The organism is Bacillus marinisedimentorum (genome assembly GCF_001644195.2).
In the GTDB taxonomy this organism is placed as follows: Bacteria; Bacillota; Bacilli; order Bacillales; family Bacillaceae_O; genus Bacillus_BL; species Bacillus_BL marinisedimentorum.
On record NZ_LWBL02000050.1, the window covers coordinates 1 to 57,671 of the forward strand.

Here is a 57,671-nt window from a genome sequence, read left to right on the forward strand (position 1 = left end):
AGCACCATCTCGCGTGCCTATAAATATATAGGCCTGCAAATACATGGACAGGACCCTAACCTTCCAACTCCCTATGAATCAGGAACACAAGATTATATCCTTCTTTACCAGTAACTTCACCTGGATATCCCTAATCATAAAAAAGCATGCGGCAATTGCCGCATACTTTCTATTCCACATTATTTAGCCATCAGCCTCTCAATCCGGTCATCCAGATCCGGGTGAGTCGAAAAGAGGGCGAGGCCTTTTTTGCCGTTGATTTTCAACGTTGCAATAGCTTCTGATTCTTCATTCCTGACCCGGCCGCTGTATGCCTGCAGGGAACGCAGGGCGTGGAGCATCTTGTCTTTGCCGGCAAGGTCGGCGCCGCCTCTGTCCGCATGAAATTCACGGTAGCGTGAGAAAGCGAATACGACAAGGCTTCCTAGAATCGAGAACACGATCTGGAAAACGAGCACAGCGATGAAATGGACGATAGGCGCAAGGTCTTCTTTTACGAAACGGGAAACTGCCCAGGCAGCAACACGGGACAGGAAGACTACGAAAGTATTCACAATGCCCTGCAGCAAGGTCATCGTCACCATGTCGCCGTTTGTGATATGGGCAACTTCGTGGGCAAGAACGCCTTCGATGGCATCATCATCCATCTCTTGCAGCAAGCCGGTTGAAACGGCAACAAGGGACCGCTTCTTAGACGGGCCGGTCGCAAACGCATTTACTTCAGGTGACTGGTAAATGCCGACTTCCGGCATTTTCATCATGCCGGCAGCGCGTGCCAGCCTGTGCACCCTTTCAACGAGACTGCGCTCAGCAGGGGACAGCGATCCGTCCGGATCCAGCACCTGGACTCCCATCATCTTTTTGGCCATCCAGCGCGACATCAACAGGGACATGAAGGAACCGGTAAAACCGACGACGGCACTGAAGATAAGCAGCGTACCAAGGTTTAAGGTTCCATCTGCTTTTATATAGTTACCTGCATTGAAGACAGACAGCACAATCATGATTGTCGTCAACACAAGAACGTTAGTCAAAATAAATAAGAATATTCGTTTCCCCATTTGTTTATCTACCTCTTTCTTTAATTTCAAGTTCATATGAACTGATTATAAGTTAGTTTTTTTATAATTGCAACGTTTAAATAGAAGTATTATGGCATAATTTGACGGCAGGAGGAATTAAGAATACGATAAGAAAAAACCGTTCGGCATGTTATAGAAAAGAGGTAGAGGAAGATGAGCGGACTTCAGTTTTCGAGAAAGCAAATGGCGCAGCTGCTTGCCAATTTGCGTGTAGACGGAAAAAAACCGGTCGAGCCGACCCTTGATGAGGTAAGGAATGGAACTGATGAGGCAGGGGCCGATCCTGAAATTATCCAAAAGCTGATCAAACGGATCGACAGGCCCGAAGTAGGGTTCTCATTGAATGAAATTGTAGCGCTCGGCAATTTGCTCGAATTCACGAAACTGAGCCACGGTGCGGTGCAAAACTGGGTGAAACGGGATGTGAAGGAGCTGATCGGCTCACCGCTGCTCGGCAAAAAGTATACGGTAGAGCAGGCTGCGACCCTTTTCATCGTTGAAGATTTAAAGCATTCGCTTGGTTTCGAATCGATCCGGTCGATCCTGCAGCTCGTTTTCAACAACCCGGAAGACCGTTCGGATGACATCATTGATCCGGTTGATTTGTTTTTTGCGTATGCTTCCTTATTTGACAGGATGCAGCTCGCCTTCAGGGATGGAATGGACCAGGGGCTCGGACTCAACGGCACCGCCCAGCAATGGATCGAAACGGAAGCCGCCGCCTTTGCAATAAAATACGAAACAATTTCGAAGAGTGAGAAGCAGGCAATCCGCACGGTGATCAGCATTTGCCTCTTTTCCGTACAGTCCGCCTGGTTCCAATACCAGGCAAAAATGGTCACTGGTGAACTGTTGAAATAATAATTGCGCGACACTGGTAGACGGACCTGATTCGTATTCGGGACCGCAGACCGGTGTTTTTTTATTCTTGCTTTTTTTCAAGCAAGCTGTGTGAAGGATGTTCTTGATTTCGCATGATGTTGGAACGGTTTTTCAAGGCAAAGCCGTTCGGTTTCGCACCTTTATTGACAGATGCGAATTCTCAAGAATCGTTCCTCTAATCCGGCCAGGGCAACATCTACAGGTACGAATTCTCAAGAATCGCCCCTCTACTCGAGCCAGAACGCACTTACAGAGACGATGATACCCCATGAATCTCACTTTCATTCCGCTTGGTGCGGGTATCCGATACTCCTCGGAAACGCTCCGCATTTCCTTCATGCGGTGAGCATTTGATAAGCTTATTCGCCAATCCTGCGGAAGCAGCGGTACAGGTGAGTCCCCGCTTGAACGCCCGCACTGTGATGAGACTCACCGCCCCCTCGCGGCAAAGAAGAAATTCGTCGCCCGGGTGAAAGCGACTATCAACAGCCGCGTTCAACGGAGCCCTCCAGTAAAATCCCTATGTCTTTAAAATATACGCCTTTTGGCCGATGGGTTTATATCCAATGCCTAATAGGACTGAAGCCTTAAGTGTGAGATAATTAAGAAAAATCAGGAAACAGGGAGGAGTTTCATGCAGCTGAAAAACTTTCTTATCGCCCTTGTACTGGCTTTTTCGATGATTTTTTCCGTGTTTCTGCCTCAACAGGCTGGAGCAGAGACTTCGCTTGATAAGATTGATGAACAAATAACAGCGAAACTGGCTGAGACGGCCGGCACGCTCCAGGTTATCGTGACATTCAAGGGAGACGATGCTCCAGACCGCGGGCAAATCGATCTTCTTGAAAAGGCGGGCGTTTCAGCAGGCGTCACCTTCCAGAGTCTGCCGATGGCGGGAATAACAGCAAATTTGGATCAAATCAAACAGCTTGCCAAAAGTCCTGAAGTCTATTCGATTTACTTCAATGAAGCGGTTGAATACGATAACGATACGGCGACAGCCATAACAGGCGTTGATAGAGTAAGAACGGATGACACAATGCGGCAGCTAAACGGCGGCTTGCCGGTTACAGGGAAAGGAATCGGAGTCGTCGTGAATGACAGCGGCATTGACGGCACGCATGAGGACCACAAATTCGGTGAAAATCTCGTGCAGAATGTCATGGCTTCAACGAACTTGAACGCTCTTTCTGAACTGCTGCCGATTTCATATATCGAAAATGTGCCCAATTCGGACAGCACTGGCGGGCATGGCACGCATGTCGCAGGGATTGTCGGCGGTACAGGCGAAAAATCAGCGGGAAAATACGAAGGGGCGGCGCCAGGTGCCAGCTTGGTCGGATACGGGTCCGGAGCGGCAGTGGCGATTCTCGATACGCTTGGCGGTTTTGATTATGCACTTACCAACCAGGCGAAATATGATATACGGGTCATTACGAATTCATGGGGAACAACCAGTGATGCCGGAACGGATTTTGACCCGCTGGATCCGATAAACGTAGCGACGAAAAAGCTTTATGACCGGGGCATCATCACTGTTTTTTCGGCGGGGAACTCAGGACCTGCTGATTCGACGATTTCAGGTAATTATAAAAAAGCGCCATGGGTCATTACCGTTGCAGCGGGAACAAAACAGGGCAAATTGACGGACTTCTCCTCACGGGGTGCTGCCGGCAAGGGTGGAACGGTCGATATCGGAGGAGAGTCATTCACATGGGAAGACAGGCCGACAATCACTGCACCGGGAGCAGGTATCGTATCAACGAGGGTGATTGCACCGGTATCAAGCCTTGGTGCGGCAGATGATGCCGAAAATATCGACCCGGCTCACCTCCCATACTATACGACCATGAGCGGCACATCGATGGCGGCGCCGCATGTCGCCGGTGTGATCGCACTCATGCTGGAAGCAAATCCGGGTCTTTCGCCGGATGAAGTGAAAGCGATTATCCAGGATACCGCTTCGAACATGCCTGGCTATGAAGCATGGGAAACAGGGGCCGGTTATGTGAATGCATATGCGGCCGTTGATGCAGCGTTCACCGGGAGGGAATACGGCACGACCGTCAACATGAACCGCACCTTCAATGCGAATGTGGAAATGGGGGTTGATCGTGAGCCGTTCGAAATGGATTTCAGTGTTCTCGGCGGTAACGAAAAAACATTCACGGTTGAAGAAGGACTGACTGAGCTGACGGCTTCAATCAATGCGAAAGGGCTGCTCGGTGAAACAGGAAACACGATTAATCTGGTGCTGGTCGACCCGGATGGAAACCGGCACAGTTCAGGTGTTTCCGTATTGTTTCCGCTTTACACCGACCGCACCGTCCAGGTTACCGCTCCGAAAGCAGGAGAGTGGATGCTCAAACTGGAAGGTCTCGAGGGACTCGTTGCACTCGATGAAACGGTAAAAGGGGAACTTGTCTTCAAACAGGCGGGCGGCTTTACAGGATTGAGCGATATCGCTGGCCATCCGGCCGAGGCGGCGATCAAAACGGCGGTAAGTGAGCGGCTGGCCGACAGTAATCATAATGGTGAATTCCGGCCCGATGATAACCTTAAGCGGATCGAGTTGGCTGAATACCTGGTGATGGGTGCGGGAATCCGCCAGTCCCTGCCGGAAAAAGCAAGTTTCAAAGATGTAAACGGAAGTGCTGTTCCGTTTGCGGAAGCGGCAGCGGCGGATGGAGCCGCTCTCCGGGATACCGGGCAGCAAGACAGCGGAGTCATGATGCCGGCCGCTGGTGGAAAGTTTGCGCCAAACAAGGGTATCAACCGGGCTGAACTGGCATACAGCTTCGTTCAGAACCTTGGGCTCGAACAGGAGGCAAAAGCGAAAAACAATGAACCGGTCACTGTCCAATATGGAAGTGAACGGATCCCGCTGGAAGATGCGGGCGACATTCCAGAAGAGCTGCGTGGGTATGTCCAGCTGGCACTGGACCTGAATATCATCAATGCCAGCTTCGATGTTGAACAGGGCCCCTACGACCTTGAACCGGAAGTCACTGCTTTTTTCAACCCGGGTGGCACTGTTACGCGGGCTGATTACGCAGTTGCTGCGAGCCGTTATTTTTCAGCCTATTAATGAAGAAGCAGAAGCATCGGATGGATTCCGTTGCTTCTGCTTCTTATCGTTTTAACGTCTCTTCCACTCTGAACAGGACATTGATTCCTGCGGCAAGCGGCAATACTGCAACAAGGCCCATCGCCCAGTTGACACCCAAAGTATCGGCCAGCACTCCGGCAAGCAGGGCGCCGAAAGCATATCCGCTGTCACGCCAGAAGCGGTAGATTCCCATTGATGATGCACGCCATTCAGGGTGGGCAGCATCGCCGATTGCCGCGATTAATGTAGGATATACCATTGCCGTACCGATTCCAAGCAGGATTGCGCCAGTAATCCATAGTCCATAGTTGTCCACAAGTAAAATCCACCATATTGCGGCAGCCTGAAGAATCATTCCGGCGGCAATCAGGCCTTTTCTTCCGACTTTGTCGCTCCAGGCTCCGGAGAATAACTGGAAAATGCCCCAGGCGATCGGATAGATGGCGACAATTACTCCGATCTGCCCGATGGTAAGTCCCGCAGATGCAAAGAAAAGCGGGAACAGTCCCCAGCTCATCCCATCTTTTAAATTAGTTGATAATCCGGCAAAGCTGATGCCGGCCAGGTTTTTATCCTTATAGGTTGTTTGCCGGAACACTTCGGCGCCGCTCATTTGTCCGGCTTTTTCGTGTGTTTCGGCATGTGCTTTTACAAATTTTGAAGTATCCTGGACAGCCAGGGACAATAGCAAACCGGTGACTGCCAGGGCGATGCCGATATAAAAAGGTTCAGGCCTCAAACCGTATGCAGACGCGATGTAACCGGACAGGAAAGCCATCAGGCCGACGCCGATGTAACCGGCAAATTCATTCAGTCCAACGGCCATGCCCCGTTCTCTCGGAGCAGCCAGATCGATTTTCATATTGACAGTCATCGACCAGGTCAGGCCCTGATTGATTCCGAGCAGGATGTTCGCAAAAACGATCAGTTCCCAGCCGGAAGCGAATATTACGAGTATCGGCACAAGCAAACCGATACCCCAGCCTGCCAGCAATATCTGTTTCCGTCCAATCCGGTCAGCGAGATTACCGGCGAACAGATTCACTATCGCCTTGGAGAACCCAAAGCTGACGATGAAGGAAAGTGCAGCGCTTGCAGATGCCAGGCCGAATATCTCTTCACCGATAATTGGCAGGATGGACCGCTCGAGTCCGACCATCGAACCGACAAATAAGTTGATGACGACAAGCAGCCCGAATTGAAGCGCGTTTTCTTTTATTCCGGTTTTTGGAATAACAGCGGATTTTTGCATGGGTCCACCTCGCAGGAGATTGGATACTCTATACTGTATTCATGTTCCGTGACTCTATAATAAATGATAAACCGAAGTTACGAAAACAGGAACGTTCCATTCTGCGCATGAAAAAATCAATTGTTACTCACGAAATAAAATAGGGTACTTACTTAATAAGTTCTGTTATATAAGGTTATTGGTTCTGGAAAGGGAACCGCCTGCATCACTGGTGTAGGATTTTGCAGAAAGGAAGTTGATATCCCTGCAATGTAGAATCAGTCTGATAACAGCCAGCCGAGAAATGTACAGCAACGTTTACACAGAGCTGTTAAATATAGAAGCAAACCTATAGGAGTGGAAACCATGCGAAAAATGACAAACGAGTACCTGCAGGAGCTGGTCGAAATATTTGCGCCTTATGCAACTGACGGGAAAGCGCACACATCGATTCCTGAAATTAATGAAAAAGTAGAAGGCTATCTTGGTATTGCGGTCACCGATATGGACGGGAATGAATACAAAGCTGGCGATACCGATTTCCGCTTTTCAATGCAGAGCATGTCCAAAGCAATCAACTATCTGGTCGCTCTTGAAGACCTCGGCTTTGAAAGTGTGTATAAAATGGTTGGTGTCGATACATCCGACAGCCACTATGCTTCTATCACCGCCTTTAATGAGCAGGGCAAACAAAAGCCATTCAATCCTTTTGTAGATGAAGGCGCCCTCGCAGTCACTTCGATGATAGTGGGGGAAAACTCCGAGGAAAAAATGGAACACATTTTAAAGCTGCTGAGAAAGATAACGGGAAATAACAAACTGAAGGTCAATGACATCAATTATGATGATATGAAAAGCAAAGGGGCCAAACACCGTGCATTCGGATACTTGATGGAACATAAAGGCATTATACCGAGCGGCAAAGTGGAAGATGCCATCGATTTATACTTCAAAGGGATTTGTGTGCATCTTAATACAGTTGAACTGGCGAGAATCGGAGCATTTCTTGCGAATGACGGCTACCTTGAAAGGGAGGACAAGCAGCTTGTCAAACCTGAAAATGCCCAAATCCTGAAGGCTGTCATGCAGACGTCAGGAATGTACACCGATTCGGGTAATTTTGCTGTCAAAATCGGTATCCCGTCAAAAAGCGGAATCAGCGGCGGCATCATTTCTTCCGTGACGGGAGAAATGGGAATCGGCGTTTTCGGCCCGGCGATCAATTCACACGGGACGAGTGTCGCCGGGAAAGCAATACTCGAACGGATATCAAATGACTTTGAACTGAATATGTTCAAACACAGCATTGCCAGATGACCCTTGCCGGAAGCATTCTCGGTAGCCTGACTGTTGTCATGGCCGAAAGGGGCTTCATCCCTTTTTTGGGATGGATCCGATTTATCCCGCTCTTCTTATCAGCCCATATCGTTTTTCGTGTCTCCATGTTGACGGCTGAAACCGCTGAATTACAACAGGCCGGCAGCAGTGAACAGGTGGAGTGAACCGTTGCCAAGGAATGTGCCGGACAAATGAAAAGATGCTACCTGATAGGCATAAACAGTTCCGATATCGTGGAGAAAATGTACAAAAACTGGTGAAATAACATACTAAAATACAGTATGTATAACACCATAAATTCAAATAGCAAACAAAACGCCTGGAATTGAAAAAAACCAGGCGTTTTGTTTTTATATTGTCTTTATTAACCCAAAGCACTCTTTGGTGGCCCTTCTAAAAAGAGAAACGATTATGCCAAATAAGAGGCGGCTTCCTTTAAAAATGGGCAAGACCGGTTTCTCAGTATATAATCCTCTCAACATTCAAATACTAGCTAGAAGCATCCAATTTCCTATAAAAAAGGTGACTGTCCATGTTTTCCAAACTGAAAAAAATGGTTAAATCCCTGTCGAGACCAAACAGCACCGAAATGAAACCGCTAACTGAACAGCTGAGAATTTCCGGAAACTTAATCGAAAATGAAAAATATTTAAGGGCTGTTTTTTCAAACAGTTATGATGTGATTTACCGGAAAATTCATATCGGCAAAGGCGACTCTGCATGCAAAGCACTGTTTATCGCCATCAGCGGGATGTTTGATCAGGATCAGGTCCAGAAAAATATTCTCGATCCGTTAATGGAAGTAGAGGACTGCAGTTCAGAGATTCTCCATGGAATGGAGACAGAAATCATAAGCGCCCATAATTGCGGGGAAACGAGGGGCTTTGAAGACGCAGTGAAAAGTATATTAAAAGGCGAACCGGCTCTGTTTATCAATGGGCTTGAAAAAGCGTATCTATTGCGGTCGGCTACGTGGGAGATGCGGGGAATTCAGGAACCGGTCACAGAAACAGTCGTCCGGGGCCCTCGAGAAGGATTTGTAGAGACGCTTCAGGTGAACACGTCCATGCTGAGGCGGAAAATACGGAACTCGCGTCTTAAAATCGAACATTTAGAAATTGGTGAAGTCACAGAAACACCGGTGGCTGTCGCTTATATTGACGGGATTGCGAACAAGGAACTTATTAAAGAAGTGAAAAAGAGGTTAACAGGCATTAAAACGGATGCGATTTTAGAATCAGGTTATATCGAGGAGTTCATTGAAGATGCACCGCTATCCGTATTTCCGACCGTCTCAAACACGGAGCGCCCCGATATTACGGCGGCAAAATTGCTGGAAGGCAGAGTGGCAATCCTGACAGAGGGAACCCCTGTAGTTTTGGTTGTGCCATATTTAATGTTCGAATCCTTCCAAAATGCGGAAGATTACTATTCACGTCCGTATTTAAGTTCGCTGGTACGGGCTCTTCGGCTGACCGGTTTCTTTTTTTCCAGTCTGGCCCCGGGAATCTATCTGGCCTTTCAAAATTTCCATATTGAAGTATTCCCGACTGACCTTCTTATCAGCTTTGCAGCTGCGAGGGAAGGGGTGCCTTTTCCACTGTTCGCTGAAATCTTGTTTATGCTGCTCGGCTTTGAATTTTTGAGGGAAGCATCAGTGAGAATGCCGAGGCCTGTCGGGCAGGCCATTTCCATTGTAGGGGCTTTGATCCTCGGAGAATCAGCCGTTAATGCGGGGTTTGTCGGGTCTCCAACCATTATCGTCATAGCAGTTTCTGCAATAAGCGGACTTGTCGTGCCTTCCCTGAATGATATTACCAGTATCATGAGACTCGTTTATCTGGTTGCTGCAGCATTGTTTGGCATGTACGGAATTATGCTCGTCCTTATGTTCTGGCTCATTCATGTGAATTCGCTCACGTCTTTCGGGGTTCCGTATCTTGGATCCTGGTATCCTTTGTCGCTGAGTTCATGGAAGGATTTCATATTCCGGGCCCCGCATTGGATGCAAAACAGGAGGCCGGAACCGCTCAATCCTTCTGATATCGTACGCCAGCCCCCGGGTCAGAAGACTCAGGTGAAGAAGGGTGATAAGGAATGATGGACAGGTGAAATCAATTAAATGTACTGCGGTGTTTATCATGATCGCATTCCTCTCAGGGTGCTGGGGTTCCACCGAGCTTCCCGAAATATCGATTGTTTCAAGCGTGGGAATTGACCGGAGCGAGGATGGAGAAATCCAATTAACGACCCATCTCATAGATCCAACGGCAGTGAAAAACGAACAGGAGCAGCCATACAACGTACAAACAATCAGCGGAAAGACAGTCTTTAAAGCGGTACGAGAGTCAATAACAGTGATTGGAGAGAAGCAGAACTGGCAGCATGTCATGGCATTCATCGTCGGGAAAGATATAGCCGAGGAGTCAGTCATTCCGATTCTTGACTTCTTTTCCAGGGATCATGAACCCCGCCTCAAAATGTATATGATGGTGGCGGATCGGCAAGCGCGGGAAATTTTGGAGGATTATCCGCCGTCTACAGAGATTCCGGCCGTGCAATTGCAGGATGCAATCGACAGCCAGGAGGAGCTAAGCGAGGCTCCGAAGGTTGAGTATCACGATTTCATCCAATATTTACGGAATCCATACATAGATCCCTACATGCCGGTTGTCCGTTTCGGTGAAGAAGGCAGAGTACAGGTGCATGGCACCGCTGTTTTCAAAGATGACAGGGTAGCAGGGTATCTTGGAAAACAAGAAACGGTCGCGTTTCAACGCGTTAAAGGGGATGTCAAGGGCGGGCTTCAACTGGTGGAATTGGAAGAAAGGGGAAGCGCGGAGCAAGATAATGCGCTTGAAGCTTCCATTGAAATTAAACAATCCAAATCATCCACCAGGGCAAAGATTAAGAACGGAGAACCTGTAATCACTATTGAAGTCACGGAGATAGGCTTTATTGGTGAGCTTACTGAACCCGTCAAGGTGACGGCAAAGCTGCTCAAAGAGATAGAAAATGAGTACGAAAAAACAGTTAAACAAGAAATTGAGGAGTCGGTAAAGAAGATTCAAAAAGAGTTCCAGGCAAATCTGCTTGGATTTGCAGAAGTAATCGAGCGTGAGGATCCAGCGTATTGGAAAAAGCATAAACATGAATGGTCCGAGATCTATCCCGAACTGGAAGTGCAAGTGAATGTAAAGGCAACTATACGTGATCACGGCCTCATCGAGCATCATTTAAATGAAAAAGGAAGGGCGGAGTGATAAGAATGCAAGTTGTTTCGTACCGGCAGACAGCTTTTTTACTGTCAATGTCACTACCGGTCATGGGCCATATGTTCCTCATACCTACCATCGTGGAGGGAAGCGGCCGTGATTCCTGGATTGCCATCGTCATCACAGTGCCCTTTGCCATATTTTTTGGATTTTCCCTGCACCGGCTCCATAAGTTGTTTCCCGATAAAGATTATATCCAAATCCTGGAGCATAATTTTGGCCGGATAGCTGGAAAAGCGATTGGAATAGCGGTGATCGGTTACTTTTTATTTATGGCTTTCGTGACTTTTTACGGAATCGTAAACTTTATCCAGACTGTGTTCCTGGTTGACACCCCATGGTGGGCTTTGCAGATCACATTTTACCCGCTCGTTATTTATACTGCTGTAAAAGGTGTTGAAGCGATAGCGAGGGCAAGTATGATATTGTTTGTCATCATTATTTTCACCGGAGAGAGCATTGCATTAACGACTAACAGTTTGAAAGATTACAACCTTCTATTGCCGGTGCTGTCGGAAGGACTTCAACCGGTGTTATATGGAGTGGCCCTGACTGCCGCCCTTTATGGAGAGTTTATCCTCTTGCTGATGTTAAGATTGAGAAGGGCTACAGTACGTTCGAAATCATTGTTTTTCATCAATACGGTAACCGTCTTTTTGATCGCCTGGATGTTTCTTGGCACGGTCACAAGCAGCATCAGTATTTTTGGAGTAGACCAGGTCAAGAATCTCGAGTACCCTGCCCAGAGCATTGTCCGTCTTGTGGAATTCGGTTTCATTGAACGATTTGACATCTACGGGATCCTCACAATGATATCGGGAGGAACAATCCGCATGGCCCTTTTGCACTGGGTTCTCGGAAAAGGGATTGGCCAGGTATTCGGCATCAAGAAAAAGTGGCTGATCCACAGCATGCTGTTTGTTCTGCTATTTTCTCTTCCTTATGCGATTGGCTCTTACCGTGTCTTTGTAGACATAATCCTTTTTAAGCTGTACCCGCTTACTGCTGTCATATCTGTTGGACTGACGCTTCTCGTTTGGCTTGTGGCCGAAGTGAAGACCGGGAAAAACAAAAAGAAGATGGAAGGAAAGAAGCTGGTGCTGTAATAGTGACAGGCACCCGTCGGAATTTGTCGATTCTTTTTTGCCGCCGTTTAATTTAAACGTGTGAGGGAAATGTTAAAAGGAACAGGCAAACTTAGATGTTGAGGTGAAAGAATGGAATTTTCAATTGGTCTGATTATTAATATTGCAATAGCGGTATATCTCGCAATCGACGCCAAAAAACACGGCAAAAGTTCGATTTTATGGGCCATTCTCGGCTTTATTTTCGGATTCCTGGCGCTTGGAATCTACTTCATAATGACCGGAAGGAAGGTGGCAGGCTGGATTATCGTCATTGCATCCATCCTCTGGTTTATCATCGGCTTGATCTTCGGATTCATCGGCCTGCTATTTGGCGCTTTGTTTTAACAGCCCTGTACATGACCATCTGCACGGGTTCAAATCTGAGAAGGTTTGAACCCTTTTTTAATAGGTAAGAAAGCATAAGTTTCAAGCAAGATCAATGTCCAGCACCAGGCGGCAGCGGCTATCGTCATAAGCGGTGATCCTCACCCGCCTTCCTGCGTGTACCCCCGCTTATGCGTATGCCGCTAAGCGGGCGCCTTGCGCATTTCGATTGTCCAGCTGCGAGACCTAGCGGCTAACGTCATAACCATTGCCGCCCCAAGAAGGGGAAAAGCGCCCTTCCTGATTCGGCCCTGCCTATGAGTACGCCTACGGGCTCTCCGCATTTAAGATTGTCCAGCTGCGAGTCAGGGTCTGTCGCCATGCATGACAAAAGGAGTTCCGGCGTGAAAGCCGGGCTGAACGGCGCGAAACAGCTGCTCCGGCGTGAAAGTTGGCCTCTACGGCATGAAATATGGGAGATTCCGCGTGAAAGAGTGATCGTTTGGCGTGAAAGAAACGGGATTCCGCGCGAAAGCGCATCCCCCTGATTGCGGTTGTTCGTAAACGGCGTGAAAAGCCGGGGATATGGCGCGAAGGAACAGTCATCTGGTGTGAAATACGAAGAAAAGGAATAGTCTTTTTATAAAATGAGACAAATCCGGCTGGTTACCGGGCCTAAATGGTTGGAATGATCCTGTACATGAGTAAACAGCCCGGTTTTGGCCGTCAGCTTGCTTGAAACGGTGAAAAAACGTGCAAATTACCATGCCTGGGGTACTCAGGCTTTGCTGGTCTGGCATCGGTTGGGGATACGGATCAGCTGCTCCCCTCCGGAGGGAAAACTGCCCTCACTGCAGGTACCCCCGCTTATGCGTACACCGCTAAGCGGGCGCCTTGCGCTTTTCTTACATTATGTGGGGACATCTATAACCAAATCAGAACAGGAACAAGCAGATGTAAAAGAAGAATGAACCGATAAATAGAACAGATACATTGAGCATCCGGAAGCCCTTGACTCCTTTTTTATCAATAAAGCGTACGAATTTCATTGATGTCATCCGCCAGTCGAGCAGCATGCCTGTTGTCATCATGGCAGCAGCTGTGAGCAGGGGAGCCAGCCACCAGCCAAGTTCTGCATATTCGAAGAAAATCCCGAACCATATAAGAGCAAGAATAAGGAGGAGATAGGCTGCAAGTGCGTCGATTGTCCAGGACCGCCCCTCCTGTACGTATTCGCTTCTTAGCCAGCTGTAGAACCGTTCATGGAAAAACAGGCCGAAAAACACTTTCAAAAGGACTCCGGCCGCCAAAATATAACATGCCATTTCCAACAGTGCCATTAACCGTTCACCTCCAGAGCCTAAAAGAATCAGAGATTAACACTATGTCTACATTATATAATCACAGCCGGCTCATGTCACCCCTGGGGGTATTTTAACCTTCCCTGCTGCCACTTGTTTTGGGGAAACCTCAAAACAGATACAGCCCTGCCCAGAGAAAGGCTGTCCCAATTACAAGTACAAAGAGATCAAGGCCCCACAGTCCGCGGCTGCCAGCAGTATCAATGAAGGAAACGAATTTCCGCGAGGTTTTTTCCCAATCAAACAAGAGGAGCAGCGTCTTCATAGAAGCTGCCGTCAGCAGGGGAGCCAGCACCCATCCATACTGGGCATAATCAAAGAACACCCCGAGCCATGTAAGCGCGAGAACAAAAAGCCCATAGCCGGCGAGCGCGTTCACAGTCCAGGGGCGCTGTTCACGAGCGTATTCACGCCTAACCCAACTGTAGAATTTTTTATGGAAAAAGACACCGAAGAATACTTTGATGAACGCACCGGCTGCCAGAATGAAACAGACGAATTCAAACACATTCACAGGAATTCACCTCCAGACTCCGCAAGTACACCTACAGTATGTTCAATAGGAAGAACATTCAATCGCCTGATCCGCATACTCCATCCAGGCACCAATAAAATGAGAGAAAAGGATTTCGGGAGTGATGCAAAGAATGTTCTTATTAAGGATTTTACTGCAGCGGAACGGGGGAAATGACAATGAAAAACATCGTTATCACCGGCAGCACGAGAGGAATCGGCTATGGGCTCAGCAGGCAGTTTTTGAAAAATGGCTGCAGTGTCATGATCAACGGCACAACCGATCAAAGTGTCGAGCAGGCGCTGGCAGCCCTCAGGGATGAATTCCCTGAAAGGAAAATCTTCGGCCTGGCGGGCAATATCGGCTATTATCCGGATGCACAGCGTCTCTGGGAAAATGCCTCTGAAAGATTGGGCCGGATTGATATTTGGGTCAACAACGCCGGCATCGATCAGGTGCGCTCCTATTTTTGGGAAATGGAGCCGGTAGATTATGAGAAGCTGATTAATACGAACATTATAGGTGTGATGAACGGAAGCAGAGCCGCTTTCATCGGGATGCAAAAGCAGGGCGGCGGCCAGATCTTCAATATGGAAGGATTCGGCAGTGACGGGATGATGCGGGAAAAGATGACGATGTACGGCACGTCCAAGCGGGCAGTCCGATATTTTAGCCGCTCACTTGCAAAGGAAGCGAAGCAAACAAAGGTTCAGGTCGGCACATTAAGCCCCGGTATGGTTGCTACCGACCTCCTGAAAAAGTCGCTTGCTGAAGGAGGAAAAGAAGCGGAACAGGCGAAGAGGATATTTAACATTCTTGCTGATGAAGTGGAAACCGTCACCTCGTATCTGACAGAAGAGATACTCAAAACAGACAAAAACGGAGCACAGATCGAGTGGCTGACAAGGCCGAAAATTGCCTGGCGATTCGCCAGGAGCATGTTCACAAAGAGGGAGATTTTCAAATAGCATCCCAGAAGGAGGCAGTTTATGGATGATACCGATTTTTCGCGTCTGAAAGGCGAACACCGCCTATATGCTGTTCCTGAGACCGAAGCTGAACAAAAAGAAATCTTCATGACCCTGCAGGAAAACAGGGAGAAAATCAAGGGTGACCGCCGGGCCTATTATGACCCGGAGGCCGATCGCCAGGCAATCCAAGTATATTACGAGGATATCGACTTCGGGGACATGAATGGAATGGACCTGGCCGAAGCGTTGCATCTTCTCGTTAAACAGACACATACAAACCCGGTCGGCTACAGTCCGTCCAGGTTTGTCTATCCATGGGTCGACCTGCAGGAAAACGGCAGTCTGGTGAGCGTGTATTCAGGCAGGAGAAGGAAGCCGGAAGAGGTGCTTGCCGAAGATTATATAACAGCTGAAAAAAGGAAGCAGCGGCTTGAAAAACAAGTGATCGCCCTTGATGCCGAAGACACAGAGGGAGTCCGGGCCGGAATTGAAAATGAGTTCAAATTCAACTGTGAACACGCTGTTCCGCAGTCCTGGTTCGGAAGGGATGAACCGATGAAAGGGGATATCCATCATCTCTTCACATGCGATCCGGTCTGCAACTCAGCCCGCAGCAACTACCCTTACTATGATTTCAAAGAGTACGAGCCGGAAACCGACCTGATGGCCGTCAGGGATGGATGCGGCAAGGCGGAGGACGAGCGGTTCGAGCCCGAATTTTCCAAAGGAACCGTCGCACGGGCGATGCTGTATTTCCTTTTGAGATATCCGGATAAAGTGAAAAAGTCGTTTAAAAAGAGAATTGATATCAGGCTGTTGAACGAATGGCATCGCGAATATCCACCCGATGTATATGAAAAACACCGCAATGCCGCAATTGCGGATATCCAGGGGAACCGGAATCCGTTTATCGATTACCCGGAATATTTGTTGGATGTAAAATGGTTAAGGTGAAGGGCGGCGGAGTATTGAACATGTTTGGAGGACCTGGGGAGTGAGGGAGGTGTGGATAAATAGGGATTCAGTGCCCGAAAATGATCGGCACGCAGAAATTTAGGTACGGGAAGGCGAGTTGCTTGTGAGAAGCACAACAACAAATCACAGACAAAAGAAATCAAAAAGGCTTGGAGAATTTCCTAAGCCTTTTTTTATTTTTTTCTTAATTCCACTAAAGTACCATCTAGTTGAATTTCTTTAACCGTAAAATCATTAAATCTTCATCAAAATATTTCCCGTCAGTTTTTAATGCATTTGGTTCTACACCATAAACTTTAAACCCTAGTGAAGTGTATAGGCGTATTGCAGATGAATTAGTAGATACGACTGTTAAATGTATTTGTTCCAGTCCGTCACATTCGCTTGTTGCCCTTTCAATGAGGCTTATCAATAGGGTTCTGCCTAACCCTCTTCTTCGGAATTCAGGTTCTATGTACATTCCATAAATAGTGCCTTTATGTACAGTCTTCAGTCGATCCTCACGTGCGAAATTAGCAATGCCAATCAGGGAATGATTGCTGTCAAAACATCCCAAAGTGAATTGGGATTTTGTACGCTGTATCCTTTCCGCGAATTTCTTCAAAGGTCTATTTACCTCTTGCTCATATGTTGAACCGAATGATTCCTGGTCGTTTTTTAATGCACGCAATCTGACTGCCTTATATATTTTAGCGTCGGACTCATCCAACAAACGAATGTTCATCAAGTCACTTCCAATCTATTATTCGAATAGTTGACGTTTTCTTTATGAGGTAGAGCAGCTCGTTTGTTAAGTAAAGTTTCTATAAAAAAAGAAAGCCTATTAAAATGAATATGAAACCGAATAAAATACGGAGTCCTTCGCTTGAAATCGGTTCGGATACAACGTCTACTATCACCACGATAATCCCTTTTGTCATTTCCCCGCTTGTTTTTGTTTCTCTTTTAATGGATTTAAATACGGAAACAATTAAAATAGCTCCAATAATGAAACAAAGAATAGAAATCCAGTACAACATTTATATCGCCTCACTATCTTTCTGTAATTACATTAAAATAAATTCGCCCTGCTTCATAAATATTCCTTTTTTAACTGACTGCCTTCATGATTTCAAAAACTTCAAAAAATTCTTTGACGATACTTGTGTCTTCTTTGCCGCGGGGCGGGCGCTCCCGAAGGAGTCGAGCCCCTTCCGCTCCAATCAACTGGTGCATGAACAGCTGTCCCGCTTTTATTTTGTTCAACCGGTGGTTTGTATAAAAACAATTCTGTTCCGTTTTCTATTGAATGAAGAGAACCCTCTATTGCCGATAAGAATAATCGTTTAATTCAATTCTTCTATCCAAGTTTAGTGTATCTATCTTGATTAATAATGTCTTATATGAAAGGGTAATACCGGTAATACCTGTTTAATCACGGAAAATTACAAAAAAGTTAACCCTCGTAGTAATAACCAATAAAAAACACACTGGGATTTAATGTGTAAAACCCAGTGTGTTTCCCATGATATTTACTTGTTTGCATCATTGATGTAAAGTTGTTACTCACATTGCATCCTGTCCCTTTTCATTTTCCATCCACATGAATGGATACAGGCAGAAACAATCATCACTATTCATTCAGCAGGCGATATTTCTCAAGAACTTTGAATAGCAGGCTGAGCAATATCGCCACAACCGTCGCCAGCGCCATTCCTTTCAGCGCGACAACCCCCAGTGTCAGCGTCGCTCCGCTGATGCCGATGACGAGGACGATTGTTGTCAAAATCAGGTTCGACGGTTTGTTGTAATCCACTTTAGAGTCAACAAGAATCCGGATGCCGGAAGCTGCAATGACGCCGAAGAGGAGCAGGGAAACACCGCCCATGACTGGTGCCGGAATCGTCTGGATGATTGCGGCGAGCTTGCCGGAAAACGACAGCACGATCGAAAAGACGGCAGCTCCGCCGATGACCCAGGTGGAATATACTTTTGTGATCGCCATGACGCCGATATTTTCACCGTAAGTCGTGTTCGGTGTTGAGCCGACAAAACCGGACAGCATCGTTGAGACCCCGTTTCCGAGCAGCGAGCGTGACAGGCCGGGGTCTTTCGTAAGCCTGCGGTCCACGATGTTTTCCGTCACGAGCAGGTGGCCGATATGTTCGGCGACGACTACGAGTGCGGCCGGGGCGATGATCATGATGCTGGCCCAGTCGAATTTCGGGGCATAAAAATCGGGCACAGCGATCCAATTCGCCTGTTCAACAGCACCCCAATCAACCAGCCCGGTGAAAGCCGCAATAATGTAACCGGCGACAACCCCGATCAATATCGGGATGATTTTCATGAACCCGCGGAACATAACCGTGCCAAGCAGGGTGACAAGCAGGGTCGAAACGGATACAAAAACGGCTTTCGGGTCATACGTCCAGTTTTCACCCGCGTCTGCCGGCGCAATCATACCGGCCATTTCGGCGGCAACCGGTACAAGCTCAAGCCCGATGACAGCAACAATGGCACCCATCGCAGCCGGCGGGAAAACAACATCAATCCATCCGGTTCCAGCGATTTTCACTAAGAAGCTGACAAGGACGAAAATCAGGCCGACAATAATAAATCCGCCAAGTGCATAGCTGTAATCGTGAGAGGAGAGAACGACGAACACCGGTGAAATGAAAGCGAAGCTCGAACCGAGATAAGCCGGGATTTTCCACTGGCAGATCATCAGATAAATGAGGGTGCCGACGCCGTTCATCAACAGGATGGTCGCCGGGTTCACCTGAAACAGAATCGGCACCAGAATATTCGCCCCGAACATGGCAAACAAATGCTGCAGGCTGAGCGGCAGGCTTTCCGCCAGAGGCGGCCGTTCTTCCACTTGATAAATTTTCTGCATTGAGGTTCTCCTTTTCTATGTATTGCTTAAATTCTATCTTACCACGTATATATATGCTCACCAAAAAGCCTGCAAATCTGCTGCAGGCTTTTTGGTGAATAACGTTATTTCCGGTTTTCAGGGCCGAGTACGGCCTCGAGCACATCTCTTCTCAAAATGACATCTTCCAGCGTGTATTGATCAAGCACGTGAAGGAAACTGGTAAGCGCTTCGTTCAACACATGCTTCAATTTGCAGACGGGAGTGATGAGGCAGTCATTTTTCCGTTCATTAAAGCACACCGCAACGTCAAGATCTTCTTCGAGCTCCCGGACGAGCGCGCCAAGATTGATTTCCGACGGTTTCTTTGCAAGTGCAACCCCGCCATTGCGTCCCCGAACCGTTTTGATGATACCGAGTTTCCCTAAGTCATAGACAATCTTGCTTAAATGGTTTTTTGAAATCCGGTACACATCCGATATTTCTTTTATATTGGATAGCTCGCCTTCTTTCTTTGATCCCAAAAAGATCAGCAAGCGGAGCGAGTAATCCGTATAAGAGGTCAAGTGCATCGTCATCCCACCTGTCAAGGCAATTTCATGTGTATATCGTACCATATTCCCCTATACCCACAGTAACAAATGTGAACATTTTGTTAAAGATATATTTTTGATATTGCTTTTTGCACTGTGGAAATGTTGTAATAAAAGATGTATTTAAAATGTATCTTTAACACTCACACTACTTTCATCAAAGGGGAGATGGAAACATGGCAAATTCTTCAACTGATACTGCGTTAGACCAACAAACGATTGACATCATCAAATCGACGGTGCCGGTACTGAAAGAACATGGTGAAACGATTACGACCCGCTTCTATCAAATGATGTTCGAGGCCCATCCGGAACTGCTCAACATTTTTAATCAGACACACCAAAAGGAAGGCAAGCAGCCGCGCGCACTTGCGAACGCTGTCTATGCCGCCGCAGCCTATATAGATAATCTTGAAGCCATCCTGCCGGCAGTGAAACAGATCGCTCATAAGCATAGGAGCTTGAACATCAAGCCGGAACACTATCCGATTGTCGGAAAATATCTCCTTTTAGCCATTAAAGATGTGCTTGGTGATGCGGCAACAGATGACATCATCAACGCCTGGGAAAAAGCATACGGCGTCATTGCCGGCGTGTTTATTGATATTGAAAAAGAAATGTACGAAGAAACCGCTGAAGAACCGGGCGGCTGGGTAGGTTACCGTCCATTTACGGTAGACCGGAAAGTTCAGGAAAGTGGTGTCATCACATCCTTTTACCTGAAGCCGACTGACGGCAAGCCGATCGCCGATTTCAAGCCGGGCCAGTATATCAGCATCAAGGTGGACATCGACGGCGATCCATATACACATACCCGCCAGTACAGCCTTTCTGATGCGCCGGGAAAAGATCATTACCGAATCAGTGTAAAGCGTGAAGATGAAAAAGGTGAATTGCCGGGCGGCGTCGTCTCCCGCTTCTTACATGAAAACATTGGGGAAGGCGACATTGTGCAGCTGACTGCCCCTGCCGGCGACTTCGCCCTGGATACGGATTCCGATAAGCCGGTGGTCCTGATCAGCGGCGGCGTCGGGCTTACACCGATGGTAAGCATGGCGAATATGCTGACAGAACAATATCCTGAACGGGACGTGACCTTTATTCATGCTGCCATAAACGGCCAGCTCCAGGCGATGAAAGACCATCTGACAGAACTTGCTGAGGACAATGAAAACTTCGAGTACTATGTCGTGTACGAAAAACCGACTGCGGCTGACCGGGAAGAGGGAACCTTCCACAAAGAAGGCTTCGTGGACCTTGAATGGCTGCAGAGTGTCATCAACACAACAGATGCCGATTTCTATTTCTGCGGGCCTGTTCCATTCATGAAAACCGTAAACAGCGTACTGAAGGAAATGGGTGTGTCTGAAGACCGGATCAACTTCGAATTCTTCGGCCCGGCCGGTGACCTCGAAGCTTCATAAAGAAGATATAGATAAAATGACTGAAGGCTTCCGATATTTCGGAGGCCTTTTTTTACTCTAAAAATCGTCAGCAAAGAACTACTTCGGCACAGCGGATTAAGAATATTTATAAGGTCAGCTGCGCCGATCCATCGATTTCTTTAAACCGTGACATTCATACATACCGCGGCCAACTGTTCATCATATTGTGTACTATAGCAACGCCACGGAGGGATGGATGATGACTGCAGATCGAAGGCGAAGAAGAAGGCCTGCAGGAGGGGGCGGACTTTGCTTGCCGGGCTACAGATGGTGCGGCCCGGGCTGCAGCGGTCCCGGAACTCCGCTTAATGAAGTGGATTCGTGCTGTAAAACTCATGATGAATGCTACCGGGCATATGGGGGACCGGATTGCCGCTGCGACAGCGAATTCCTGCGCTGCCTGGAGAGACAAGTCACACCTAACAGCAGACAAGGAAGAGATGCCCTGAGAATGTACCGCTTTATGAGAATGTGGATGTCTTTTAATTGTTAATGAATAGATCTGCCCTGGTTTACATTTCAGCAAAAAGAGGAGGAAGCCGGCGGGTTTCTCCTCTTTTTGGTTGTTTCTATCATTTCAGCAATTCAAATCACTCACAATGCATGAAAAAAGTCGGCTTTTTTAAATAGTTCGGACAAACATACAACCCACAGACAGCCGGAATGCATATAGTAAACTATCAGAAACCTAACCCTCATGACCAATGAAGAGACCTCGAATCCGGGGATGAGGGTTGACTGACTCATTGCCGGAGTTATTCCGGTATTTTTTATTAGGAGAAGGAGTGAGTGGGATGAAAGGCAAAAACATGGCGGCGCCAACCTTGTTCGAAGCCATACAGAAGATGCTTTTGTCTCCTGTCCGGCGGCCGTGCATCTTCCTTTCGCATATCAATATCGATAAGGAAGCTGCGATTGCCATCGGCGATTTTATCACAGACAGGGGCATCGACATTTACCTGGATGTGTATGATGAATGCCTCTGGGAAGCAGCCGGAGAAGGGGATGCCGGCCGGATTACGGAGTGCATCGAACAAGGGCTGAGCCGCTGCACCCATATGATGTGCATCGTGTCGGAGGATACAAAAAATTCATGGTGGGTGCCGTATGAAGTCGGTTACGGGAAAAAGAGCAGCCAGGAAATATCCACCCTGTATTTGAAAGATGTGTCAGGCATTCCTGCTTATTTGAGGGTAACCCGGCAAATCAAAAGCCTTAGCGATCTTGCCGGATACCTTGAAGAAATCAAGAAAGATTACTATGCGACCAAGAAGCTGGCCGAGTTTTCCAGTGAGGTTTCCGGCAGCGTTTCCCCAATCGATAAATACCTTAAATTATAAAACTGCAGAGAGAGGGGAAGAAGCATGGAAAATTTCTTTTCCATGACGTCCAGTTTCCAGAACGGTTCGATCTCCATAACAGTTCACTTATCCGGAATGTTCCTTGTATTTCTGCTGGCGGGAGCGGGTTTGCTCGTTTACCGCAGAAAAAAGCAATTCGGGATGATTGACGTCGAGCTGGATACGCTGCAAGTCGGCACCAGGTCGGCTGCGGTGTATAAAGTGAAGCGGAATAATGAAAATATATTCATCGCCCACCGGATTTTAATGGAACTGGAAACGCGGAAAGCAGCAATTGAAATTGACCCGGAATATGATGTCCTTATCGAGATTTATGCATCCTGGTATGACCTTTTTACAACAATCCGGGATGAATTGAAAAGCATTCCCGGATCACATTTGAAGAAGGCGAAAAACGATGGACTTATCAGGCTGTCACTGGATATCCTGAACGTCGGCTTAAGGCCCCACCTTACAAAATATCAGGCCGCATTCCAGAAATGGTTTGAAACAGCCGCTGAAAAAAAAGAATTTGCTGGATTAACCGACCAGGAAATCCAAAAACGTTATCCTGAATTTGATGAAATGGTTGCCGACATCATTCGGGTGAACAGCGTGCTCCAGCAGTATTCTTCACAGCTGAACAGGATTATTTGGGGAGATGGAGAAGAGAGAAGCGGCCTTGAAAGAGTGTGAAATCCAAATGATTTCACACTCTTTCAAGGCCGGGCAGTTCCGCAAAGCCGTTCACTCAAGGGCTGTTCCTCGTTACATATGTCCCCGCGATAAAATCGTGAATCGCCCGCTTATCGCTGCGCATCCCGATCATGAACGCACTGACAATGACGCCGATCCCAAGTGTCAGGGCATACACAATTCCGCCGACAAGGTAACGCATCAGCATCGTGAGGAATGTGACATTGCTGCCGTCCATTTTGACGATACGGATGCCCGTTGCTTTTTTCCCGATTGTATAACCCGCCCATATTGCCGGAACGATGATTGCGTATAACAATTCAATGATGCCGTGCACACCGCGTTCTCCTTCGGTGACATTCACATCAAGACCAAGTGCAGCATTAAGGATTTCCGCTGCGATTGATAGGATGATGCCGTCAATGATAAGGGCGATGAACCGCACCCAGAATCCAGCCGGATTATATTCCATACGAGACCCCTCCTTTTGTTTTTCTAAAATACTTTCTAGAAGAATCATTCTCCATTTCATGCCACTCTCCCTGCCGGACGGATAACTTGTCTATTATCTGTCACCTTTAGCGGGTTTTAAAATCGTCCGCTGCAGCGGCACACCGCCCATGCTGATGTTCCGCTCAATAAATGTATATGATTTCCCGTCAATATTAAAACGACGACTCCCTTTATACTCGACTGTGTGTCCCTGGCTTTCCAACTCAGACGCAATCGCCTTCACATAACGGTTAAAATCAATATAGCGGTCATCCAGGTCGATCGTAATGTGGCCTTTCCGATATCCCATTAAAAAATTGAAAAAAGCGAGACCGAGTATGGCGGCAAGCAGGGGCAGGATCCATTGCATAGCATGATCCCTCCATGGTATCTGATTTCATACTATCTTTACGGATAGAAAGGAAAGGAGGTTTCAAACAGTTCCTGTGATAAGATTAATATGCAATGATATCGTATGTCATCAAAAAGGATGAAATGATATGACTACCTTTGAGCGAATAACCGAAAACACGCTGAAGACAGCTCTTGACATCGTTAATTCCAACCAGCTTTATAACAAAATGGAAAACGGACAGCCGCTGCGGTCGATGAGTGAAATCAGGAAAGATTTTCTTAATCCAGTGACAGAAAGCTTTATTATCATGAAAAAACAAAATCCGATCGGCGTTCTGGATTTTCTGCCGAAGAATCCTAAAGATGATACACCCTGGCTTGGCCTGCTGATGATCCATGGGAAATATCATGGATTTGGTTTCGGAAAAAAGGCTTATCTTGCCTTTGAAAACAGATTGAAGCAACACCTTATCCACAAGGTCCGGCTGGGTGTTTTACAGAAAAATGAGAGAGCCAGGATGTTCTGGGAATCGTTCGGTTTCTGCTGTTATGGTGAAAGCGAGTGGGAAGGAAAGGCCGTTGACTGTTATGAAAAACGATTGGATTGCGGGGTATGTAAATGGAAATGAGGAATTTTATTTTGCATAAGGATATTCTGACCGTTGAAGTGACGATAGATCAAGCGGATTATCTGATCGGAGTCCAGTGGAAAGAACCTGAAAAGCCGTTTGGCGATACGTGGATTTTAAAATCATATGCAAACAAAAAGACAGGCGAAAAAGATTTATCAGATGAAAAGATTTCATCATTCCTCGATACGATCAATGCCAGATGGAATTGGAAAGTGTAGCCGAAAGCCGTGGATTTTGCTGTCATGCCATATTTGGCACACCTGATTTGTTATTCTCGACTCAACAAAGACAGACAACAGCAAAATTAGGAGGGGGACGCAGCATGCACCAGTTATTCATTGATTTTGAATTCACGATGCCGGAAGCCGGTACGAAGGGAAAACGCTGGAGTCCAGAAATCATTGAAGCGGGATTTGTTTCGGTCAAAGACGGAAAAATAGAAGATACCTTTTCATCATTTGTCAGGCCGGAGGAAAACCGGATTCTGACCGGGCGGTGCAAAGAGTTCCTCGGCATCAGCCAGGAACAGATTGACACGGGGATTTCATTCAAAAAACTGTCAGCCATCTATACCTATTACATAGCCAAAGACCGTACAACGGTCGTGACATGGGGAAACATGGACGTGCCGATCATGCGCCGCAACTTCCAGGCCGCCGGCACCCCGTTCATCCGGCCGCACCGGGAACTGGATTTGGCCGAAGCGTACCGCAAATTCTACGGCGAACGGAACAACACGGCACTCCGCAAAGCGATCGTGGAATATGGAAAAGCAGGCCGCGGCAAAAACCACCGGGCGCTTGATGATGCGCTGACAACATTCGAAGTGTTCAGGCATTATGAAAAGGACCGCAGCTACTTGAGGCAGAAGGACACTGCGACGCTTGGAGACAAGCTTGACTACGGAAAGATGATGCAGGAGCTCGGTTTTGCATAAAAAGAGAACCCGTATGACTGGTACGTCCAGCTTCGGGTTCATTTTTTGGAGAAATCGTCCGTGTAAGGTTAGTGTCCAGCTCCAGGCGCCAGCGGCTATCGTCATAAGTGGTGATCCCCTCCGGAAGGAAAAACCGCCTTCCTGCGGGCACCCCCGCTTATGCGTACGCCGCTAGGCGGGCGCCTTGCGCATTTCGAGTGTCCAGCTGCGAGCCCTAGCGGCTATCGTCATAAGCATTGCCGCCCCATGAAGGGAAAAATCGCCCTTCCTGGTTCGGCCCTGCTTATGCGTACGCCGCTGAGCAAGGGCTCTCCGCATTTCAAGATGTCCAGCTCCAGACGCCAGCGGCTATCGTCATAAGCGGTGATTCCCTCCGGGAGGGAAAACCGCCTCCCTGCGGGTACCCCCGCTTATGCGTACGCCGCAAAGCGGGCGCCTTGCGCTTTTCGTAATTACTCGGCAGTATGATGAACTGCACAGCGGTTCGGGCCGATTTCGAGCTCGGTTTCTTTTTCGGCGTCGACATCCATTTCGCCGCGGTTGATGGCAACGATGTCTTCGAAGTTCGGCGGTGTTTCAGAGCTTGCCGAACCGGCGACATATTCGACGAAGTCATCCCTGTTCTTATCCATCATCACTTCATTCTGTTTCCGGATCGTGCCGAGTGTTTCGCCGATATACCCGCCATCGTTGATCTCATGGTCGAAATCGGCGTAGTGGGCCGGAAGTACAACGACATCATCTGCAATCTGTGATACTTTGTTATATACGGTATCGTACAAGTCGGCAGCCCATTCGCGCACCTTACCGCCAAGGTCAGGCCGGCCGAGGCCGCTGACGAAAATCGTGTCACCCGAAAAGAGCAGCTTGTCGTTCATGAAGAACGAAACGCTGCCCGGCGTGTGCCCCGGTGTTTTCAGCGCAATCACTTCCAGTTTGATTTTTGCAAATTGGATTTTTTCGTGCTCTTCCAGTGCTTCGTGATCAAATTTCGCGCCCTCGCTTCTCATCAAGTAATAGTTCGCGCCTGTCTGCTTTGCAAGATCGGGCCCGCCCGAAATGTGATCGGCATGAAGGTGGGAATCGACGATATGCGTGATTTTCGCATTTTCTTTTTCGGCATCTTCAACATACCTGTCTGTGAAGCGGGCAGGATCGACGAGCAGCGCTTCTCCAGAAGACAGGACCATATAAGAAAGGCACCCTTTTCCGACACGGATATATTGATATACTTTCACGTCTTCATCCCGGTATACTTCTGTACGGTATAAGTATTCACTCCATGACTTCATTCCGCCTTTCAGGTAGGAAACATCAAGCCCTTCCTCAGCCAGCATGTCGGCGACCATTTTAGATGAGCCTTCCTTCGCGCACACGACGAGAATATCTTTATCGGATGGAATTTTATCAACGATATTTCCTACACCGTCAATGAGTTCAAAATATGGAACATTCATATGTTCGACTGTCGTACCTTCAATTTTCCAGTCTTCAAAATCAGATTCGTTCCGTACATCAAGGATAAATATATCTCCCTTTTTAAGGAGTTTCTCCAGCACTTCTTCACTTGTAATCGGCTTTGCCTCCATAATAATAACCTCCTGTTTCACTTTATTTCTCAGGTTTAACATGTCCAAAAACATGAACGCTATGAAGGCTTTTTTTGAAAAAACTGTGCCTCATCCATTCCTTCTAAAGAAAACATCATAAAATCAGCCGAAAAAGAAACCCTATGGATAAGAAGAAAACAAACATAAAAAGGCAGGGAAAGAAAATGAAGACTGAATATAAAGTGGCGATAATAGGCGGGGGTACGGCCGGCATCACAGCAGCCGCCCAGCTGGCCAAAAAGATATTTCCGGGTGAAATCGTCATCATCGACCCGGCAGATGTTCACTACTACCAGCCGATCTGGACACTTGTCGGGGCAGGTCTTGTCAAAAAAGAAGATTCTGTCAGGCAAGAAAAGAATCTGATTCCGCGCGGAGTCTCTCACGTACAGGAAGCCGTCAAAGCGATTGATCCGGACGGGATGACGGTGACAACCGAAAGCGAAACAAAGATTAAATACCAATACCTGATTGTATGCCCGGGTCTGCAGCTGAATTGGAACAAGGTGAAGGGACTGGAAGAGGCAATCGGGAAAGATGGTGTCGTCAGCAACTATGCTTATGAATATGTCGACAAAACGTGGGAAGCCCTCCGGAATTTCAAAGGCGGTAATGCGATCTTCACTCATCCGAATACGCCGATCAAATGCGGGGGAGCACCTCAGAAAATCATGTACCTGGCAGAAGAGTTTATTGATATGAACAATCTGAAGGACAATACGAATGTTATGTTTTACTCGGCCGACCCAAGCATCTTCGGTGTCGAAAAATACAAAAAGCTGCTTGAAAGGATCGTAGAAGAACGCGGCATCCAGACGCACTTCCGGAGGAACCTGATCGAAATCCGGGGCGGAGAAAAAGAAGCCGTGTTTGAAAACCTTGAAACCGGCGAAACGGAAACCGTTCCGTATGAAATGATTCACGTGACCCCGCCGATGGGGCCGCATGATTTTATGATCGGAAGTCCAGTCAGCGATGAAACCGGCTGGGTCGACGTCGATCCGTACACCCTGCAGCATAAAACGTACAGCACTGTTTTCGGACTCGGCGATGCGGCCAATCTGCCGACATCCAAAACAGGCGCGGCGATACGGAAAGAGGTGCCTGTAGCCGTCAGCAATATCCTGTCCCTGATGAAAGGCGAAGAAATGAAAGCGAAATACGACGGCTATACATCCTGCCCGATCATCACCGGCAAAGGAAAACTCATTCTCGCCGAATTCGATTACGAGAAGCAGCCGAAAGAAACGTTCCCGTTTGACCAGGCGAAGGAGCGTTACAGCATGTATCTTTTGAAGAAAGAATTGCTGCCGCGGTTTTACTGGCACGGGATGCTTAAGGGAAGAATGTAAGAAACCACGAAATAAAGAGTGCAGTCACAAAGGATGTGTGATTGTGCTCTTTATTTTATTGGTGACGGGGGGACACGATCCGACGGCAGTAATTGGCTAATAAAAAAATGCGGCGATGATTATACTTGGAATCGTGCGTTCCTCAACAGTGAAAAGGCCACGCCCGGACTCCCTGCCACTATCAATCCAAATAAGAAAACCCGTAATTAATGAAGTTATTAATCATTACTGCCATTTCCAGCGGCGGCCGGTCCATGTCGTTGCCGATCCAATCTTTGATGACGTGAATGGATCCGCTGATGACAAACGTGCTTAAATACCTGGAATCCTCCTTTCTAATAACGTTATCATTCACGAGGTTGCTCATCATAAATTGCTGGGTCAAATTCATCATGCGTTTTTCAAATGTGGGGGAGCCGTTCTTATTCAACAGGGTTTGGAATACGATTTTATTCTGGGTGACGTATTCCAGTATTTTCTCTGTCATCTGGATGGATTCTTCTTCTATCGTATACCGATAATCATTCAAGTACCGGCTCATGTCTTCTGTGATTTCTTCTTCAATTTTATTCAGTAAATCGTAATGATCGGTGTAATGGGTGTAGAAAGTTGAGCGATTGATATCTGCGATTTCACATACTTCTTTCACCGTGATTGCCGAAATCGGCTTGTCTGCCAGCAGCGTAATCAAACTTTCCTTCAGCACTTTTCGCGTATATTTTTTACGCCGGTCTAATTTCTCACTCATAGGAATGACCTCCAATTGTGACATTTTTGTGACAATCCGACATATAGAAAAGAAGTGTTGGGAAACTGACGGTATGAATAAAACTGTATATTGAAAACCCAACACGGTGTCCATATAATAGTAGTTTGTATGGAATGGTTATGCAAGAGAGGATGAGGCCTTATTGATATAACAGCACGCATCATAAAACATAAAAAATGGATTGTCGCTTTATTCATGATGATTGCCCTTGTCGGTGCGGTCGTGCAATTCGCCGTTCCCGTCAATTACAATATGGTCGATTATTTACCGGAAGATGCGCCATCGACGAATGCGATGGAACTGATGGAAGAAGAGTTTGAGGACCCTGTTGCGAACACACGGGTGATGGTGCGGGATGTTTCGATCACAGAAGCGCTCGCGTATAAAGAAAAATTGGAAGCCATTGATGGTGTGAGCGGTGTGACGTGGCTGGATGATGTCATCGATCTGAAAGTTCCCATCCGAATGGCGAATCAGGATACGGTGGAATCCTATTATCAAAACGAGGCAGCATTATTTTTATTGAATATCAGCGATGGGGATGAAGTCGAGGCCACGGATCAAATTTATGAGTTGATCGGGGAAAAGAATGCGATTGCAGGTGAAGCGGTGAATACCGCTGCTTCCCAAAAAATGACCGGCAAGGAATCGATGAATGCGGCCGCTTTGTTAGTTCCGATCATCATTCTGATCCTGGTTTTATCGACCAACTCCTGGATGGAGCCGGTCTTCTTTTTGACAGCCATCGGCGTTTCGATCTTGATCAACCTGGGCACGAATATCTTTCTCGGTGATGTTTCGTTCATTACACAATCGGTGGCGCCGATCCTGCAGCTTGCTGTGTCGCTGGATTATGCGATTTTTTTGCTCCACAGTTTTTCGGATTACCGCAAGCGCATCCCTGACCCAACAGAAGCCATGCAGCTTGCGATGAAGCGGTCCTTCCCGGCGATCATCGCAAGTGCGTCTACGACATTTTTTGGATTCACCGCTTTGACTTTCATGGAGTTTGGAATCGGCTCCGATTTAGGCCTTAATCTTTTGAAAGGGATCCTGCTCAGCTTCATCAGTGTGATGGTCTTTTTGCCGGCCCTGACGGTGATGTTCTATCACTGGATAGACCGGACAAAGCACAGACCGTTTGTGCCGGACTTCAAAAATATCGGGAAGCGCGTGTTGAAATTAAGGATACCGGGCCTGATCTTGATGGTGATTCTGATCGTTCCGGCCTTTTTAGGGCAGAGCAATACGTCGTTCCAATATGGGATCGGCGACCATCCTGAGAATACACGGGCGGGGCAGGACCAAACCGCCATTCAAGAAGCGTTCGGGAAAAACACGCCGGTGGTGCTTCTTGTACCTAAAGGCGATGTCGCAAAAGAAGAGGAGCTCGTGCAGGAGTTAGAAGATTTGCCTTATGTTTCAAGTGTCTTTTCCTATGTGAATTTGGTCAGTCCGGCCATTCCGTCTGATTTTTTGGAAGAGTCGATAACCGGACAGTTTTATTCAGATCATTACGCACGAATCACCCTTTACACGGAAACCGATACGGAAGGGAAAGCGGCCTTTTCGTTAGTTGAAAACGTGATGGATACGGCAGAGTCTTATTACGATGAAATCCATTTGATCGGGGAGAGTGTGACACTCTTTGACATCAAGAATACTGTTCAAAAAGACAATACGCTAGTCAATTGGCTGACGATCATAACGATTGCGGTTGTGCTTATCCTGACGTTCCGGTCGATCTCAATACCAGTCGTGCTGCTGTTGACGATTCAAACGGCTGTCTGGATCAATCTGGCGGTGCCGTACTTTACGGGTTCATCCCTCGTGTATATCGGCTACCTGCTCATAAGCACCATCCAGCTTGCAGCGACCGTCGATTATGCGATTTTATTCACCGAAGCTTATACGAAACTTCGGAAAGAGATGCCTGCATTAAAGGCAATCAGAAAAACGGTTGATGATAAGGTTTTCGCGGTTTTCATCTCCGCTTCCATCTTATCCAGTGTCGGATTCATCCTGTGGATCACATCGTCGAATCCGATCGTGTCTTCCGTCGGTTTATTGCTGGGCAGGGGGGCGCTGCTGGCATTCATCATGGTTGTTGTCGTCCTGCCGGCGATGCTGCTCATTCTCGACCGGTTCATAGAAAAAACAACATGGAAAGCAAACTTTTATAAGGGGAAATGATGATGAGACTAAAACGTATACTAGTGATATTCATGGCATTTCTTCTTGTCATACCCGCGTTTCTCGCATCTGCGGAGACAAATTCTTCCGAAAAAAAGAATCTCACAGATGAAGGGGCTTACTCGGCGAAACACGAGGTTGTCTATGCGACATTGAATGCCGCCGGGAAGCAGGAAGAAATGTATGTCGTCAACAATTTCACAATCGAAAAGCCTGGAACAATCATCGACCACGGACCGTATACCGGCATCAAAAATTTAACCGATATGACGGATATAAAAAAACAAAATGGACAAATCGAATTTTCAGCTGGCGAAGAAGAGTTTTACTATCAGGGCAACCTGGAAGGCAAGCCATTGCCGTGGGATATCGATATATCCTATAAATTGAATGGAAAGACTATTTCTGCTGAAAAATTGCTGGGCAAAGACGGCCGGCTTGAGATCCAAATCGGCACGGCCGCAAACGAGGAAGCGGATCAAGCCTTTTTCAACAACTATTTGTTACAGATCACCCTTACATTCGATGCGGCGATTTACAAAAATATCGAAGCACCGGATGGAACCATTGCGAATGCAGGGAAGAACAGGCAAGTGACATTTACCGTCATGCCTGAAAAAGAAGGGCACTTCATGATCCGGGCGGATGTTTCCGATTTTGAGATGGAAGGCATAGAAATTGCCGCGGTTCCGTCGTCCATGTCCATCGACGCCCCGGATACCGGTGCGATGAAAAAAGATATGCATTCGTTATCAGATGCAACAAGCGAGATCAATAAAGGCGTGAGCGAACTCCAGAAAGGTATCGCAAAGCTGCATGACGGAGCGGCCAGCCTGCAAAATGGGTCACAGCAATATAAAAACGGAATCAATGACCTGCAAGACGGCTCGTCCGAACTGGTGCAGGGATCGTCGTCGATTAAGGCATCGCTTGAACAAATGAGCGGGTCTGTCGGAGCCGGTTCAGGTGACATGAATCTTGATGAACTGAAAAAGCTTGAAGACGGCCTGCGCCAGATAGCTGCCGGATTGAGCGAAACGGAAAAGGGCCTGACGGATCTGAACACGTCATACAGCCAGGCATATCATGCACTTGATCAGGCGATGGAAGGGATTCCCGCTTATCAAATTTCCGAAGCAGACATCAAGGCGCTGCATGAAAGCGGCGCCGATCCGAAAGTCATCAACCAACTCACGGAAACGTATCGAGCGGCCCTTACTGCAAAAGGGACTTACGGACAGGTGAAAGAGGGGTTCGCTGCCGTCGGTCCGGCACTGGACCAGACAACAGGATCACTGAATGAAATGAGCGCCGGCCTCATAACTATGGCAGATAACCTCGGCAGCAGTTTGGATAACATGAACCTGGCAGATTCGATGAAGCAACTTGAGGAAGGGCTGCAGGCGCTGTCCTCAAATTACGGCGATTTCCATGCCGGCCTGGCTGAATATACCGGCGGAGTCGCCAAATTGGCAGAATCATACCAGGATCTCCATAATGGCATCGGCGGCCTGAAAGACGGAGGCGGCAAACTCGAAAATGGTGCGGCTGAACTCCATGAAGGCACATCCGAACTCGCGTCTTCCACGAGCGACCTGCCGGAACAGATGCAGCGCGAAATCGATGAGATGATGAATGAGTACGATAAATCGGACTTCGAGCCAGTATCATTTGTGTCACCTGAAAATGAAAAAGTGGAGTCCGTCCAATTTGTCATTAAAACGGAAAGCATCAAGAAAGCTGAACAAGATAAAGACGCTCCGGAACACGAAGAGGAAAAAAGCTTCTGGGACCGTTTGCTGGACTTGTTCAGGTGATAGCAGCCTTCTCCCATGGGCAGTGGGGGGAGGCTGTTTTTGTTTTGATTGATGCAGGGGAGGGAGACGACCTTAAGGCATAATAGGCAGAAGAGTTTAAGAACACCCTTGTTGAAGCCGCTTAATAAATTTTGGTTTTCTCCAAGGGAAATAATGTTAATATTATGATGACTGGTTAAAGTTGTGGGGTGTTAATCGTGTTGAAATTTGTTGATGACTTAGCAGGTGCTATCTATGATATTATTACGTTTGTCATAAGGTCAATTAGTTATTTGCTGGCAGGGATGATTATTGTTGCAGTTCCAGTGTATATGATTGTTTGGATAGTTGAATTATTTCAGTGATTTGATTATTTTTAAGAGATTTATTTTAACAAACAGAACGGATAGTACGTTAGTTGTTTTTGACTATTTGCTATGTATAATTCACTTGTAAGGAGTGCATCTATTGACCGAACTTGCAGAAGCTTTACGTGCAATTGCCATAACGATTTTAGTGATCAGTTCCTCTTTTTATTTTCGCCATTTGGACAAAACCAGGAAACAAAGGAAACTGTCAACCTTTGAATTCGTCATGTACGTCACGATTCAAATTGCCTTTATTTTATTTACAGTCAGCTTATTGCTTTACATATTTGTTGTATAGTGATTCAGCCGGGGGTTACAGTTTGTCTATGTTAAAGTTTGTTGTTGGAAAACCGCCAAACAGAGCAAGTACAAAGAAATGGAAACCATCTCAGATTATCTTGTTTAACAATATAAACATTGTTCTTTATTCATCTGGCGAAGTAGGGTTGTAGCATTAGTAGGGCAATTTAAACTGGGGTGTTGATTTCCGCTTCAGGGGCTCGCTTTCACCCAAGGGCACAAGTGCGACATCTGTTCCTGCTTCCCTTCGGTTGCACTCACAGTGTCTTCTTTGCCGCGGGGCGGCGGTGAGCCTCCTCATCGCTATCGCTCTAGCGGGGTCTCACCTGTCCCGCTGCTCCCGCCTGCGGGGGTAGCGAACAGGGAAGACCCCGCAGGCGCGAATAGTGCCGAGAAGCTCCCGGTCGCCCCGCGGAAAGCGAATGCCTGCAGCGGAAAGGAACGGGCTATCTCCAGAATAACCTGCTATCATTTTTGCAGTTTTTCAAAGATGGGTTAGTTTGATAAGCCAAACATTTAAATTCGGATTTATGTGACTTATACTTTGCTGATGAATAACAACATTGAACGTTAACACAGCCCAGAATAAAATAAAAACCCGAACAGGAGGCCTATATTCCATAGGCTCTATCTATTCGGGTTCATTCATTTCAATTCATGGATTATTGGAGAATTTCCTGGATCTTGCCAAGGATCAGCTGCTCAGGAGCTGCGCCTTCCTGTTCGGCTTTCCCGTCGTTGATGACGGTTTTCGGTACGCCCATGACGTTATGCTTTTGAGACAATTCCTGGAATTCCATTGCCTCAATCATTTCGCCGCGGATACGAGGGTTGACCATTGCCATGTGGTGAGCCACGCGAACTGCGCGGGGACAATGAGGTCAGGTGGGTGTTACGAATACGGAAAGTGTAACATCCTGATCGATCGCTTTAAGTGCCTCGATCGTTGCCGGCTCCAATCCGATTTTGTCATTGGCGATATCGATGATGTCCTCGATCAATGTCGTGAACTCGTAGCCTGATGGAATGCCGTAGAAACGCACGCCTGTATCAGTGCCGTCTTCCTTCACGAATACGATCGCAGGATACTTGTCGACACCAAGGCGGCTCACTTCATCCGCATTTTCATCCTTATCCAAATACTGAATGTCGATCTGATCGGATAATGAAGTCAATTCTTCAAGAATTTCTTTCGTCTCGCCGCACATTTCGCAGTTGTCGGTTGTGCTGAAATAACGGATATGCGCAGTGCCAGTCATCTGGCTGAACATATCTCTGATCGTCTGCTTGTCTTCCTCAGCAATCTTTGCCACAGTACTCATCTCCTTTTAAAAAAGTATGTACCCTTAGAGTTTTCCCTTAAGGCTCAGGAATTAAACGGCTCTTGCTGCAGCAGCCGGCCGACAGCTTCCCGTGCGGAGCCATCCGCTCCTGTCATAACCTTCATGTCTGTTTCGTTCATCACCTTATGCAGCCCTCTGCCTGCATGATGGACAAAAACGACATCGACATTTTGCTCTAAAAGAAAATCTTTGATAGTGTCCTGGTGATTTGCAGGATGGTGATGATGGCCGCCTTCATGATGGCCATGCTCGCCGTGCATCGCGGCAAACGGTGCATCAATTTCGTTCCAACGAGCGACCTCTCCATTCTCCACATCAACAAGCGCCAGGGTTGCGGTCCGTCCGAAATGGGCATTCACCATTCCGTCAGGCGTTACTGCTACAGCGATTCTCATGCCAACACCTCTTTAGTCAGTAGGTTAATAACCCTTAGGGGTATATTACGTCTTCAATTGTAACGTTAAATGGCAGATAGTTCAAATGAAATTTGCAGATTGATGCCAGGCACCGCTTCCTGGCGGAAATAACAATTCATCTATACGATTAATGCTGAAACATCTTAAAAAACAAATTCGAATAGGATAGGTATCAAGACAGTATGGAAGGGGAATCACATGATACAAATATCAGGGATGCCTCCGCAGCAAATGGAATCGTGGGATGCAGGAAGTGTGGAAAAAAAGATCATCCAGCAAATGCTTGATGCTCCTGTCCTTTATTCCTATCGCACCAGAAGTGAACTTTTATTTGAAATCAACGTCCGAAAAAATATCATAGAAAGCGCGGAAAAGATGAATGAACAAAAGATTGAATTTACAACCTTTAAAGGCGCTCGCTGCAATCCTGAATACTGGCACCTGACGGAACAAGGGGGGTTCCTTTTAAAGCCGGGGATACGTCCATCAGCAGCTATTATGGATATTTATGTGAATAGTCCTTTGTACGGTTTTGAATGTGCGACAGCTTCCGTAATCATCCTTTACCATGCAGCGATAAAAAGCATTGGTAAGCGTGTATTTGATGTCATGTTCCAGGACCTTTATTTATACAGCTGGCATACCGATTCCGATTTGGGGCTGCACACCTTTTATGCGAATCATTTGATCCCTGGCGATGTTGTTTACTTCAAAAATCCGGAATTTAATCCCGGGACTCCATGGTATAGAGGAGAGAATGCTGTCGCGTTGACGGGCGGCAAATTTTTTGGCCATGGGTTCGGCATAAGGGACGATGAAAAAATGATTCAAAAATTGAACAAACATCGCAAACAGGGGAGCACGCAATCAGCTTATTTAACGAATTTAGTCACAAGGCCATCTTTTAATCGGTTAGCTGAACTTTCAGCAGCCCAAAATGGCCGTACAGTTCGTCGAGTGCCCTACACTGTCATACACCATAATAAATGCTCGATAGCCTTCATTCAGTATTTGACTTATTACAAGAAAATGATTACCGGATAACCGGGCAGTACCAGTCCATGACATTAACCCATTTATGATGTTGACGGGCTCAACTTTCTTTTAGGTGAGTATGATATAGTGACAAATAACTATCGGGAAGGAAGGGTTAAAACGTGGATAATGTAAATGCAATGCCATATATGGGAGCAAACGTAAATGCAGCACCTGTAATGGGCGCCAATGTTCCTCCTATGCCAAGTTATGTTTCTCCAGGTTATAGATACTGTCCTCCGGCAAGGGGATCCAACACATTCGTGTTGATTGTCGTGTTGTTTATCCTATTGATCATTGTAGGTGCTTGCGGTTTTTATTAAACCATGAAGTTGGTGCCTGGTCCCGGCGCAATTAAAACGCGCTGGATCAGGCACCGTTTCTTTTTTCAATCTCCATATGAGATCAGCAGTTTATGCTGTGAAGCCGTAAGCAAGTCCCGGTATGTCCGATTCAGGACGTTATCCTCGAAAAGAACGTCAATGCCCATATACCGGAAAAGATTCTGTGCGCCTTCTACCGCATGCCGGGCCGCTTCTTTGCTGTGCACGCTGATGTCGATCATCTCTTCATCAGACAGCGCGTTTCCGGCGAGATGGCTCTGCCAGGATGTTTCAATCGCCTTATGGAAGGCGGCAGCGGATTGATCGAATGGAGCCGTCAATTGCTCAATTTTACGAATGACAAACGAGTACCGCTCCTGATCCCAAATTTGTAATTTGCGCTCCGCATGGGCCTGGGCCTCTTCGAAAAAATGCCTGGCAATCCCGATTGTGGTCGCGGCGATATTCGCTTCGGCAAACGGCACGAATGGATAGTGATAGACCGGATTGTCATAATGGAAGTGAGGCTTGAACACATCAAACGTTCTCTCTTCCGGAACGAAGGCATCTTTCACATGAATCGTATGGCTGTTCGTCGCTTTCAGCCCGAATGCATTCCAGTCCTTTTCGATTTCCACCTGGCCTGGCCGCAAAATGAACGCCCGCACCGCTCCGTCTTCAACTCCGTCCACTTCAACGCGGCAGTTCGCTGTGAAGGTGGTCGCATGCAGCGAGCCGCTGCAAAACGGCCAGCTTCCGGTAACGCGCCAGCCCGCATCCACTTTGTTCGCAACCCCGTTCGGACGGTCACTGCCGGCTATGTATGCATCGCGCCGGGAAAAAACGTCAGGTGCAAAAGCAGGAGAAATCGTCGTCGCGAAAAAACCGGCCCCTGAACCGATCTGCACGAGCCAGCCAAAGCTGCCGTCGATCCAGGCGGCTTCTTCAAACAGCTTAACCGCCATCGGAAACGGCATCATCCTGCCGTTCAGCTCAGCGGGAAGGAATAACTTGAAAAGGCCCCGATCATAGATGATATCAAGCACATCCGGAGGCAGTTCACCGGCCTTTTCCATCTTCCGGGAATGTCCGCGAATCATGTCAATCGTATATGCATCAAACATCCTGCTTCATCCCTTCCTCTAAACTAAAAGCACTCCCTGACAAGAAGGGAGCGCCTAATTCATTAAGAAACAAGTTTCACTCCCTGCGCCGGCATTATCCGGCTCAGGTCAGCGGGTCAATATCTTTGCGGAATATTCTCAAGCCGGCCGATTCCAGCTCCCCGTTGAATCTATGAAATTCTTACTTTATTATACCGGACATCTTCTCGGTGTCTATCAAGTCGCATGCCTTTCATCTTCATAGGTTCTGATGTAAAATCCGCCAAGCCTGGTCCATTCAGCGTAAAAGACATCCTCAGCCCTTCGGATGTCATGTTCACCCAGCTGCTCATCAAGCCAGCTTTTGTCTTTGCCTATGACCTTCAGGCTCTTTTCATGGACCATGCCTTCATCAATGAGCAAAATGGAAGGTTCCTGAGGCGCCGTGTCAACCCCTAAATCCTTTGCCGTAACAGGTGACTGATCCGCATACTTCATCACACTCAGCTGCCCGCTCACTTCGAGAAACGCATACTTCACGTCACTGACAGAAAAGACCCCCTGCATGCGAAGCATCGTCCGGACCTGCTCCATTTCAAGCTTCGCCTTCTTCATCTCCTTAATGTCTATTTCCCCATTTTCAATAATGATGGCCGTTTTTCCTTTCAGCGGCTTACGGATCTTTTCAAACTTCTGCGGCAGCTTTTCAACGGTATAAATTAAAACGGCCCATAACGCGGCGGCATATATGACATGATAGATTTTTGTCTTTGTATCGTATATCCCCTCTTCAATAATCCCTCCGAGAATGAGTGCATACACAAAATCAAATGGTGTGACCTGGGCCATTTCCTTCTTTCCAAGAAGGCGGGTGATCAGGATGAGTGCGATCAGGCCGATGACCAGTTTCAAGGTAATGGTTGTAAACAAGCGGGAGGACCTCCTATCTGGTGGTGTGATAAGTTATTTACCCCTTATTTCGCTAAGTAATCTGGGAGTAGTTTCCATCCATACGAATACGAAGGTGAAGGGGGGATGAAAAAAATGAGAACAACTACACCATTAGCCAGGGAGAAGTTTAAAAGTCTTACCGAGCCCTCCAGTCGCATCTTTTTTAAAAAATCTGAGCAAAAGTAAAAAGAATAGGAGAATTCAACACAAAACTGGTCTGGAAGGACGAAGAAACGGCCAAAGGAGCTGGACAGAAAAACAAGTAAGCAAAGGGAATTGAGAGCCCCGGAATTGTCAGTTTTTTTTATAGGTGTGCCATAAATGGTTCAGTTGTTTTGTTATATTTAAAATAGAAAAATTTGCCTGAATAGAAACGGAAAGGGGAAAACCACATGCTTTATAAACTGTCTGGAAGCAACAACTTATCTGAAGGAATTATGGAGAAAGTAAGCGCAGGAAATGTCAATTACGAAAATGACTTTGAAAACTGGCTTGAAAACAGTCCGGATGCACTTCTGGATGAATATGAGGGGAATACAATTTTTTGGATTGGGCGGCAGACGAGAGCGGCAATCGGCGATTCCGGTAAATATCCCGATTTAATGGGGATTGATTCGGAAGGAAATCTTGTTATTGTGGAATTAAAGAAGGGCAGCACCCCTCGTGAAGTGGTCGCGCAGGCACTTGAGTATTCAACGTGGGCTTCCGCATTATCGGAAACAAAACTGAATGAAATCTTCCTTCTTTACCAGAATGGCAAAGGCCAGGGAACTGCGATTGAACTTCGGGACAAGTTTCATGAAGTGTTTTATCCTGACACCCAGGAAAAGAGCAGTGTTGAATTCAATCGGAAACAGCGTATTTTCATAATTGCCGAGACTGTCTCGCCGATTGTCAGAGAAGTGACGGACCATCTCCGGGACCGATATGGAATGGAGATTTTCTGCATGGAATACACCGTTTATAAAAGCTCTCAGGGCGAGTATATCATCAGCACCGAACAGATTGGAAGTTCCGCTTCAGTGAAATCCTCTACAGGCAGATGGAACGAGCCGGTAAAAGTGAAAGAACTGGTTTATGATACGGTAAGGAAACTTACAATCTATGATGAAGGTGACGAAACGTTCACTCCTGCTGCCGTGTATCGGGAAATCGCGAAAGAGTATCCTGATATCAACCCGACGACTGTCCGCTGCCAGTTGATTGCGGACTGTGTGAACCATACTTCAAGAAAGCATTATCCGTCAGGCCAGAAGGATTTATATTATCTTGTATCGAAGGGGAATTACCGGAAATATGATCCTCAGAGGGATGGGGAGTGGAATTGGAAGGGGGAGCCGGTAAACATCGGTGCTAGTGAAGAATAGCCGCGAACCTGTCTTGTTCAAAGTATTACTTTATAGTTAGGGGTGGGAAAATGAGCAAGCTGAAGAAAAAAATTGAAGCTTATTATAATAAACAAGAAGTTCAAAAGGAAATTGAAAATGCCAAAACACTTCACCAGGAATTTCTTAATGAATTCCCTCTGGAAAAAATTGAAGCGATGAGTGTAGAAGATTACGCTCTTGGTTACAAAAAGAGAGACTCTTTCAGCTGGTGGCTTGAGTATAACACCATTCCCCTGGGAAGCATCAAAGGAGGGAGTGCAGCAAAACATATCATTTACTTCCGTAAAAAAGATAAAAAATGGCATTATCCTTCTCAGTTTCCGAATGTGGAAAAAGCATGGGAGCAGCTGCGCAGTGATATTATTCAGCTGATTAAATCTTTTGATCAAGGTACATATGAGGGAATAAAAGATGATAACCTTCTTACAAATGCGACTATGCTTAAAGGCAAAATTTCATATCTGTACCACCCTGATAAACTGATGGCTATATATAACGCCAACCATTTAAGGAAATTCTTGAAAGAACTGGGTGCAGATGAAGATGATTTCAAAGGGAAAGATTCGATAGAATTAAACATTATGTTTTCGGAGCTTATTTCAAATCATGAAGAATTAAAGGGCTATGATCGCCTCCTTATCTCCCATTTTCTTTATCATGAATTCATGCGTGAAGAAATATATTATAAGATTGCTCCGGGACACGAGGCCAAGTATTGGAAAGAGTCCCTGGAAGGCGGTTATATATCCATTGGCTGGGATGAAGTGGGGGATTTAAGGGAGTTTAATGATTATGAAGAGTTCAAAAGTTCTTTTTTGACACATGATTTCCAGTCCTCATCTCAAAAAAATATAGAAAAAGCGAACGAACTGTGGAGATTCTATCAATTGCAGTCCGGTGATAAAGTCATCGCCAATAAAGGGAAGTCCAAAATTTTGGGGATTGGCACCGTGACAGATAAAGGCTATGAATACCGCGATGACTTAGAACATCAAAAACATGTTGTGTATGTCAACTGGAATGAAACTTATCAACCTGCCCTCGAAATCCCTAAGCAGGAAAAGTGGGGATTTAAAACAGTTGATACGGTAGGGAAGAAACAGGTGGTTGAATGGACTTCAAAACCAAGTACAGGAAATCCGCAAGGCAGCATTCCCTATACTGCAGAAGAAGAACGTTTTTTTGAAATGACTGAACAGGCCCTGTTGAGAAAGGGCCAGATAATTCTTTATGGGCCTCCCGGTACAGGGAAAACATATATGGCCAGAAAATTCATTACATGGAAAAATCAAAAAGATGAACTATTGAAAAAAACAGATCATAATCCGTTCAAAATTTGGTTTATGGTTGCTTCCGATAAATCAGACGATTTTCGCTGGGAACAGATTATGAATGGAGAAACAGAAAGATGGAATTTAAGAACGGTTGCCAGAAACTTTAGGAATGCCAGAAAAAGCGAAAAAATCTTATGTTACCGGGGGGGAAGTTCCTCTAACGGTATCGTAGGGATTGCCGAAGTATCAGAAGAGTTGCATGATGACTCGTTAGGGGTGAAAGGGGTTTATCATTTCAAGCAAGAAATCCCCTTTGAAGAATTTAAATCGATCCCGGAATATCAATCCACTCAAGCAGGGAAAATGGGAAATCGAGGGACGATGTTTGAATTGAACGATGAGTTTGCAATCTGGGTGAGAGAAACGTTATTGGAATACGGTGATCAGGAAGGTGCCGACATGTTAGGGGATTACATGAACCAGAATAATGTGGAAATGAGCACTTTCCATCCATCCTACCAGTATGAAGATTTCATGGAAGGGTTCAAGCCGGTACAATCCAGTGACGGCACTATAGCATTTGAACTTGAAAAAGGCATCTTCCAGCGTTTTGCGAGTAAGGCGCGGGAAAACAAAGACTCGTTCTACTACTTTATTATTGATGAATTAAATAGGGGGAACGTTCCAAAAATATTTGGTGAAATGATAACTCTTTTGGAGATGGATAAACGCGGGGTGGAGGTCAGGCTGCCTCAAAGCAAGGATACGTTCAGCATACCTGATAATCTCTTCATCATTGCAACAATGAACACGGCTGACAGAAGCATAAAAATGATGGATTCGGCCCTTAAAAGGCGTTTCGCTTTCATTGAGTGCATGCCAGACTATGATCTGATCGATAAACCGGTAGATTTGCTCAGTATAACCCCGGCAGAAATTTTAAAATCCATCAATAAAAAATTGGTTCATCTGCAAGGTAGGGATAAACAGATCGGCCATGCGTATTTTATGGAAAAAGGGGAACAGGTCACCTCTGTTTCTGAAATAAGGGATGTTTTTAAGTTTGAAATCATCCCGCTCATCCAGGAATATTGTTTTGACGATTATAACCAACTGGCGGAAATCATTGGGGAAGACTTTGTGGATGTCATGGGTATGGAAATTAACAATGAACTTCTGAATGGGACGGAAGATGCCTTTATTCAGGTGCTGGAGAGGCAGTTTAAGGACAGCGAATCATGAAACAGCAAATCATATTAAGGGAGTACTCGGATGAATTCCATCTATCGGACTATGTGCTGTCCCCTGATGAACGCGAGTACTTGACGAAAATATCCATCATTCATGAATCCCGGCCGTGGGAAAGACGATTTTATTTTGATGAACTTCAAAATGGCATGAGAATTAAAACACAGAGTTGGGTTGGCGTAATCGAATTAAATGATGTACGCATTGTTATCCAGCCTAAATTCAATGAGACATTTTCGGCATTGACGGATATGATTTTATTTGCCGAAGACCTTCCTTATTATCAAATGGAACGTACAGCCGGAGACATCAACAAGACCAACTTCCTGGAAATTCTTATAAGGCTGTTCCTCCTGGAAACGGAAAAGATCCTCAAGATGGGACCGGTTAAAGAGTATGTAAGAGAAAATGAAAACCTAAGGAACATGAGAGGCTCAGTCGTTTTCTCGGAGAACTTAAAGAATAATTTCAATTTGCCGAACAGAATCTATTGCCAGTATGATGAGCTGGTGACTAATATAATGGAAAATCAGGTCATTTTATCTGTTTTGGCCGCTGCCTCCCGTTTTAATGTATCAGCCAAAACACAGCAGCACCTCAATTTGATGAGAGCGCAGTTTGAGATGCTTTGCGAAGAATATCGAGGAGTTCACTGGCCGACTTTCCATTATAACCGGTTAAACAAACATTACGTCAATGCCCACAAAATCGGACATTACTTATGGAGGCGATCCTCTGCCACAAGTTTCTTAAGTAACGAGGAATTCCATTATTCCTTTTTGATTGATATGAATGAACTGTTTGAGAAATTCGCAGGTCAATTTCTAATGAAGTATCTGCCCCCAGAATATCAGGTCATTGCCGGAAAAAGAGTCACTGATGCGATTACCATGGAAGGGACAAGCTATCGGCATGTCATTCCGGACCTTATTGTGAAAAGCAAACATACTGGCGATAAAAAAGTGATTGATGTCAAGTACAAACAGTATGGATCAAAGAGAGTTGAGACCAGTGACGTTTTCCAGTTGGCCTTTTATGCGCAGTATAATAATCAACAATCAGATGTGAATTATGCAGCGACAATCTTATATCCCCAATATGCTAAAGATAAGCAAGTAAAAGATATCGTGATTGATTTGAATTCCAATTCAGCTTTTGCCGGGAAACTGAATGTTAAGTCCTTAAATATTGAAGAGATTCTTTATTATGATAAGCAGGGAAATCGAATGTACTTGGAAACACTTGCTGAGTCGATATGAAACGGCTTCTTTTCTGTAATAATCGGGTGAAATGCATTATGGTGCACCAAACATGGTGCGCCTATTCTATTATTATTGCTATATAGAATAACTTGACGATAATGGTAAAATAAGGGTAGTAACCAAGGCCGGCACATAGGCACATAGCATAATGGGGGGATAATATGCCGATATACAACAAACTTGTCAGAAATCGAATTCCAAACATACTTGAAAACAAAGGTTTAGAATACTCAACTAAAGTTTTATCAGACAGTGACTACATAACAGCTCTTCGCAGAAAGCTTACAGAAGAAGTGGAAGAGTACTTTGAAACCTCAAATGACCAAGATGCTGTCGAAGAACTTGCCGATGTTCTTGAATTGATTCACGCCCTGGCCAAAACCCATGGATCATCAATTGAACAAGTGGAAGAAGTCCGCAAACAAAAAGCTGAGAAAAGAGGCGGATTTAACGACAAAATATTCTTGATCCAGGTAGAAGATGAGTAAAATCAAACTGGTTACTGAAAACGTACAAAACCAGATCATCAAGGGAATCACTGAATCTGCCACCGTTTATATCCTGACCTCGTTTGTCATGAAGTCAGGGGTGCAGCTGCTTAAACCCTATTTACTTGATGCGGCCAAACGGGGTGCGGATATAAAGATCTGCACCGGTGACTACTTATTTGTCTCACACCCAGAGGCGCTGAAAGAACTATTGTTACCGGACTATGAGAATGTTGAAGTGCGTTTATGGAGGAGCAATGGGACTTCTTTTCATCCAAAGGCATACTTGTTTAAAAATGAAGAGGAAGGCACCTTTATTGTAGGCTCCTCCAATCTTTCACGTTCAGCCCTTACTACGGGGGTTGAATGGAATTTGGTCATGGAAAGAGGCGCGGAGCTGGGTACATATGAAGATGCAGTGGACAGGTTTTTGAAAGTTTTTTATGATGAGCTGACGATTCCCGTAAATGAAGAAACAGTAAAAGCATATGAAAAGCAATATGAACAGTATCACCTAAAACACCCGCACCTTGCCAGGTCCTGGGCAAAGCAAGAAGAAATCGAAATGATGATTCCTGCTGAAGAAAAAAACAAGCATGGGGAACAAGTTATCGATCCCCCGGAAACATACGATATAAAGATTGAACCACGGCCTGCACAAAAAGAGGCATTGGAAGCGTTAAATTCAACAATTGAAGAAGATTACAACCGGGCGATGGTCGTGATGGCAACAGGCCTCGGAAAAACTTATCTGGCTGCGTTCTGGGCGAAAAAGTTTAAGCGTGTCCTCTTCATTGCCCACCGGGAAGAAATCCTGCACCAGGCACATAAATCATTTAATAGAATCATACCGGATCGGACATACGGAATCTATAACGGAAGAATAAAAGAAGGAAGCGCCGATACGATTTTCGCTTCCATTTATACATTGAGCATGAAAGAACATCTGGCAAACTTCCCGCCAGATCACTTCGACTTGATCATTGTGGATGAATTTCACCATGCAGCTGCCAAGTCGTATGAACGAGTTCTTAATCATTTCAAGCCACAGTTCCTTCTGGGAATTACAGCAACTCCCGACCGGATGGATGGAAAAGATGTTTACGCCATTTGCGATGGCAATGTCGCTTTTCAAATGCATTTCATTGAGGCAATCCAGCACGGCTGGCTGGCGCCGTTCCATTACTATGGGGTTTACGATGGTACCGATTATTCACAGATCACCTGGCTCGGCACAAAATACGACCAGGCAGAACTTCTGGCTGCACAGCTGAGAGATGAAACAGCAGAGAATATAATTCAGGCCTGGTATAAGCATAAACAAACAAGAACAATAGGGTTCTGTTCTTCCATTAAACAGGCCCAATTCCTGTCTGATTATTTTAATCGTAAAGGGTATCAAACGATCAGCCTTCATTCACAGACTGTCGATATTGGCAGGAGTGAAGCCATTCAGAAGCTGGAAAAGGGCGAAATTGATGTTATCTTTACTGTTGATCTATTTAATGAAGGTGTCGATATTCCACCGGTGGATACCCTGCTCTTTGTCAGGCCGACTGAATCTCTGACTGTCTTTACTCAACAGGTAGGGCGAGGCCTCCGTTTGCATGACGGCAAGCAGCATTGCACCATAATCGATTTAATCGGAAACTACCGAAATGCGGATATTAAACTGAGTTTATTTGATACAGAAAGAGCAGATAGCAAACAGAAAAAGAAAAAGGCCACAGAGCCAGTTGTACCTAAGCAATGCAAAGTTGATCTGGACGTTAAGGTTATTAATCTGTTAGATGAACTGGCTAAAAAGAAACAGCCAAGGAAGGAAAAGCTGCGTGATGCTTATTTTACTTTAAAAGAGGAATTGGGAAGGCGGCCGACTTATCTGGAAATGCATTTGCATGGGAACGTAAACACCAGGGAATACAAGCAGGAATTTAAATCTTTTGCTGGGTTTCTATACTGGGCTAATGAGTTAAGTGAGCATGAGAGTGAAGTGTACAGGCGTTATCGGGAATGGCTTGAAGAAGTTGAGCGGACAGGTATGGCTAAGAGCTATAAGATGGTTTTGTTGAAATATATGCTGAGCAGGGGGGAGCAGGATTGGTATAAGCCGGTTACTCCGGAGGAGGTCGCTCCGTTTTTTCATCGGTACTTGACTGAGAAGGAGTACCGAAAGCGGGTGGATTTTTCGGATAAGAAGACGAGGAAGTTGTGGGAGTATGATCGAACTGGAGTTTCTAATCTAATTGCTAAGATGCCAATGTCAAAGTGGAGTGGCAGCTCTAAGGGTATTACTGTTTTTGAAAATAATATCTTTAAGTTGAATTTTTCTATAGATAAAACCGGTTTAAACACTCTTTTTTCATTCACCTATAATATTTGTAACTATCGATTACAAGAATATTTTTCTAAGAAAGATGAAATGAGTGTATAAATTTCCAGTCGGGAGGTTGTCCAATGCTCAATTCCGGAATCTACGAACAAATCATAACCCAACAACTAAAAGAAGAACTAATTAACCTAAGTGACAGCCATTTTGATATAGAAAAGGAACCACTAGACACAGAAGAAGCAAGAAAAGTATTGTCATCATACATTCAATCTGTGACCAGAAAAGCCCTACAGTATGTACGAGACAGTGGAACGAATGACAAAGAAGCACTTCTCAAACAAATAAAAACATGTAACGATATCATTCTAACCTTACGAGATCATCTAAATGATCAGGAATTCGCCAAGATGCAAATTGAAGAAGAAGGCGAAGTTTTAACAGCACTTTATTCAAAAGTAAATAGCTTGCGAGGAATTGGGAAACAAAAGACAGTTCGCCCTGTTACTTCAATTTCGCAAAGCTCTTTGTTTACGGGTTCCCATTATGAACCCAATATGCTGAGTGAGATCAAGAAAGAAATTCAGTCAGCTGATGAGATTGATATGCTAGTTTCATTTATTAAATGGAGTGGCTTGCGGGTAATGATAGAAGAACTCCGTAAGTTTACGGAAGAGAAAGAGGGGAAGCTTCGGGTCATTACAACTTCTTATATGGAAGCGACCGATTATAAGGCCATTATCGAACTTAGTAAATTAAAAAATACGGAAATAAAGGTATCCTATGATGTAGATCGGACACGGTTGCATGCTAAGGCATATATGTTTAGGCGCAATACCGGTTTTAGTACGGCATACATAGGCTCATCAAATATCTCAAATCCTGCATTAACGACAGGGCTTGAGTGGAATTTAAAGGTGACTGAACAGGACTCTTTTGATGTCATGATGAAGTTCAATGCTACGTTTGAAAGCTATTGGAATGATCCGGAATTTAAGTTTTTTAACGGGGATATAGAAAGGGATCAAGAACAACTTAAGATGGCGTTAAAGAAGAAAAATGCAAATGAACAAGAGGTCCATTTTAATTTTGATATTCAGCCTTATTATTATCAAAAGGAAATGTTAGAGAATCTTCAGGTTGAAAGGGATGTTTACGGGCGTTTTCGTAATTTATTAATTGCTGCGACCGGTGTTGGTAAGACAGTTGTTTCTGCGTTTGATTATCGGCGTTTTAAACAACAGAACCCTCGTAATGCCAAGCTACTTTTTGTGGCGCATCGCGAAGAGATTTTAAAGCAAAGCCTGGATACATTCAGAGCGATTTTAAAAGATTTTAATTTTGGCGACTTATTGGTTGGGAAGAATAGCCCTTCATCCATAGATCATCTTTTTATTAGTATCCAAAGTTTTAACAGTTCTAAGTTATATGAAAAAACAACGAGTGATTATTATGATTACATCATCGTTGATGAGTTTCATCATGCAGCAGCACCATCTTATCAGAAATTGTTAAGTCACTTTCAACCGAAAATATTACTTGGTTTAACAGCAACACCAGAACGCATGGATGGAAAAGATATTTTTTCATATTTTGACCATGCCGTTGCATCAGAGATGAGACTAACTGAAGCAATTGACCGGAAATTGTTAAGCCCATTTCAATATTTTTGTGTAACCGACACAGTTGATCTGTCTAAATTGAAATGGAGCCGCAAAGGATATGATATTAAAGAACTAGAAAACGTTTATACGACCAATAAAATTAGAAGTAACCAAATCATAAAGAGCATCTATCAATATGTAACCGATATAGAAACAGTAAAAGGTCTTGGATTTTGTGTAAGTATTGAGCATGCAATTTATATGGCAGACTTTTTTAATAAAAACAGTATTCCTTCAGTTGCTCTTTATGGCGGTTCCGATGATGAAACTAGAAAACAAGCAAAGGACCTTCTTATTAAAGGGGAAATCAAGTTTATTTTCGTTGTTGATTTGTACAATGAAGGTGTTGATATCCCCGAAGTAAATACTGTTTTATTCCTAAGACCGACAGAAAGTTTAACCGTTTTTCTACAGCAATTAGGTCGGGGGCTGCGTTTATCAGAACACAAAGAATGTTTGACTGTGTTGGACTTTATTGGACAAGCACATAAAAATTATGATTTTGAAGAGAAATTTCGCGCCTTGATTGGCAAAACAAAACATTCAGTTCGTTACTATGTAGAGAACGGTTTTTTTAACCTGCCAAAGGGATGTTTCATTCAACTTGAAAAACAAGCTAAGGAATATATTCTTAGAAACATTAAAACCTCAACCAACTCACGCGTAAATATTATAAGTAAACTAAAACACTTTACTGAAGATACCGGAAAAGAGTTGACGTTAGCCAGTTTTCTCACTTATCACCATATGTCTCTGACTGATATTTATGGTAAGACAGGAGACCGCACGTTTTCGCGTCTAAAAGTCGAAGCAGGACTTATACCAGAGTTTGAATCTTCGATGGAAAAGCTTTTAGAAAAGCGGATTGCGAACTTATTTCATTTGAACTCACGAAAACTACTCAAGTTTTTGCTTGGATATCTTGAGAATTTCCAAAGTGTAACGGAAGAAGAAGAGCTTATGGAAGCAATATTTTACTACTCTTTTTACAGTCACAATCCAAGGAAAGAGGGGTTTGCTTCTTTAAAAGAAGCACTAAAGAAGGTAGTAGAAAATCCATATTTTAAAACAGAAATAGAAGAAATTCTTCAGTACAACTATGAGCATCTGGAAAGTTTGGAATATGAAAATGACTTTTCATTCTCTAGTCCTTTAGGGGTTCATAGTAAGTATTCTACCTCGCAAGTGTTAGCTGGTCTCGGTTACTATACAGAAGAACAAAGTCCAGCTTTTCGAGAAGGTGCTAAGTACCTCGAAGATAAAAAAGTGGATGTCTTTTTTATCACTTTGAACAAATCAGAAAAAGACTTTTCGCCTTCCACGCTTTATGAAGATTATGCGATCAATGAAAGGCTGTTCCACTGGCAAACACAAAGTCGCGTATCGGAAAACAGTCCAACAGCTAAGCGCTATATTAATCATCGGAAAACCGGCAATGAAATAGCATTATTTGTACGGGAATATAAAAGGGATGACTCATATACTGCTGCTCCGTATACGTTTTTAGGTACTGCAGAACATGTCAGTCACTCAGGAGATAAGCCAATGAACTTTATATGGAGACTGAAAGAAGAAATGCCGCCAGCGATGGTGCCCAGAGCTAACAAAAACATTTTATAACTGAACTAAAATAAGGTGTCAATCGGCACCTTTTTCTTGTTTAAGTAGTTCCTATTATTTGGATACCACCAAATTCCCCCAACCACATACAAAATTCTACCAATATAATATAAAATAAGACTATAAAAAAGTTACCGTCTATTTCAGGGAGGTCAATCATGCTCGGGAAAATGCTAGACAATAAAAAAACAGGATCAGTCGGGGATGCGCTAAAGCCTTACTTCAAAAAAGATGCGAAAGTGGCGGTCATGTCATCCCTTTTTACCATATATGCGTTTGAGTCCTTGAAGAAGGAACTGATGAAGGTGGAGGAACTGCGGTTTTTGTTCATCGATCCCGCTTTCACATCTGAGAAACATGCAAAAGGGCCGGTTGATCCGCAGCAGGCGGAACGGGAGCAGCGGCTGTCCGGGTCGGAGCTGGAGATCAAGCTTCGCAATGAGTTGTCGCAGGCGAAGGTTGCGAAGGAATGTGCGGCCTGGATCAGGTCGAAGGTGGAGATGAAGTCGCTGACATCGCCGCTGACGCCGACGCGGATGTTCCATGTCGAAAATAAAGATGGTTCATCGGTTGCCATCCAGGGCAGTTCGGATTTCACGAGCAGCGGGCTCGGGTATACCTATTCGCCGGCACTTGCGATGAACACGCTGATTGATGATCAGCAGTTCACGAAAAAGTATATTGAATGGTTCAACGATATCTGGGACAATGAAGCAATTATCGAAGAGGTGAAGGATGAAGTTCTTGAGCGGATCGAGGTGCTGTATGAACATCACACGCCCGAGTTCCTTTACTATGTGACGCTTTACAATCTGTTCAGGGATTACCTTGAGGAATTTGATGAGGATGCGATCGTGAAGTCGAAGACGGGCTTCAAAGAGACGGTCATCTGGAACAAGCTTTACAAGTTCCAGAAAGACGGTGTGCTCGGAGCGATCGATAAGCTTGAGAAGCATAACGGCTGCATCATCGCCGACAGTGTCGGGCTCGGGAAGACGTTCGAGGCGCTGGCGGTCATCAAGTATTATGAGCTCCGGAACGACCGGGTGCTCGTGCTTTGTCCGAAAAAGCTGCGGGAGAACTGGCAGATTTTCACGCAGAACGACAAACGGAATGTGCTCGCCGACGACCGTTTCAATTATGATGTGCTGAACCATACGGATCTGAGCCGGCAGGGCGGGTTTTCCGGTGACATCAATCTTGCGACGGTGAACTGGAGCAATTATGATTTGATCGTCATCGATGAATCGCATAACTTCCGGAATAACGATGCGCGCAGCGACCATGAAACGCGCTACTCCAGGCTCATGAATGAAATCATCAAAGCGGGCGTGAAGACGAAGGTGCTGATGCTGTCGGCGACTCCTGTTAACAATAAAATGAATGATTTGAAAAACCAGGTCGCGTTCATCACCGAAGGCAAAGACGATGCGCTGCAGGATGTCGGCATCGAAAGCGTCGAGCAGGCGCTCCGCAAAGCACAGACGGTGTTCAACAAGTGGCTGAAGCTTCCGGACAGCGAACGGAAATCGGATGCGCTGCTTGAGATGCTGAACTTCGATTATTTTAAACTGCTCGATGCCGTCACGATCGCAAGGTCACGAAAGCATATCGAGAAATACTACGATATGGCGGAAATCGGCAAGTTCCCGGCCCGGCTCAAGCCGAAGAACGTGTATGCGGATATTGATGTCCAGAATGAATTTCCGGCGATCAAGGAAGTCAATACGCTCATCAACCGGTTGAATTTGAGTGCGTACTCGCCGTTAAGCTACGTCCTGCCCGAAAAACAGGACGAATACAGCCGCAAGTATGACCGGAAAATCAAGGGCGGCTCTGTTTTCAAGCAAATCGACCGCGAGCGCAGCCTCGTCCATTTGATGCGGGTGAACCTGTTGAAGCGGATGGAAAGCTCGATTCACTCGTTTGGCAAAACGGTCGCTTCGCTGCTAACGAAGATTGACGACCTGCTTTACAGGCTCGATCACATCCAGCAGTATTCGGACGAGAATGTGACGATCAACGATATCGACATTGATGATGACGATGTGGAAAACATGCTTATCGGCTCGAAGGTGAAAGTACTGCTGCAGGACATCGACCGCGTCAAATGGAAGCAGGATCTGAAAGAGGATCAGCAGAAGCTGGAGCGGTTGCTTGTCGAAACGGCCAAAATCCAGGTGCCGCGCGATGCGAAGCTGACGAGATTGAAAGAATTGATTGCGGAAAAAATAACGAATCCGATCAATGACAACAACAAAAAGATCATCATTTTCACCGCCTTTGCGGATACGGCCGGCTATTTGTATGAAGAGCTGTCGGAGTGGATGACGGAGATGTATGGATTGAACAGTGCGCTTGTCACCGGATCCGGCGGCAACCAGACGACGCTTGGCGGTGCACAAAGGGATCTGAACTCGATCCTGACCCATTTTTCGCCGGTTTCCAAGGAACGGGGCAAGCTCGATACCGGTGTTGACGGCGAAATCGACTTGTTGATTGCGACAGACTGCATTTCCGAAGGGCAGAACTTGCAGGATTGCGATTATCTCATCAATTATGATATCCACTGGAACCCGGTGCGGATCATCCAGCGCTTCGGCCGGATCGACCGGCTCGGGTCGAAGAATGATGTCATCCAGCTCGTGAACTTCTGGCCGAATATGGATCTTGATGAATACATCAACCTCGAAGCGCGCGTGAGCGGCCGGATGGTGCTGCTCGATATCTCGGCGACAGGGGAAGAGAATGTCATCGAGTATGACGAAAAGAAACAGATGAATGATCTTGAATACCGGTCGAAACAGCTGAAGCAGCTTCAGGAGGAAGTGATCGATCTTGAGGATATTTCAGGCGGAATTTCGATCACCGATTTGACGCTGAATGATTTTAAAATGGATTTGCTTGATTATATGCAGACAAACAAGAAGAAAATCGAAACGGCACCGCTCGGTCTGCACGCCGTTTCGTCATTGCAGCTCGCACCTGCTGACGGCATGGAGCCGGGTGTCATTTTCTGCATCAGACAGCGCAATGCAAAAGCGAAAGTGAAGGACACGAGCGCGTTGTATCCGTACTATCTCGTTTTTATCGGCATGGACGGGGAAATCAAGCTCGGTCATTCGAAAACGAAGCAGATCCTCGACCTGTACCGGAAAGCCGCGTATGGACAGAAGGATGTGTTCAATGAATTGATCCATCAGTTCAATGAGGAAACAGGGGACATGAGCGACATGTCGGCCTACCGGGAGCTGTTTGATCACGTCATCGAATTTGTGCTTGGCATCGTGGAGGAAAAGGGGATGGAATCGCTGTTCAGCCTCGGCAGCTCCAACCTGCTTGAAGACAGCGGCACGAACACGGATGACTTTGAACTCGTATCATTTTTAATATTGAAGTAGGTGAAGTGAACATGAGAGATTGGTTGATTCAAAGGTTTGAGATCCCGGCCCGGACGGTGCTGAACCGTAAAATCCCTAAGAAGGCGTTTTTCACGCAGGGCGATTTGTCGGCTTCTGAAAAGGAACTGTTCACTTCGCAGATCGAGGGGGTTTACTTGCTGAGTGTCATGAACCAGCAGAGCATCAACATCCCGGTGTTCAAAACCGAGGACATCAATTATGCAGAGGTCGTCTGGGTGTATGTGCAGCTGCGGACAGCCAAAAACGCCGGCCGGATCGTCAAAGCAGTCCATAAGGCGATTCCGAACCCGGTCGTGCTGATCATGGCATCGCCTGATGAAGAGATGATGCTGAGTGTGTGCCATAAATGGCTCAGCAGAAATGATAGGATGGAGATAGTGACGGAAGCGCCGGTGATGACCGGATGGTTCCGGGCCGCCGAAGAAGAGGGGCGCCCGTACGGTCGGCTGCTCGACACCCTCGCTGTAACGAATCTGTCATTTGAAAACTTTTACACGTTCTATGACGATATCCGGCAGTGGGTGACGTGTGAAAAGGTCATTCCTCTTCTGGGAATGATGTCTGCTGACAGGGGGAACCGCACCAGCGTCCTTTCCGCACTGGAAAAGGCGGACGGATTACAAAAGGAAATCGATCAGCTGAAAAAAGAACAGAAAGGGCTGCTCGATTTCGGCGCCAAGATGGAGTTCAACATGAAAATTAAGCGACTCGAACAGCAATTGGACGGTCAATTACAAGCAATAAGGGAGTTGTGCTAAGTGGAAAAAATGGACGGAAAGACATTTGATGTTGTGAATGACAACATCAGCAAGCTGAAAGAACTGTTTCCGGATGTATTCACGGAAAACAAAGTCGACATCGATAAACTGCGGCTTGCGCTCGGCGAAAATGTCGAGAAAGAGAAAGAGCGCTTCGAGTTCACCTGGAACGGCAAGACGGAAGCAATCCAGCTCGCCCAGAAACAGACAGCCGGCACATTGCGTCCGGCGAAGGAGGAGAGCGTCAACTGGGATACGACGCAGAACCTTTATATCGAAGGCGACAACCTGGAAGTGCTGCGCACCCTGCAGAATGCCTACCGGAACAAAGTGAAACTGATTTATATCGATCCGCCCTACAATACCGGCAAGGATTTCGTCTATAAAGATGACTTCAAGGACAATGTGAAGAGCTATAAAGAGAGGCTCGATGAAAACATGAAGTCGAATGCGGAGATCAGCGGCCGTTTCCATACCGACTGGCTGAATATGATGTACCCGCGCCTGAAAATCGCCCGAAACTTTTTGACGGATGACGGGGTCATTTTCATCAGCATCGACGATCAGGAAGTCGACAACCTGAAGAAAATCTGCAATGAGATTTTCGGCGAAAACAATTTTGTCGCAAGCGTGATCTGGGAGCGGGCGTTTTCGCCGGTCAACACGAAAAAGCATTTTTCAGAGAACCATGATTACATACTCGTGTATGCGAAAAACCTTCCCGAACTTGAATGCTACGGCATCAAGCGCGACGATGAATCGAACGACAGGTATACGAATCCGGATGACGATCCGCGGGGTCCGTGGACGTCCGGCGATTTGTCGGTTGGTCCGATCGTGCCGGCGAAGGTGTATGAAATCACGACGCCGTCCGGCCGCAAGGTCATGCCGCCGAGCGGGTACTGCTGGCGCCTGACGAGAGAGCGGTTTGAGGAGTTTGTCGCCGACAACCGCATCTGGTTCGGGGAAGACGGCAACAATGTCCCGCGCATCAAGCGGTTTTTGAGCGAGGTCAAAACGGGCATCACGCCGATGACGGTATGGCGCTATACCGATGTCGGCCATTCCCAGGATGCGAAGCAGAAGCTCAAGGAACTGTTCGGCGGGAAAGCTTATTTCGATTATCCGAAATCGACCGGGCTGATCAAGCGGATGCTCGACTTGTACACAGATGACGATTCGCTCATCATGGACTTCTTTTCCGGCTCGGCGACGACCGCGCAGGCGATTTTTGAAAAGAACGCGGAAGACGGCACGAACCGCCGCTTCCTTCTCGTGCAGCTTCCGGAAGCGGTTGATGAGAAGTCGGAAGCCTATAAGGACGGGTACCGGACGATCAGCGATATCGCGATGGAACGGATCCGCCGGGCCGGCAAAAAAGTGCTGGCTGACAACAGCGATGAAGCGGGCCGGCTTGATGCCGGGTTCAAAGTGTTCAAGCTCGATGAAACGAACCTGAAAGTATGGGATGAGGAATCGCTGGATCTTGAACAGGATTTACTCGATCTCGTCGAACCGGTCAAAGAGGGCCGTTCGCAGGAAGATGTCGTGTATGAGATTTTGCTGAAGTACGGGGTTGATCTGACGGTTCCGATCGAAAAGACGGAAATCGCCGGCAAGACGGTGTACTCGGCCGGGTTCGGTTATCTGCTCGTCTGCCTCGAACGCGATTTGACGCTCGATCAAATTGAAGAAATGGCGAAACAGCAGCCGGCGCGCATCGTTTTTTACGATGAAGGCTTCAAAGATGATACGGTCCGAACGAACGCCCAGCAGATCCTGAAACGGTACGGCGTCGAAGATATCCGGGTGATATAAGGGGGATGGAATTGTGAAGATTAAGTTTGATAAGCAGCAGTACCAGCTTGATGCCATCCAGTCCATCACCGATATTTTCGAAGGGCAGACGGTCAAAGCGTCCAACTTCACCGTCAGCATGGGCGATATCGTCGGCCAGGAAATCACCGAGCTCGGGATCGGCAACAAGCTCGAGCTGTCGGAAGCGGAAGTGCTCGAAAACGTGCAAAAGGTGCAGATGCGGAATCACCTGCAGAAAAGCCGGAACATCCAGGACTGGAACTTCACTGTCGAAATGGAGACAGGGACAGGCAAGACATATGTGTACACCCGGACGATGTTTGAGCTGAACAAACGATACGGTTTTTCCAAGTTCATCATCGTCGTGCCGAGTGTCGCGATCCGCGAAGGGGTCTACAAATCGCTGCAGATGACAGAAGAGCATTTTGAACAGGAGTATCCGGGCCAGCACTGCCATTTTTTCAAATACGATTCGTCGAAGCTCGAGCAGGTGCGCGAGTTTGCGACGAGCACGAGTATCGAAGTGATGATCATCAACATCGACGCGTTCCGGAAAAGTTTTGACGACCCGGAGAAGGAAAACAAGGCGAACCTGATCCACCGCGAGCGCGACACGATGAACGGCAAAAAGCCGATCCAGTTCATCCAGGAGACGAATCCGATCGTCATCCTCGATGAACCGCAGAGCGTCGATAACACCGGGAAGGCGAAGGAAGCGATCGCATCGCTGAATCCGCTCTGCAAGCTCCGTTATTCGGCGACCCACCGCGAGACGTACAATCTGATGTATAAGCTCGACCCGGTCGATGCGTATGAGCAGAAACTCGTGAAAAAGATCGAGGTGCTGTCGATCAACTCGGATGATGACTATAACGATCCGTACATCAAACTGCTTGATGTTTCGAATAAAAACGGCTATAAAGCGACGGTCGAACTCGATGTGCTGACGAAGAAGGGGACTGTGAAGCGGGCGAAGAAGGAAATCAATCCGAATTCGAAAAACGATCTGTACCTCGTCTCCGGTGAGCGCGATATATACCGCGGTTATGTCGTGGCTGGCATCGACTGCCTCCCCGGCAATGAATCGGTCGAGTTCGAAAACGGCAGCGTCCTCCGGCTCGGCGAATCGGTCGGCGGGATTGATGATGATTTGCTGAAACGGTATCAGATTCGGGAAGCGATCCGGACGCACCTTGATAAGGAACTCAGGCTCGTCCACCGCGGCATCAAAGTGCTGACGCTGTTTTTCATCGATAAAGTCGAGAATTACCGCGTGTATCCGAAAGGGGAAGCATGGCAAAAAGGG

50 protein-coding genes, 2 pseudogenes and 1 riboswitch (1 of these 53 running past the window's edge) are annotated in these 57,671 nt (G+C 46.3%); of the genes and pseudogenes, 35 read left to right on the plus strand and 17 right to left on the minus strand.

Features of this window, described 5'->3' with window-relative positions; genetic code table 11:
* Nucleotides 1-179: 179 nt before the first annotated feature.
* Nucleotides 180-1,061, minus strand: a complete 882-nt coding sequence (gene htpX / locus A4U59_RS15040) for a protease HtpX (protein ID WP_066174320.1) — start codon at nt 1,059-1,061, stop codon at nt 180-182.
* Between the two features lie 174 nt (nt 1,062-1,235).
* On the opposite strand from htpX, the gene A4U59_RS15045 reads away from it, so the two are divergent.
* Nucleotides 1,236-1,943 (plus strand): DUF1836 domain-containing protein, encoded by a 708-nt coding sequence (locus A4U59_RS15045; protein WP_066174322.1) that lies wholly within the window; start codon nt 1,236-1,238, stop codon nt 1,941-1,943.
* Nucleotides 1,944-2,598: 655 nt separating this feature from the next.
* The gene (locus tag A4U59_RS15055) at nt 2,599-5,052 is read left to right on the plus strand and encodes a S8 family serine peptidase (protein ID WP_083270873.1); all 2,454 of its coding nucleotides are present in this window, start codon (nt 2,599-2,601) and stop codon (nt 5,050-5,052) included.
* Nucleotides 5,053-5,095: 43 nt separating this feature from the next.
* On the opposite strand, the gene A4U59_RS15060 is transcribed toward A4U59_RS15055, so the two are convergent.
* On the minus strand, nt 5,096-6,325 hold the full coding sequence (locus A4U59_RS15060; RefSeq protein ID WP_066174328.1) for an MFS transporter: 1,230 nt from the start codon (nt 6,323-6,325) through the stop codon (nt 5,096-5,098).
* A gap of 345 nt (nt 6,326-6,670) precedes the next feature.
* Between A4U59_RS15060 and glsA the strand changes: the two genes are divergently transcribed.
* From glsA to A4U59_RS21835, 7 genes are all read left to right on the plus strand, one after another.
* A complete protein-coding gene (gene glsA, locus A4U59_RS15065; protein ID WP_083270874.1) occupies nt 6,671-7,621 on the plus strand; it encodes a glutaminase A in 951 nt (316 codons plus the stop codon).
* Nucleotides 7,618-7,806 (plus strand): hypothetical protein, encoded by a 189-nt coding sequence (locus tag A4U59_RS22050; RefSeq protein ID WP_066174330.1) that lies wholly within the window; start codon nt 7,618-7,620, stop codon nt 7,804-7,806. The genes glsA and A4U59_RS22050 overlap by 4 nt, the downstream gene beginning before the upstream one ends.
* A gap of 389 nt (nt 7,807-8,195) precedes the next feature.
* Nucleotides 8,196-9,743, plus strand: coding sequence for a spore germination protein (locus tag A4U59_RS15075; protein WP_169823978.1), 1,548 nt, complete (start codon nt 8,196-8,198; stop codon nt 9,741-9,743).
* Between the two features lie 7 nt (nt 9,744-9,750).
* Complete coding sequence (locus A4U59_RS15080; protein WP_157888202.1) at nt 9,751-10,905, plus strand: Ger(x)C family spore germination protein; 1,155 nt, start codon at nt 9,751-9,753, stop codon at nt 10,903-10,905.
* 5 nt (nt 10,906-10,910) lie between these two features.
* The gene (locus A4U59_RS15085; RefSeq protein WP_066174339.1) at nt 10,911-12,023 is read left to right on the plus strand and encodes a GerAB/ArcD/ProY family transporter; all 1,113 of its coding nucleotides are present in this window, start codon (nt 10,911-10,913) and stop codon (nt 12,021-12,023) included.
* A 111-nt stretch (nt 12,024-12,134) separates the two neighbouring features.
* A complete protein-coding gene (locus A4U59_RS15090) occupies nt 12,135-12,389 on the plus strand; it encodes a hypothetical protein (protein ID WP_066174341.1) in 255 nt (84 codons plus the stop codon).
* Nucleotides 12,390-12,685: 296 nt separating this feature from the next.
* On the plus strand, nt 12,686-12,916 hold the full coding sequence (locus A4U59_RS21835; protein WP_169823979.1) for a hypothetical protein: 231 nt from the start codon (nt 12,686-12,688) through the stop codon (nt 12,914-12,916).
* A 387-nt stretch (nt 12,917-13,303) separates the two neighbouring features.
* Here the strand turns inward: A4U59_RS21835 and A4U59_RS15095 are convergent, their stop codons facing one another.
* Nucleotides 13,304-13,708 (minus strand): hypothetical protein, encoded by a 405-nt coding sequence (locus A4U59_RS15095; RefSeq protein ID WP_066174345.1) that lies wholly within the window; start codon nt 13,706-13,708, stop codon nt 13,304-13,306.
* Between the two features lie 130 nt (nt 13,709-13,838).
* Nucleotides 13,839-14,243 carry a hypothetical protein gene (locus A4U59_RS15100; RefSeq protein ID WP_066174348.1) on the minus strand — a complete coding sequence of 135 codons (405 nt, stop codon included), beginning with the start codon at nt 14,241-14,243 and terminating at the stop codon, nt 13,839-13,841.
* A 179-nt stretch (nt 14,244-14,422) separates the two neighbouring features.
* Between A4U59_RS15100 and A4U59_RS15105 the strand changes: the two genes are divergently transcribed.
* Entirely contained in the window at nt 14,423-15,211 is a 789-nt protein-coding gene (locus tag A4U59_RS15105; RefSeq protein ID WP_157888203.1) for an SDR family oxidoreductase, read from the plus strand.
* Nucleotides 15,212-15,232: 21 nt separating this feature from the next.
* Complete coding sequence (locus A4U59_RS15110) at nt 15,233-16,168, plus strand: endonuclease I family protein (RefSeq protein WP_066174353.1); 936 nt, start codon at nt 15,233-15,235, stop codon at nt 16,166-16,168.
* A gap of 226 nt (nt 16,169-16,394) precedes the next feature.
* Here A4U59_RS15110 and A4U59_RS15115 read toward each other — a convergent pair whose 3' ends face one another.
* The 4 genes from A4U59_RS15115 to A4U59_RS15130 form a co-directional block, all read right to left on the minus strand.
* On the minus strand, nt 16,395-16,913 hold the full coding sequence (locus A4U59_RS15115; protein ID WP_066174359.1) for a GNAT family N-acetyltransferase: 519 nt from the start codon (nt 16,911-16,913) through the stop codon (nt 16,395-16,397).
* Nucleotides 16,914-17,278: 365 nt separating this feature from the next.
* Nucleotides 17,279-17,434, minus strand: a complete 156-nt coding sequence (locus tag A4U59_RS21840; RefSeq protein ID WP_169823980.1) for a hypothetical protein — start codon at nt 17,432-17,434, stop codon at nt 17,279-17,281.
* Nucleotides 17,435-17,801: 367 nt separating this feature from the next.
* Entirely contained in the window at nt 17,802-19,067 is a 1,266-nt protein-coding gene (uraA, locus tag A4U59_RS15125) for a uracil permease (protein ID WP_066174366.1), read from the minus strand.
* A 104-nt stretch (nt 19,068-19,171) separates the two neighbouring features.
* The gene (locus tag A4U59_RS15130) at nt 19,172-19,618 is read right to left on the minus strand and encodes an Rrf2 family transcriptional regulator (protein WP_066174374.1); all 447 of its coding nucleotides are present in this window, start codon (nt 19,616-19,618) and stop codon (nt 19,172-19,174) included.
* 197 nt (nt 19,619-19,815) lie between these two features.
* On the opposite strand from A4U59_RS15130, the gene hmpA reads away from it, so the two are divergent.
* The 5 genes and pseudogenes from hmpA (at nt 19,816) to A4U59_RS15145 (ending at nt 23,120) form a co-directional block, all read left to right on the plus strand.
* The gene (gene hmpA / locus A4U59_RS15135) at nt 19,816-21,063 is read left to right on the plus strand and encodes an NO-inducible flavohemoprotein (RefSeq protein ID WP_066174376.1); all 1,248 of its coding nucleotides are present in this window, start codon (nt 19,816-19,818) and stop codon (nt 21,061-21,063) included.
* Between the two features lie 220 nt (nt 21,064-21,283).
* Nucleotides 21,284-21,391, plus strand: a pseudogene (locus A4U59_RS22500) (hypothetical protein); the annotation flags it as partial.
* Nucleotide 21,392: 1 nt separating this feature from the next.
* Nucleotides 21,393-21,533: a hypothetical protein gene (locus tag A4U59_RS22505; protein WP_169823981.1), complete on the plus strand. Its 141-nt coding sequence runs from the start codon at nt 21,393-21,395 to the stop codon at nt 21,531-21,533.
* A gap of 345 nt (nt 21,534-21,878) precedes the next feature.
* Entirely contained in the window at nt 21,879-22,424 is a 546-nt protein-coding gene (locus A4U59_RS15140) for a toll/interleukin-1 receptor domain-containing protein (RefSeq protein WP_066174379.1), read from the plus strand.
* Nucleotides 22,425-22,448: 24 nt separating this feature from the next.
* Entirely contained in the window at nt 22,449-23,120 is a 672-nt protein-coding gene (locus A4U59_RS15145; RefSeq protein WP_066174382.1) for a hypothetical protein, read from the plus strand.
* 55 nt (nt 23,121-23,175) lie between these two features.
* Here A4U59_RS15145 and A4U59_RS15150 read toward each other — a convergent pair whose 3' ends face one another.
* Nucleotides 23,176-23,592, minus strand: a complete 417-nt coding sequence (locus tag A4U59_RS15150; protein ID WP_066174385.1) for an RDD family protein — start codon at nt 23,590-23,592, stop codon at nt 23,176-23,178.
* A gap of 93 nt (nt 23,593-23,685) precedes the next feature.
* Nucleotides 23,686-23,982, minus strand: a complete 297-nt coding sequence (locus A4U59_RS15155; protein ID WP_066174388.1) for a hypothetical protein — start codon at nt 23,980-23,982, stop codon at nt 23,686-23,688.
* A 130-nt stretch (nt 23,983-24,112) separates the two neighbouring features.
* Here A4U59_RS15155 and A4U59_RS15160 point away from each other — a divergent pair, with 130 nt between their 5' ends.
* The 3 genes from A4U59_RS15160 (at nt 24,113) to kapD (ending at nt 25,535) form a co-directional block, all read left to right on the plus strand.
* A complete protein-coding gene (locus A4U59_RS15160; protein WP_066174391.1) occupies nt 24,113-24,595 on the plus strand; it encodes a GNAT family N-acetyltransferase in 483 nt (160 codons plus the stop codon).
* Nucleotides 24,592-24,816, plus strand: coding sequence for a hypothetical protein (locus A4U59_RS15165; protein WP_245680570.1), 225 nt, complete (start codon nt 24,592-24,594; stop codon nt 24,814-24,816). The genes A4U59_RS15160 and A4U59_RS15165 overlap by 4 nt, the downstream gene beginning before the upstream one ends.
* A 104-nt stretch (nt 24,817-24,920) precedes the next feature.
* Nucleotides 24,921-25,535, plus strand: coding sequence for a 3'-5' exonuclease KapD (kapD, locus tag A4U59_RS15170; RefSeq protein ID WP_066174396.1), 615 nt, complete (start codon nt 24,921-24,923; stop codon nt 25,533-25,535).
* A gap of 452 nt (nt 25,536-25,987) precedes the next feature.
* On the opposite strand, the gene A4U59_RS15175 is transcribed toward kapD, so the two are convergent.
* Nucleotides 25,988-27,124: an MBL fold metallo-hydrolase gene (locus A4U59_RS15175; protein ID WP_066174398.1), complete on the minus strand. Its 1,137-nt coding sequence runs from the start codon at nt 27,122-27,124 to the stop codon at nt 25,988-25,990.
* Between the two features lie 143 nt (nt 27,125-27,267).
* On the opposite strand from A4U59_RS15175, the gene A4U59_RS15180 reads away from it, so the two are divergent.
* Nucleotides 27,268-28,497 carry an NAD(P)/FAD-dependent oxidoreductase gene (locus tag A4U59_RS15180; protein ID WP_281183807.1) on the plus strand — a complete coding sequence of 410 codons (1,230 nt, stop codon included), beginning with the start codon at nt 27,268-27,270 and terminating at the stop codon, nt 28,495-28,497.
* 181 nt (nt 28,498-28,678) lie between these two features.
* Here the strand turns inward: A4U59_RS15180 and A4U59_RS15185 are convergent, their stop codons facing one another.
* Entirely contained in the window at nt 28,679-29,245 is a 567-nt protein-coding gene (locus A4U59_RS15185) for a TetR/AcrR family transcriptional regulator (RefSeq protein WP_066174401.1), read from the minus strand.
* Nucleotides 29,246-29,461: 216 nt separating this feature from the next.
* Between A4U59_RS15185 and A4U59_RS15190 the strand changes: the two genes are divergently transcribed.
* The 3 genes from A4U59_RS15190 to A4U59_RS15200 all read left to right on the plus strand — a co-directional run bounded on the left by A4U59_RS15190 (nt 29,462) and on the right by A4U59_RS15200 (nt 33,921).
* The gene (locus tag A4U59_RS15190) at nt 29,462-31,459 is read left to right on the plus strand and encodes an efflux RND transporter permease subunit (RefSeq protein WP_066174402.1); all 1,998 of its coding nucleotides are present in this window, start codon (nt 29,462-29,464) and stop codon (nt 31,457-31,459) included.
* A 2-nt stretch (nt 31,460-31,461) separates the two neighbouring features.
* Complete coding sequence (locus A4U59_RS15195; protein ID WP_066174405.1) at nt 31,462-33,276, plus strand: hypothetical protein; 1,815 nt, start codon at nt 31,462-31,464, stop codon at nt 33,274-33,276.
* 447 nt (nt 33,277-33,723) lie between these two features.
* A complete protein-coding gene (locus A4U59_RS15200) occupies nt 33,724-33,921 on the plus strand; it encodes a hypothetical protein (protein WP_066174408.1) in 198 nt (65 codons plus the stop codon).
* Nucleotides 33,922-34,585: 664 nt separating this feature from the next.
* Here the strand turns inward: A4U59_RS15200 and A4U59_RS22055 are convergent.
* From A4U59_RS22055 to A4U59_RS15210, 3 genes and pseudogenes are all read right to left on the minus strand, one after another.
* Nucleotides 34,586-34,792 (minus strand): annotated as a pseudogene (locus tag A4U59_RS22055) (thioredoxin family protein); the annotation flags it as partial.
* A gap of 12 nt (nt 34,793-34,804) precedes the next feature.
* Complete coding sequence (locus A4U59_RS15205; protein ID WP_211274949.1) at nt 34,805-35,245, minus strand: hypothetical protein; 441 nt, start codon at nt 35,243-35,245, stop codon at nt 34,805-34,807.
* 44 nt (nt 35,246-35,289) lie between these two features.
* The gene (locus A4U59_RS15210) at nt 35,290-35,661 is read right to left on the minus strand and encodes a NifB/NifX family molybdenum-iron cluster-binding protein (protein ID WP_066174411.1); all 372 of its coding nucleotides are present in this window, start codon (nt 35,659-35,661) and stop codon (nt 35,290-35,292) included.
* Between the two features lie 219 nt (nt 35,662-35,880).
* On the opposite strand from A4U59_RS15210, the gene A4U59_RS15215 reads away from it, so the two are divergent.
* Together A4U59_RS15215 and A4U59_RS22615 are read left to right on the plus strand one after the other, a co-directional pair.
* Nucleotides 35,881-36,726 carry a protein-glutamine gamma-glutamyltransferase gene (locus tag A4U59_RS15215; RefSeq protein ID WP_066174414.1) on the plus strand — a complete coding sequence of 282 codons (846 nt, stop codon included), beginning with the start codon at nt 35,881-35,883 and terminating at the stop codon, nt 36,724-36,726.
* Nucleotides 36,727-36,917: 191 nt separating this feature from the next.
* Nucleotides 36,918-37,040, plus strand: coding sequence for a YjcZ family sporulation protein (locus A4U59_RS22615; protein ID WP_106406352.1), 123 nt, complete (start codon nt 36,918-36,920; stop codon nt 37,038-37,040).
* Between the two features lie 65 nt (nt 37,041-37,105).
* On the opposite strand, the gene A4U59_RS15220 is transcribed toward A4U59_RS22615, so the two are convergent.
* Both A4U59_RS15220 and A4U59_RS15225 read right to left on the minus strand, forming a co-directional pair.
* Nucleotides 37,106-38,164, minus strand: coding sequence for an acyl-CoA dehydrogenase family protein (locus tag A4U59_RS15220; protein ID WP_066174418.1), 1,059 nt, complete (start codon nt 38,162-38,164; stop codon nt 37,106-37,108).
* A 63-nt stretch (nt 38,165-38,227) separates the two neighbouring features.
* Nucleotides 38,228-38,338: riboswitch (TPP riboswitch) on the minus strand.
* A gap of 42 nt (nt 38,339-38,380) precedes the next feature.
* Nucleotides 38,381-39,073: a DUF421 domain-containing protein gene (locus A4U59_RS15225; protein ID WP_066174421.1), complete on the minus strand. Its 693-nt coding sequence runs from the start codon at nt 39,071-39,073 to the stop codon at nt 38,381-38,383.
* Nucleotides 39,074-39,486: 413 nt separating this feature from the next.
* On the opposite strand from A4U59_RS15225, the gene A4U59_RS15230 reads away from it, so the two are divergent.
* The 10 genes from A4U59_RS15230 to A4U59_RS15275 form a co-directional block, all read left to right on the plus strand.
* Entirely contained in the window at nt 39,487-40,461 is a 975-nt protein-coding gene (locus A4U59_RS15230; protein ID WP_066174424.1) for a DUF7669 domain-containing protein, read from the plus strand.
* Between the two features lie 50 nt (nt 40,462-40,511).
* Nucleotides 40,512-42,998 (plus strand): AAA family ATPase, encoded by a 2,487-nt coding sequence (locus A4U59_RS15235; protein ID WP_066174427.1) that lies wholly within the window; start codon nt 40,512-40,514, stop codon nt 42,996-42,998.
* Nucleotides 42,995-44,263, plus strand: a complete 1,269-nt coding sequence (locus tag A4U59_RS15240) for an McrC family protein (protein WP_066174429.1) — start codon at nt 42,995-42,997, stop codon at nt 44,261-44,263. The genes A4U59_RS15235 and A4U59_RS15240 overlap by 4 nt, the downstream gene beginning before the upstream one ends.
* 164 nt (nt 44,264-44,427) lie before the next feature.
* Nucleotides 44,428-44,754, plus strand: coding sequence for a nucleoside triphosphate pyrophosphohydrolase (locus A4U59_RS15245; RefSeq protein WP_066174433.1), 327 nt, complete (start codon nt 44,428-44,430; stop codon nt 44,752-44,754).
* The gene (locus A4U59_RS15250) at nt 44,747-47,188 is read left to right on the plus strand and encodes a DEAD/DEAH box helicase family protein (RefSeq protein WP_066174436.1); all 2,442 of its coding nucleotides are present in this window, start codon (nt 44,747-44,749) and stop codon (nt 47,186-47,188) included. The genes A4U59_RS15245 and A4U59_RS15250 overlap by 8 nt, the downstream gene beginning before the upstream one ends.
* 23 nt (nt 47,189-47,211) lie before the next feature.
* On the plus strand, nt 47,212-50,367 hold the full coding sequence (locus tag A4U59_RS15255) for a DEAD/DEAH box helicase (RefSeq protein ID WP_066174439.1): 3,156 nt from the start codon (nt 47,212-47,214) through the stop codon (nt 50,365-50,367).
* Between the two features lie 158 nt (nt 50,368-50,525).
* A complete protein-coding gene (locus A4U59_RS15260; protein WP_066174441.1) occupies nt 50,526-53,768 on the plus strand; it encodes a helicase-related protein in 3,243 nt (1,080 codons plus the stop codon).
* An 11-nt stretch (nt 53,769-53,779) separates the two neighbouring features.
* Nucleotides 53,780-54,547 (plus strand): DUF4391 domain-containing protein, encoded by a 768-nt coding sequence (locus A4U59_RS15265; RefSeq protein WP_066174444.1) that lies wholly within the window; start codon nt 53,780-53,782, stop codon nt 54,545-54,547.
* 9 nt (nt 54,548-54,556) lie between these two features.
* Nucleotides 54,557-56,365, plus strand: a complete 1,809-nt coding sequence (locus A4U59_RS15270) for a site-specific DNA-methyltransferase (RefSeq protein WP_211274951.1) — start codon at nt 54,557-54,559, stop codon at nt 56,363-56,365.
* 13 nt (nt 56,366-56,378) lie between these two features.
* On the plus strand, nt 56,379-57,671 hold the beginning of the coding sequence (locus A4U59_RS15275) for a type III restriction-modification system endonuclease (RefSeq protein ID WP_066174449.1). The gene runs 1,695 nt beyond the window's last position; only the first 1,293 of its 2,988 coding nucleotides appear in the window; the start codon lies at nt 56,379-56,381; its stop codon lies off the right edge, out of view.

Coding starts and splice junctions, on each gene's coding strand:
- A4U59_RS15180 (WP_281183807.1), top strand. CDS start 27,268: ATGGATAAGAAGAAAACAAACATAAAAAGGCAGGGAAAGAAAATGAAG.
- A4U59_RS15190 (WP_066174402.1), top strand. CDS start 29,462: ATGATGATTGCCCTTGTCGGTGCGGTCGTGCAATTCGCCGTTCCCGTC.
- A4U59_RS22615 (WP_106406352.1), top strand. CDS start 36,918: ATGCCAAGTTATGTTTCTCCAGGTTATAGATACTGTCCTCCGGCAAGG.
- A4U59_RS15060 (WP_066174328.1), bottom strand. CDS start 6,325: ATGCAAAAATCCGCTGTTATTCCAAAAACCGGAATAAAAGAAAACGCG.
- A4U59_RS15250 (WP_066174436.1), top strand. CDS start 44,747: ATGAGTAAAATCAAACTGGTTACTGAAAACGTACAAAACCAGATCATC.
- uraA (WP_066174366.1), bottom strand. CDS start 19,067: ATGCAGAAAATTTATCAAGTGGAAGAACGGCCGCCTCTGGCGGAAAGC.
- A4U59_RS15145 (WP_066174382.1), top strand. CDS start 22,449: ATGGAAAATTTCTTTTCCATGACGTCCAGTTTCCAGAACGGTTCGATC.
- kapD (WP_066174396.1), top strand. CDS start 24,921: ATGCACCAGTTATTCATTGATTTTGAATTCACGATGCCGGAAGCCGGT.
- A4U59_RS15115 (WP_066174359.1), bottom strand. CDS start 16,913: ATGAACATTCGTTTGTTGGATGAGTCCGACGCTAAAATATATAAGGCA.
- A4U59_RS15175 (WP_066174398.1), bottom strand. CDS start 27,124: ATGGAGGCAAAGCCGATTACAAGTGAAGAAGTGCTGGAGAAACTCCTT.
- A4U59_RS15210 (WP_066174411.1), bottom strand. CDS start 35,661: ATGAGAATCGCTGTAGCAGTAACGCCTGACGGAATGGTGAATGCCCAT.
- A4U59_RS15260 (WP_066174441.1), top strand. CDS start 50,526: ATGCTCGGGAAAATGCTAGACAATAAAAAAACAGGATCAGTCGGGGAT.
- A4U59_RS15055 (WP_083270873.1), top strand. CDS start 2,599: ATGCAGCTGAAAAACTTTCTTATCGCCCTTGTACTGGCTTTTTCGATG.
- A4U59_RS15215 (WP_066174414.1), top strand. CDS start 35,881: ATGATACAAATATCAGGGATGCCTCCGCAGCAAATGGAATCGTGGGAT.
- hmpA (WP_066174376.1), top strand. CDS start 19,816: ATGGCAAATTCTTCAACTGATACTGCGTTAGACCAACAAACGATTGAC.
- A4U59_RS15185 (WP_066174401.1), bottom strand. CDS start 29,245: ATGAGTGAGAAATTAGACCGGCGTAAAAAATATACGCGAAAAGTGCTG.
- A4U59_RS15255 (WP_066174439.1), top strand. CDS start 47,212: ATGCTCAATTCCGGAATCTACGAACAAATCATAACCCAACAACTAAAA.
- A4U59_RS15240 (WP_066174429.1), top strand. CDS start 42,995: ATGAAACAGCAAATCATATTAAGGGAGTACTCGGATGAATTCCATCTA.
- A4U59_RS15205 (WP_211274949.1), bottom strand. CDS start 35,245: ATGAGTACTGTGGCAAAGATTGCTGAGGAAGACAAGCAGACGATCAGA.
- A4U59_RS15105 (WP_157888203.1), top strand. CDS start 14,423: ATGAAAAACATCGTTATCACCGGCAGCACGAGAGGAATCGGCTATGGG.
- A4U59_RS15085 (WP_066174339.1), top strand. CDS start 10,911: ATGCAAGTTGTTTCGTACCGGCAGACAGCTTTTTTACTGTCAATGTCA.
- A4U59_RS15090 (WP_066174341.1), top strand. CDS start 12,135: ATGGAATTTTCAATTGGTCTGATTATTAATATTGCAATAGCGGTATAT.
- A4U59_RS22505 (WP_169823981.1), top strand. CDS start 21,393: ATGAAGTGGATTCGTGCTGTAAAACTCATGATGAATGCTACCGGGCAT.
- A4U59_RS15235 (WP_066174427.1), top strand. CDS start 40,512: ATGAGCAAGCTGAAGAAAAAAATTGAAGCTTATTATAATAAACAAGAA.
- A4U59_RS22050 (WP_066174330.1), top strand. CDS start 7,618: ATGACCCTTGCCGGAAGCATTCTCGGTAGCCTGACTGTTGTCATGGCC.
- A4U59_RS15110 (WP_066174353.1), top strand. CDS start 15,233: ATGGATGATACCGATTTTTCGCGTCTGAAAGGCGAACACCGCCTATAT.
- A4U59_RS15160 (WP_066174391.1), top strand. CDS start 24,113: ATGACTACCTTTGAGCGAATAACCGAAAACACGCTGAAGACAGCTCTT.
- A4U59_RS15165 (WP_245680570.1), top strand. CDS start 24,592: ATGAGGAATTTTATTTTGCATAAGGATATTCTGACCGTTGAAGTGACG.
- A4U59_RS15230 (WP_066174424.1), top strand. CDS start 39,487: ATGCTTTATAAACTGTCTGGAAGCAACAACTTATCTGAAGGAATTATG.
- A4U59_RS21835 (WP_169823979.1), top strand. CDS start 12,686: ATGAGTACGCCTACGGGCTCTCCGCATTTAAGATTGTCCAGCTGCGAG.
- A4U59_RS15140 (WP_066174379.1), top strand. CDS start 21,879: ATGAAAGGCAAAAACATGGCGGCGCCAACCTTGTTCGAAGCCATACAG.
- A4U59_RS15130 (WP_066174374.1), bottom strand. CDS start 19,618: ATGCACTTGACCTCTTATACGGATTACTCGCTCCGCTTGCTGATCTTT.
- A4U59_RS15265 (WP_066174444.1), top strand. CDS start 53,780: ATGAGAGATTGGTTGATTCAAAGGTTTGAGATCCCGGCCCGGACGGTG.
- A4U59_RS15270 (WP_211274951.1), top strand. CDS start 54,557: ATGGACGGAAAGACATTTGATGTTGTGAATGACAACATCAGCAAGCTG.
- A4U59_RS15045 (WP_066174322.1), top strand. CDS start 1,236: ATGAGCGGACTTCAGTTTTCGAGAAAGCAAATGGCGCAGCTGCTTGCC.
- A4U59_RS15095 (WP_066174345.1), bottom strand. CDS start 13,708: ATGGCACTGTTGGAAATGGCATGTTATATTTTGGCGGCCGGAGTCCTT.
- A4U59_RS15155 (WP_066174388.1), bottom strand. CDS start 23,982: ATGCAATGGATCCTGCCCCTGCTTGCCGCCATACTCGGTCTCGCTTTT.
- A4U59_RS15245 (WP_066174433.1), top strand. CDS start 44,428: ATGCCGATATACAACAAACTTGTCAGAAATCGAATTCCAAACATACTT.
- A4U59_RS15195 (WP_066174405.1), top strand. CDS start 31,462: ATGAGACTAAAACGTATACTAGTGATATTCATGGCATTTCTTCTTGTC.
- A4U59_RS15220 (WP_066174418.1), bottom strand. CDS start 38,164: ATGTTTGATGCATATACGATTGACATGATTCGCGGACATTCCCGGAAG.
- glsA (WP_083270874.1), top strand. CDS start 6,671: ATGCGAAAAATGACAAACGAGTACCTGCAGGAGCTGGTCGAAATATTT.
- A4U59_RS15150 (WP_066174385.1), bottom strand. CDS start 23,592: ATGGAATATAATCCGGCTGGATTCTGGGTGCGGTTCATCGCCCTTATC.
- htpX (WP_066174320.1), bottom strand. CDS start 1,061: ATGGGGAAACGAATATTCTTATTTATTTTGACTAACGTTCTTGTGTTG.
- A4U59_RS15075 (WP_169823978.1), top strand. CDS start 8,196: ATGGTTAAATCCCTGTCGAGACCAAACAGCACCGAAATGAAACCGCTA.